Origin of the sequence: Thermococcus sp. SY098 (assembly GCF_035621495.1) — an archaeon.
In the GTDB taxonomy this organism is placed as follows: Archaea; Methanobacteriota_B; Thermococci; order Thermococcales; family Thermococcaceae; genus Thermococcus_B.
The window spans coordinates 57,672-112,976 of record NZ_CP141821.1; the positions used below are offsets into that span (position 1 = coordinate 57,672).

The 55,305-nt window shown below is 42.3% G+C and carries 61 protein-coding genes, 1 CRISPR repeat array and 1 riboswitch (1 of these 63 cut by a window edge); of the genes, 33 read left to right on the top strand and 28 right to left on the bottom strand.

From position 1 onward, the window contains the following. The first annotated feature begins 61 nt into the window (after window positions 1–61). Together VFC49_RS00315 and folP are read left to right on the top strand one after the other, a co-directional pair. Window positions 62–871, top strand: coding sequence for an alpha/beta hydrolase (locus VFC49_RS00315; RefSeq protein WP_324735682.1), 810 nt, complete (start codon window positions 62–64; stop codon window positions 869–871). Between the two features lie 14 nt (window positions 872–885). Further along, window positions 886–1,710 (top strand): dihydropteroate synthase, encoded by an 825-nt coding sequence (gene folP / locus VFC49_RS00320; protein WP_324735683.1) that lies wholly within the window; start codon window positions 886–888, stop codon window positions 1,708–1,710. A gap of 7 nt (window positions 1,711–1,717) precedes the next feature. Here folP and VFC49_RS00325 read toward each other — a convergent pair whose 3' ends face one another. Continuing rightward, window positions 1,718–2,515, bottom strand: coding sequence for a class II glutamine amidotransferase (locus VFC49_RS00325; RefSeq protein ID WP_324735684.1), 798 nt, complete (start codon window positions 2,513–2,515; stop codon window positions 1,718–1,720). Window positions 2,516–2,569: 54 nt separating this feature from the next. Here VFC49_RS00325 and VFC49_RS00330 point away from each other — a divergent pair, with 54 nt between their 5' ends. Continuing rightward, window positions 2,570–3,322: a Rossmann-like domain-containing protein gene (locus tag VFC49_RS00330; protein WP_324735685.1), complete on the top strand. Its 753-nt coding sequence runs from the start codon at window positions 2,570–2,572 to the stop codon at window positions 3,320–3,322. After that, window positions 3,315–4,184 (top strand): type I restriction enzyme HsdR N-terminal domain-containing protein, encoded by an 870-nt coding sequence (locus VFC49_RS00335; RefSeq protein WP_324735686.1) that lies wholly within the window; start codon window positions 3,315–3,317, stop codon window positions 4,182–4,184. Before VFC49_RS00330 ends, VFC49_RS00335 begins: the two co-directional genes overlap by 8 nt. On the opposite strand, the gene VFC49_RS00340 is transcribed toward VFC49_RS00335, so the two are convergent. The 4 genes from VFC49_RS00340 to VFC49_RS00355 form a co-directional block, all read right to left on the bottom strand. Next, entirely contained in the window at window positions 4,181–5,704 is a 1,524-nt protein-coding gene (locus VFC49_RS00340; RefSeq protein WP_324735687.1) for a metallophosphoesterase, read from the bottom strand. The genes VFC49_RS00335 and VFC49_RS00340 overlap by 4 nt on opposite strands. Before the next feature lie 5 nt (window positions 5,705–5,709). Further along, window positions 5,710–6,117, bottom strand: a complete 408-nt coding sequence (locus tag VFC49_RS00345) for a CBS domain-containing protein (RefSeq protein ID WP_324735688.1) — start codon at window positions 6,115–6,117, stop codon at window positions 5,710–5,712. A 122-nt stretch (window positions 6,118–6,239) separates the two neighbouring features. Continuing rightward, entirely contained in the window at window positions 6,240–7,139 is a 900-nt protein-coding gene (locus VFC49_RS00350; RefSeq protein ID WP_324735689.1) for a 2-phosphoglycerate kinase, read from the bottom strand. After that, on the bottom strand, window positions 7,136–8,437 hold the full coding sequence (locus VFC49_RS00355) for a 2,3-diphosphoglycerate synthetase (RefSeq protein ID WP_324735690.1): 1,302 nt from the start codon (window positions 8,435–8,437) through the stop codon (window positions 7,136–7,138). The genes VFC49_RS00350 and VFC49_RS00355 overlap by 4 nt, the downstream gene beginning before the upstream one ends. A 141-nt stretch (window positions 8,438–8,578) precedes the next feature. Here VFC49_RS00355 and wtpA point away from each other — a divergent pair, with 141 nt between their 5' ends. From wtpA to VFC49_RS00375, 4 genes are all read left to right on the top strand, one after another. Next, window positions 8,579–9,649 (top strand): tungstate ABC transporter substrate-binding protein WtpA, encoded by a 1,071-nt coding sequence (wtpA, locus tag VFC49_RS00360; protein WP_324735691.1) that lies wholly within the window; start codon window positions 8,579–8,581, stop codon window positions 9,647–9,649. 32 nt (window positions 9,650–9,681) lie between these two features. Beyond that, window positions 9,682–10,428 carry a tungstate ABC transporter permease WtpB gene (gene wtpB, locus VFC49_RS00365; protein ID WP_324735692.1) on the top strand — a complete coding sequence of 249 codons (747 nt, stop codon included), beginning with the start codon at window positions 9,682–9,684 and terminating at the stop codon, window positions 10,426–10,428. Then, entirely contained in the window at window positions 10,421–11,455 is a 1,035-nt protein-coding gene (wtpC, locus tag VFC49_RS00370; RefSeq protein ID WP_324735693.1) for a tungstate ABC transporter ATP-binding protein WtpC, read from the top strand. The genes wtpB and wtpC overlap by 8 nt, the downstream gene beginning before the upstream one ends. 108 nt (window positions 11,456–11,563) lie before the next feature. Then, window positions 11,564–12,667, top strand: coding sequence for an aromatic amino acid transport family protein (locus VFC49_RS00375; protein WP_324735694.1), 1,104 nt, complete (start codon window positions 11,564–11,566; stop codon window positions 12,665–12,667). Between the two features lie 158 nt (window positions 12,668–12,825). Here VFC49_RS00375 and VFC49_RS00380 read toward each other — a convergent pair whose 3' ends face one another. After that, on the bottom strand, window positions 12,826–13,830 hold the full coding sequence (locus VFC49_RS00380; protein ID WP_324735695.1) for a phosphorylating glyceraldehyde-3-phosphate dehydrogenase: 1,005 nt from the start codon (window positions 13,828–13,830) through the stop codon (window positions 12,826–12,828). A 148-nt stretch (window positions 13,831–13,978) separates the two neighbouring features. On the opposite strand from VFC49_RS00380, the gene VFC49_RS00385 reads away from it, so the two are divergent. From VFC49_RS00385 to VFC49_RS00400, 4 genes are read left to right on the top strand one after another with little or no spacing between them, the layout of a single operon-like run. Next, a complete protein-coding gene (locus tag VFC49_RS00385; protein ID WP_324735696.1) occupies window positions 13,979–14,524 on the top strand; it encodes a nucleotidyltransferase domain-containing protein in 546 nt (181 codons plus the stop codon). After that, on the top strand, window positions 14,521–14,937 hold the full coding sequence (locus VFC49_RS00390) for a HEPN domain-containing protein (protein ID WP_324735697.1): 417 nt from the start codon (window positions 14,521–14,523) through the stop codon (window positions 14,935–14,937). The genes VFC49_RS00385 and VFC49_RS00390 overlap by 4 nt, the downstream gene beginning before the upstream one ends. Beyond that, a complete protein-coding gene (locus VFC49_RS00395; RefSeq protein WP_324735698.1) occupies window positions 14,938–15,696 on the top strand; it encodes a molybdopterin-binding protein in 759 nt (252 codons plus the stop codon). Window positions 15,697–15,700: 4 nt separating this feature from the next. Continuing rightward, window positions 15,701–16,528: a translation initiation factor IF-2B subunit alpha gene (locus VFC49_RS00400; protein ID WP_324736774.1), complete on the top strand. Its 828-nt coding sequence runs from the start codon at window positions 15,701–15,703 to the stop codon at window positions 16,526–16,528. A gap of 11 nt (window positions 16,529–16,539) precedes the next feature. Here VFC49_RS00400 and VFC49_RS00405 read toward each other — a convergent pair whose 3' ends face one another. The 10 genes from VFC49_RS00405 to VFC49_RS00450 form a co-directional block, all read right to left on the bottom strand. Beyond that, window positions 16,540–17,220 (bottom strand): aspartate/glutamate racemase family protein, encoded by a 681-nt coding sequence (locus VFC49_RS00405; protein ID WP_324735699.1) that lies wholly within the window; start codon window positions 17,218–17,220, stop codon window positions 16,540–16,542. A 70-nt stretch (window positions 17,221–17,290) separates the two neighbouring features. Then, a complete protein-coding gene (coaBC, locus tag VFC49_RS00410; RefSeq protein ID WP_324735700.1) occupies window positions 17,291–18,505 on the bottom strand; it encodes a bifunctional phosphopantothenoylcysteine decarboxylase/phosphopantothenate--cysteine ligase CoaBC in 1,215 nt (404 codons plus the stop codon). 230 nt (window positions 18,506–18,735) lie between these two features. Next, window positions 18,736–19,125: a DUF190 domain-containing protein gene (locus tag VFC49_RS00415; RefSeq protein ID WP_324735701.1), complete on the bottom strand. Its 390-nt coding sequence runs from the start codon at window positions 19,123–19,125 to the stop codon at window positions 18,736–18,738. Between the two features lie 5 nt (window positions 19,126–19,130). Then, entirely contained in the window at window positions 19,131–19,502 is a 372-nt protein-coding gene (gene crcB / locus VFC49_RS00420; protein WP_324735702.1) for a fluoride efflux transporter CrcB, read from the bottom strand. Beyond that, window positions 19,499–19,735, bottom strand: coding sequence for a hypothetical protein (locus tag VFC49_RS00425; RefSeq protein ID WP_324735703.1), 237 nt, complete (start codon window positions 19,733–19,735; stop codon window positions 19,499–19,501). Before VFC49_RS00425 ends, crcB begins: the two co-directional genes overlap by 4 nt. After that, window positions 19,701–19,865 (bottom strand): hypothetical protein, encoded by a 165-nt coding sequence (locus VFC49_RS00430; RefSeq protein ID WP_324735704.1) that lies wholly within the window; start codon window positions 19,863–19,865, stop codon window positions 19,701–19,703. The genes VFC49_RS00425 and VFC49_RS00430 overlap by 35 nt, the downstream gene beginning before the upstream one ends. A gap of 1 nt (window position 19,866) precedes the next feature. Then, window positions 19,867–20,280 (bottom strand): hypothetical protein, encoded by a 414-nt coding sequence (locus VFC49_RS00435; protein WP_324735705.1) that lies wholly within the window; start codon window positions 20,278–20,280, stop codon window positions 19,867–19,869. Next, on the bottom strand, window positions 20,258–20,578 hold the full coding sequence (locus VFC49_RS00440) for a hypothetical protein (protein ID WP_324735706.1): 321 nt from the start codon (window positions 20,576–20,578) through the stop codon (window positions 20,258–20,260). The genes VFC49_RS00435 and VFC49_RS00440 overlap by 23 nt, the downstream gene beginning before the upstream one ends. Beyond that, window positions 20,562–21,272 (bottom strand): DUF6062 family protein, encoded by a 711-nt coding sequence (locus tag VFC49_RS00445; protein WP_324735707.1) that lies wholly within the window; start codon window positions 21,270–21,272, stop codon window positions 20,562–20,564. The genes VFC49_RS00440 and VFC49_RS00445 overlap by 17 nt, the downstream gene beginning before the upstream one ends. Before the next feature lie 3 nt (window positions 21,273–21,275). Continuing rightward, window positions 21,276–22,130, bottom strand: a complete 855-nt coding sequence (locus VFC49_RS00450) for a prenyltransferase/squalene oxidase repeat-containing protein (protein WP_324735708.1) — start codon at window positions 22,128–22,130, stop codon at window positions 21,276–21,278. 35 nt (window positions 22,131–22,165) lie between these two features. Next, a riboswitch (Fluoride riboswitch) is annotated at window positions 22,166–22,241 on the bottom strand. Window positions 22,242–22,306: 65 nt separating this feature from the next. Between VFC49_RS00450 and VFC49_RS00455 the strand changes: the two genes are divergently transcribed. The 18 genes from VFC49_RS00455 (at window position 22,307) to cas6 (VFC49_RS00540) (ending at window position 40,058) form a co-directional block, all read left to right on the top strand. Continuing rightward, window positions 22,307–23,059, top strand: coding sequence for a peptidase M54 (locus VFC49_RS00455; protein WP_324735709.1), 753 nt, complete (start codon window positions 22,307–22,309; stop codon window positions 23,057–23,059). Continuing rightward, window positions 22,974–23,624, top strand: a complete 651-nt coding sequence (locus VFC49_RS00460; RefSeq protein ID WP_324735710.1) for a glycosyltransferase family 2 protein — start codon at window positions 22,974–22,976, stop codon at window positions 23,622–23,624. Before VFC49_RS00455 ends, VFC49_RS00460 begins: the two co-directional genes overlap by 86 nt. A gap of 129 nt (window positions 23,625–23,753) precedes the next feature. Continuing rightward, on the top strand, window positions 23,754–24,530 hold the full coding sequence (gene cas6 / locus VFC49_RS00465) for a CRISPR-associated endoribonuclease Cas6 (RefSeq protein ID WP_324735711.1): 777 nt from the start codon (window positions 23,754–23,756) through the stop codon (window positions 24,528–24,530). After that, window positions 24,475–26,370 (top strand): hypothetical protein, encoded by a 1,896-nt coding sequence (locus tag VFC49_RS00470; protein ID WP_324735712.1) that lies wholly within the window; start codon window positions 24,475–24,477, stop codon window positions 26,368–26,370. The genes cas6 (VFC49_RS00465) and VFC49_RS00470 overlap by 56 nt, the downstream gene beginning before the upstream one ends. Next, window positions 26,336–26,638 carry a hypothetical protein gene (locus VFC49_RS00475; RefSeq protein ID WP_324735713.1) on the top strand — a complete coding sequence of 101 codons (303 nt, stop codon included), beginning with the start codon at window positions 26,336–26,338 and terminating at the stop codon, window positions 26,636–26,638. Before VFC49_RS00470 ends, VFC49_RS00475 begins: the two co-directional genes overlap by 35 nt. After that, window positions 26,638–28,035, top strand: a complete 1,398-nt coding sequence (gene cas7i, locus VFC49_RS00480; protein ID WP_324735714.1) for a type I-B CRISPR-associated protein Cas7/Cst2/DevR — start codon at window positions 26,638–26,640, stop codon at window positions 28,033–28,035. The genes VFC49_RS00475 and cas7i overlap by 1 nt, the downstream gene beginning before the upstream one ends. Beyond that, entirely contained in the window at window positions 28,035–28,868 is an 834-nt protein-coding gene (gene cas5b / locus VFC49_RS00485) for a type I-B CRISPR-associated protein Cas5b (RefSeq protein WP_324735715.1), read from the top strand. The genes cas7i and cas5b overlap by 1 nt, the downstream gene beginning before the upstream one ends. After that, a complete protein-coding gene (gene cas3 / locus VFC49_RS00490; protein WP_324735716.1) occupies window positions 28,868–31,486 on the top strand; it encodes a CRISPR-associated helicase Cas3' in 2,619 nt (872 codons plus the stop codon). The genes cas5b and cas3 (VFC49_RS00490) overlap by 1 nt, the downstream gene beginning before the upstream one ends. Window positions 31,487–31,548: 62 nt before the next feature. Continuing rightward, window positions 31,549–32,058, top strand: a complete 510-nt coding sequence (gene cas4 / locus VFC49_RS00495) for a CRISPR-associated protein Cas4 (RefSeq protein WP_324736775.1) — start codon at window positions 31,549–31,551, stop codon at window positions 32,056–32,058. A 9-nt stretch (window positions 32,059–32,067) separates the two neighbouring features. Then, window positions 32,068–33,036: a type I-B CRISPR-associated endonuclease Cas1b gene (gene cas1b, locus VFC49_RS00500; RefSeq protein WP_324735717.1), complete on the top strand. Its 969-nt coding sequence runs from the start codon at window positions 32,068–32,070 to the stop codon at window positions 33,034–33,036. 209 nt (window positions 33,037–33,245) lie between these two features. Beyond that, window positions 33,246–33,581, top strand: coding sequence for a type I-A CRISPR-associated protein Csa5 (gene csa5 / locus VFC49_RS00505; RefSeq protein WP_324735718.1), 336 nt, complete (start codon window positions 33,246–33,248; stop codon window positions 33,579–33,581). Beyond that, entirely contained in the window at window positions 33,581–34,525 is a 945-nt protein-coding gene (gene cas7a, locus VFC49_RS00510) for a type I-A CRISPR-associated protein Cas7/Csa2 (RefSeq protein WP_324736776.1), read from the top strand. The genes csa5 and cas7a overlap by 1 nt, the downstream gene beginning before the upstream one ends. A gap of 1 nt (window position 34,526) precedes the next feature. Next, entirely contained in the window at window positions 34,527–35,261 is a 735-nt protein-coding gene (cas5a, locus tag VFC49_RS00515; RefSeq protein WP_324736777.1) for a type I-A CRISPR-associated protein Cas5a, read from the top strand. Beyond that, entirely contained in the window at window positions 35,258–36,439 is a 1,182-nt protein-coding gene (gene cas8a2 / locus VFC49_RS00520) for a type I-A CRISPR-associated protein Cas8a2/Csx9 (protein WP_324735719.1), read from the top strand. Before cas5a ends, cas8a2 begins: the two co-directional genes overlap by 4 nt. Beyond that, window positions 36,436–37,995: a CRISPR-associated helicase Cas3' gene (gene cas3 / locus VFC49_RS00525; RefSeq protein ID WP_324735720.1), complete on the top strand. Its 1,560-nt coding sequence runs from the start codon at window positions 36,436–36,438 to the stop codon at window positions 37,993–37,995. The genes cas8a2 and cas3 (VFC49_RS00525) overlap by 4 nt, the downstream gene beginning before the upstream one ends. Further along, window positions 37,992–38,618 (top strand): CRISPR-associated endonuclease Cas3'', encoded by a 627-nt coding sequence (locus VFC49_RS00530; protein ID WP_324735721.1) that lies wholly within the window; start codon window positions 37,992–37,994, stop codon window positions 38,616–38,618. The genes cas3 (VFC49_RS00525) and VFC49_RS00530 overlap by 4 nt, the downstream gene beginning before the upstream one ends. Continuing rightward, on the top strand, window positions 38,618–39,283 hold the full coding sequence (csa3, locus tag VFC49_RS00535; protein WP_324735722.1) for a CRISPR-associated CARF protein Csa3: 666 nt from the start codon (window positions 38,618–38,620) through the stop codon (window positions 39,281–39,283). Before VFC49_RS00530 ends, csa3 begins: the two co-directional genes overlap by 1 nt. After that, window positions 39,264–40,058, top strand: coding sequence for a CRISPR-associated endoribonuclease Cas6 (cas6, locus tag VFC49_RS00540; protein ID WP_324735723.1), 795 nt, complete (start codon window positions 39,264–39,266; stop codon window positions 40,056–40,058). Before csa3 ends, cas6 (VFC49_RS00540) begins: the two co-directional genes overlap by 20 nt. Before the next feature lie 34 nt (window positions 40,059–40,092). On the opposite strand, the gene cas2 is transcribed toward cas6 (VFC49_RS00540), so the two are convergent. Continuing rightward, window positions 40,093–40,350, bottom strand: coding sequence for a CRISPR-associated endonuclease Cas2 (gene cas2, locus VFC49_RS00545; protein WP_324735724.1), 258 nt, complete (start codon window positions 40,348–40,350; stop codon window positions 40,093–40,095). Window positions 40,351–40,876: 526 nt separating this feature from the next. Next, window positions 40,877–43,591: a CRISPR direct-repeat array (repeat unit 30 nt; unit sequence GTTCCAATAAGACTCTAAGAGAATTGAAAT). Window positions 43,592–43,757: 166 nt separating this feature from the next. On the opposite strand from cas2, the gene VFC49_RS00550 reads away from it, so the two are divergent. Beyond that, on the top strand, window positions 43,758–44,750 hold the full coding sequence (locus VFC49_RS00550; RefSeq protein WP_324735725.1) for an AIR synthase family protein: 993 nt from the start codon (window positions 43,758–43,760) through the stop codon (window positions 44,748–44,750). Here the strand turns inward: VFC49_RS00550 and VFC49_RS00555 are convergent. From VFC49_RS00555 to sppA, 3 genes are read right to left on the bottom strand one after another with little or no spacing between them, the layout of a single operon-like run. Beyond that, window positions 44,710–45,750, bottom strand: a complete 1,041-nt coding sequence (locus VFC49_RS00555) for an AI-2E family transporter (RefSeq protein WP_324735726.1) — start codon at window positions 45,748–45,750, stop codon at window positions 44,710–44,712. The two genes, VFC49_RS00550 and VFC49_RS00555, sit on opposite strands and share 41 nt — an antisense overlap. Before the next feature lies 1 nt (window position 45,751). Continuing rightward, the gene (locus VFC49_RS00560) at window positions 45,752–46,225 is read right to left on the bottom strand and encodes a PH1570 family protein (RefSeq protein ID WP_324735727.1); all 474 of its coding nucleotides are present in this window, start codon (window positions 46,223–46,225) and stop codon (window positions 45,752–45,754) included. A 4-nt stretch (window positions 46,226–46,229) separates the two neighbouring features. Beyond that, a complete protein-coding gene (gene sppA, locus VFC49_RS00565; protein ID WP_324735728.1) occupies window positions 46,230–47,246 on the bottom strand; it encodes a signal peptide peptidase SppA in 1,017 nt (338 codons plus the stop codon). Between the two features lie 95 nt (window positions 47,247–47,341). On the opposite strand from sppA, the gene VFC49_RS00570 reads away from it, so the two are divergent. Beyond that, window positions 47,342–48,148 carry a sugar phosphate isomerase/epimerase gene (locus tag VFC49_RS00570; RefSeq protein ID WP_324735729.1) on the top strand — a complete coding sequence of 269 codons (807 nt, stop codon included), beginning with the start codon at window positions 47,342–47,344 and terminating at the stop codon, window positions 48,146–48,148. Here the strand turns inward: VFC49_RS00570 and VFC49_RS00575 are convergent. The 4 genes from VFC49_RS00575 to VFC49_RS00590 all read right to left on the bottom strand — a co-directional run bounded on the left by VFC49_RS00575 (window position 48,145) and on the right by VFC49_RS00590 (window position 50,151). Then, the gene (locus tag VFC49_RS00575; RefSeq protein ID WP_324735730.1) at window positions 48,145–48,531 is read right to left on the bottom strand and encodes a ribonuclease III family protein; all 387 of its coding nucleotides are present in this window, start codon (window positions 48,529–48,531) and stop codon (window positions 48,145–48,147) included. The two genes, VFC49_RS00570 and VFC49_RS00575, sit on opposite strands and share 4 nt — an antisense overlap. A 100-nt stretch (window positions 48,532–48,631) precedes the next feature. Continuing rightward, window positions 48,632–48,919, bottom strand: a complete 288-nt coding sequence (locus tag VFC49_RS00580; protein WP_013466762.1) for a DNA-directed RNA polymerase subunit L — start codon at window positions 48,917–48,919, stop codon at window positions 48,632–48,634. Next, window positions 48,916–49,539: a DUF2067 family protein gene (locus tag VFC49_RS00585; RefSeq protein WP_324735731.1), complete on the bottom strand. Its 624-nt coding sequence runs from the start codon at window positions 49,537–49,539 to the stop codon at window positions 48,916–48,918. The genes VFC49_RS00580 and VFC49_RS00585 overlap by 4 nt, the downstream gene beginning before the upstream one ends. 9 nt (window positions 49,540–49,548) lie before the next feature. Further along, a complete protein-coding gene (locus VFC49_RS00590) occupies window positions 49,549–50,151 on the bottom strand; it encodes an exosome complex RNA-binding protein Csl4 (RefSeq protein WP_013466764.1) in 603 nt (200 codons plus the stop codon). Window positions 50,152–50,274: 123 nt separating this feature from the next. Here VFC49_RS00590 and VFC49_RS00595 point away from each other — a divergent pair, with 123 nt between their 5' ends. Beyond that, window positions 50,275–52,152 (top strand): threonine--tRNA ligase, encoded by a 1,878-nt coding sequence (locus tag VFC49_RS00595; RefSeq protein WP_324735732.1) that lies wholly within the window; start codon window positions 50,275–50,277, stop codon window positions 52,150–52,152. Here VFC49_RS00595 and VFC49_RS00600 read toward each other — a convergent pair. The 4 genes from VFC49_RS00600 to VFC49_RS00615 all read right to left on the bottom strand — a co-directional run. Then, on the bottom strand, window positions 52,117–52,887 hold the full coding sequence (locus VFC49_RS00600; RefSeq protein WP_324735733.1) for a hypothetical protein: 771 nt from the start codon (window positions 52,885–52,887) through the stop codon (window positions 52,117–52,119). The genes VFC49_RS00595 and VFC49_RS00600 overlap by 36 nt on opposite strands. Before the next feature lie 135 nt (window positions 52,888–53,022). Beyond that, window positions 53,023–53,697 carry a TBP-interacting protein gene (locus tag VFC49_RS00605; RefSeq protein WP_324736552.1) on the bottom strand — a complete coding sequence of 225 codons (675 nt, stop codon included), beginning with the start codon at window positions 53,695–53,697 and terminating at the stop codon, window positions 53,023–53,025. Window positions 53,698–53,792: 95 nt separating this feature from the next. Next, on the bottom strand, window positions 53,793–54,605 hold the full coding sequence (locus VFC49_RS00610) for a GTP cyclohydrolase IV (protein ID WP_324735734.1): 813 nt from the start codon (window positions 54,603–54,605) through the stop codon (window positions 53,793–53,795). A gap of 43 nt (window positions 54,606–54,648) precedes the next feature. After that, window positions 54,649–55,305 carry the 3' portion of a DUF4129 domain-containing protein gene (locus tag VFC49_RS00615; protein WP_324735735.1) on the bottom strand. Its footprint extends 147 nt past the window's final position, so the window shows 657 of its 804 coding nt (coding positions 148–804); its start codon lies beyond the right edge, outside the window; it ends in the stop codon at window positions 54,649–54,651.

Sequence of the window (55,305 nt, forward strand, 5' to 3'; positions counted from 1 at the left end):
TGCCATTGCATGACAAAAATGATTTAACAATGAAAGTCAAAATGCAGTTTGGTGAGTGGCTGTGCCGTTTATTGACGTAGATGGGATTAAGATCCATTTCTATGACTCTGGAAAGGCTGTGGGGGAGAATTTGCCGGCTCTCCTATTTCTTCATGGCTCTCCGGGTCAGATTAGCAACTGGAAACATATTCTACCGTGCTTTGAAGGGAGTTATAGAGTTGTTGCAGTGGATTTGAGAGGGTATGGAAAATCGGATAAGCCATCAAATGTTGCACTTGAGGACTACATCAGGGATATTGATGCAGTAAGATCAGAACTTGGACTTGAAAACATTGTTCTAATTGGACACAGCTTTGGGGCGATGATAGCAATCGAATATGCTGCTCGGAGGCATGTTAATGGGATTGTGTTGATAGGTCCAGTTGCGTATTTAAAAACAGATGCTATTGACAAGATTATAATGCATTTGCCTCCTGCAATTTGGAAACCGATTCTCTTCAAAAGCAATCCCCTCACAAGACGGATGTATAGGAAGATGTTTTTCAGTCCATCAACGCCAGATGAAGTATTCTTAGAGTTCATGAAGGACAATAAAGACTACATAGAATCCTTGCCCCCACAAAGCTTCAGATATTTAATTCATCTTGCAGGATATAATGCCAAACCTTCTGCAGAGAAAGTAAACGTTCCTACTTTGATAATAGTTGGAGAAGATGATGTTGTTACACCGCCCGAACATGCAAAGCTGATACATAAGTGGGTTGAAAATTCAAAGCTTGTAATTATACCAAAAGCTGGGCATTTGGTACTCTATGAAAAGCCTGAAGAAATATGCAGGCTGATTAAGGAGTTTATCAAAGGGGCAGATTAGGGAGGTTAACGGAAATGAAGTTTGCTGGTGTTAATCTTGAGGAACCGAAAATTATGGGAGTTATCAACGTTTCCCCGGAAAGCTTTTACAAGGGAAGTGTCAAGCAGAGTGAGGACGAGCTGATTAGAACAGCTTTAAAAATGATTGAGAATGGAGCCTCTTTTATTGATATTGGGGCAAAATCTACAGCTCCTTATTTAGAAACCCAAATTCCAGTTGAAGAGGAAATCAGAAGGGCAGTCTGGGCGATCTCAACACTAAGGGATCATGTTAATGTTCCAATCAGCATAGATACAACAAATGCAAAGGTTGCTGAGGAAGCAATAAAAGCTGGAGCAGATATCATCAACGACGTTTCTGGACTTAAAGGGGACCCAGAAATGGTTAAAGTTGCAAAGGAATATGGTGTTCCCGTGATAATCTGCGCCCATGGAGAAGTTAGGGACTTCATGGAGCCTGTTCACACCGTAATCAGCTTCCTCCAAGAGAGTCTCCGGATTGCATACAAAAACGGAATTGAGAAAGAGAACATTGCAATCGACCCAGCAATTGGCTTCTTGAGACCAAATTATCCTCCCTGGTATGAGTGGGATTCAAAGATCATAGCAAATTTAAACATGCTCAAGATGTTTGGGCTTCCGATTTTGGTGGGTGTTTCCAGAAAGTCCTTTATCGGTGCAATAACGGGAAGAAAAGACCCGGGTGAAAGGCTGCCAGGCTCACTGGCAGCAACGGCAATAGCTGTTTGGAATGGGGCGAATATCATAAGAACCCATGATGTTAAAGAAACATTTGATGCAGTTAGGCTTGCATGGTTTATTAGGAGGTTCCGGGCATGAACATTTGTTATAATTTGACCTCTTCAATTTCAAATCTTTCTGTTTTTGGATAAATTTTGACGTAGAATGCCGTTCCGTTTTCAACTTCTTCGAATGGGATGTATGAATAATGTTCGAAAGTTGATGAGACCACTGCAAAGACATCAGCACCTTCAAAATATAGCAATCTGCCATAGTAGTAGTTCAAAGTGTCTGAAGCATATACATCGGTCATATATGCAGTTATAAACGCTCGAATTTCCTTTTTATTGTTCATGAGGAGTGTTACTGTGTTCATAAGAGATTTTGCTGTTAATTTAATTTCTTTGAATCTGTTCAGCAGATGTTCTTTTTCAATTCCTTCTAAAAAGCGGCAGAGGTAAGCTCCCATTACATAGCTGTCTGAAGCCCCTTTTAATTCTTCGGGATTAAGATCTCCCATCTCTATCAGCTGCTTTTTGTTTAAATCTCCGTTATGTAGCGTCCAGAATATAAAGCCCCTTCTCGTTGAAAAGCCAAAGGGCTGAACGTTAAACAGATTTTTCTCCCCCTGACTTGCGGCTCTTGTATGAGCCATAAATATTACGAAGCCATCCAGTTTTTCCATTGCTTCTTTAACCTTTTTCTTGTCCTCAAAAATTGCACTCTCACTGCGATAGTGCTCGATGTAACCATCTTTCAACAAGAGATAGCCCCAGCCATCTTTGTGCTGGCTTCCCTTTTTGCGGGCGAGTTTGTAAGGGTCATGTTCTGAAGATTTAAGCAGAGCCTCAAGAAGAGGTCTTACCCTTTTTCCATCACCTGTAGCGAACAGTATTCTGCACATTAAGACCACCAAAGGTTTTTAGCTTTTCATAGTATAAAAATTTGGGGATCGAGAATGATACTTAGAAAGTTGAAGAAGGAAGCACTTCGAATGATTGACGAAGACTTCACGATCGTAGATTTTTCATTTGCTCTCCCGTACACTTATGTTGTTATCGAAGGGAAGAGGGGAAAATCTTTAGGAGTTGCAATGACGCTTCCAGAAGAGATTCAAATGTATTCAAATGAAATCGGAGATGTGAATGTTGAGGAATTAATTGAAAAAGTGGACAGCTTAAACATAATTGAGCGTACTTTGGCAATAGCGACGATAAATGCAGTCTCCCAATATTACATAGATTTAAGCAGAGCCAAAAATGAAGATGCCGTAGAGCTCTTAGATGACAGCATTGGAAAAATTGCAGTAATTGGCAATATGCATCCCATAGTGAAGACGCTAAAAGAGAGGGGTTTTGATTTGTATGTATTTGAAAGAAACCTCAAGCTTTGGGACAGGGAAACCCTAAGCGATTCTTTGGAATACTGGCTTCTTCCAGAGATGGATGCAATTATTGTAAGCGGATCTGCATTGGTAAATGCTACTTTGGACATGATCCTTGAAAGATCTAAGAAAGCCAAACTGATTGTTTTAACCGGTCCAACAGCTCAACTTTTGCCTGAGCTTCTCAAAGGTTCCGGTGTGACTCATTTGGCATCAATGAAAGTTCTAAACATAGAAAAGGCACTTATCAGGCTTAAATTAGGCTCATTCAGGGGCTTTGAACAAGAAAATAAAAAGTACATCATTGAGGTGCCGGGGGATGGATAAGATAGAAAAGGCAATACTCGACGTTCTCAAAAAAGTAAATGAACACAGGAAATTGTATGAAAGAAATGAGGAAGCAGTAAAACAACATTTAATTGGTGGGATATTCCAAGCCCTTGGCTGGGAGTGGGACAATCCCAAGGAGGTGCGCCCAGAGGAGAGAACTGAGGAAGGGAGAGCAGATTATGCATTAATCACTGGTGATAGAGTGGTTGCGTTTATTGAGGCTAAGAATCTTAGTATAAATGTCCTCAAAAAGGAAAAACCACTGAGACAGCTTGGGAGATACTGCTTCAATAATGGGGTTAAATATGGTATTCTGACGAATGGAGTGGCATGGGTGGTTATTAAAGCATTTGAGGAAGGTTCTCGCCTTGAGGACAGGGTTATTTTAAGCGTGGACATAGAAAATGAGCCAATTGAGAGAACAACCCTCAAACTAAGTCTATTATCAAAAAGTAGAATAGAAAAACTCGAAAGATTTGCAACCCTCCTAAGAGCCTTAGAATTCAGCTTTGATGAGCTTAAGCGGGAAGGTATCAGCGAGAGAAAGCTAATAGAGTTTTTAACTGCTTCAAAGAAGAGATTACTCACTTTGGAGAAGTTAAGAGGAGATGAGCTTCCGAGAGCTCTCTACCTCTATGATGATGGATGGAAGATCGTTCCTCTCGTAGAGAGAAGTATTAAGGGAGTTTTGTTGTCTCTTCTTCTCTACCTTAGTGAGAGAAGTGAAGGGGAAGAAAAAGCTCAGATTAAAAAGGCTTATGCATATCTCAAGGAAATGCCAATTGATACTCAAAAAATTCTAAGGCTTCTGCATGAAATAGAAAAAGAGAAAGGAATCAGGATAGGGATTGAAATTTAACCGTTGTTTTTCCATGGAACCTCGGTTTTGATTTTCCAGATGCCCAAAAGCTTTCTTGAGCCCCAGGTTGCCTGAATTTCAAAAGCAACGATCATGTCTTCATATACGTCAATCAAATTGAATGAGTTTCCAAATGGATCTCTATGCAGCTCCCAGCTTATTGAGCCGGCATTGATTACCGGTGTTCTCTCAATTCTGACTCCAAATGCATTACCGCCGTGTCCTGTCATTACAAGTTCTGTCCTTTCCTCAGTGAGTATTTTTAGGACATTTCCAGCATCTTCAAGGAATCCAAGCTCCCTGCTTCTTGGGATTGGTATGATATTGTGATGCATTACAACTGCCGTGAACTTTTCTTTATGCTCTTCAAGAAGGGATTTCAAAAGCCTTTGACCCATCCTGCCAACTACCCCTATGGGCGTCTCGTATTGTGCTGTCAGCAGGGGGATGAAAACAAAATCTCCAAACTCTTTAATCTCAGGCTCCCCAAAGTACTCCTTGAATAAGTCATAACCAAGGTATGTTATGTCATTGTGTCCAGGAACGATCATTTTTTCAGCTTTAATCTTCTCGTAGTACTCTGCTGCCATTTCGTAGTATCTCTCAATCCCAACATCAACAATGTCGCCGCAGTGTATGACCAGATCAGGTTTGTATTTTTCGTTTATTGCCCTTATTGCATTTTCAAGAACGCGTTTTCTGAAATAAATCCTGTCAGAAACGTTGCTTTCGCTCATCTGAATTATCCTCAAAAGATGCTTTCCTTTTGGAATGAAAATCTTTGGCTTCACGGATTTGTAGCTCTTTTTCAGTTCATCCCCGGTAACTCTCCTTATCGTCACATCTATTCTCCCATCTCCATTTAGTTTGATGATATTGTAGCTGTTCACGTCACCTTTCCTTGTCTTTCTGCATGATGTACAGCCGGCATTTACAACGACCAAATCCTCAATATTGTAAACATTTGGAACATGCTTGTGTCCGCAGAGATACAGATTAACCTCATGCCTCAAGAGCAGATCCAGAACGTCGCCCGCATTGTACAGAACATTCCTCTCCCTTCCTGTGTCTGGAAGAGGGACAAGGTGGTGGTGAGCAGCGACGATTTTAAATTTTTTGTGCGAATACTCTTCAAGCTTTTCTTTCAGCCAACGGAACTTATACCCCCCAACTCTTCCATCGCTTAAATCGGGTATCGTTGAATCTATCCAGATTATCACAAGATTGTCTCGTTCATAAACCCCGTATAGCGGACCAATGTATTTCTCAAACAGCTCATATCCAACATTTCTGGCGTCGTGATTTCCGGGGAGCACAATTAGAGGCTTTCTAATTTTCCTGATTAGATAGCTGGCATGCTCGTACTCTTCTTTAAGACCTTGGTTCGTTACATCTCCGGTATGAATTACTAAGTCAAAATCACCCCGATTTACCTCGTTCACTATCAGATCATAGGCATAGGACTTGAAAGCTGGGTCTTGGGTTATATGGGTGTCGCTTATATGTGCTATCCTAACCATTAGCATCACTCCACTGAGATTGATGTTTCAAGCTTCCTCCTTGTTGCTTCAAGCAGATCGCTCAGTGTGAAAATACCTACTATTTTTCCTTCTTCCTCAATTAAGATGTGCTTAATTCTATGATATGCCATTGTCTTGAGAACTTCTCTCACTGGGGTGTTCGCATCCGTAGTTATCAATTCCCGGGTCATTATTTCCTTTACTGGAGTCGTGTATGGCAAGCCAGGTACAATAACCCTTCTTATGATGTCCGATTTTGTGAAGAAACCAACAACCCTGTCATTCTCAATAACAACTAAAGATCCTATGTCAAACTTCACCATAATCTTGCAGGCTTCCTGGATGGTGTCATCAGGGTTTACCCCAATGAGTTTTCTCGTCATGTAAACTTTAATTGGTGCATTTCTTTCCATAACTATCACCACATCTTAAATGGAATTGAGTATCCATCCTTAAAATAAACTTTGCTTCATATTTCGGCAAATATATAAGGACACCATATTGACGCACCTGAACTAAAATTGAATAATGGATATCACTCCCAAATTTCAATGCCCCGCTCCTTCAATCGCTCCAAGACTTCTTCCATGAGACGCTCCATTATTGCGTTCACCGTTTTTTCAAGCTCTACATTCTCGATAATTGGTATCCTATGCTCCTTAGCTTTTTCAATTAAAAACTCCTGAATTTCCATTATCTCATCGAGGTTTTTTAGATAGTATTCGGCAGGTCTGAGGCTGTATCTGGTTCTCTCATAAAATCGCGCTTTGAGGGATTCCTTGTCCTTGACTACTATCAGATACATGAAGCTCCTGTCGTTGAGCTTAATGTAGCCTGGAACAAGATGAATACCCTCAATTATTGTGTTAAAGCCCTCGGTGTATGAACGCTCTATTACAGCATTTACCCCAACGGCTACATGCCTAACTTGTGTTTCAAAACCATATATTAGAGGGGATATTCCCTTGGGGAAGTTTTCTATTTCCTTCCACGCCAGGAAGGATGATGTATGAATTGCCGGAATTAACTCCTTTGCTATTATCTTCCTCATGACTTCTCTAACGGTGTCGGTACCGATTATTGTTCTCATACCCAATCTAAAAGCTAACTCAGTTGAAATCGTTGATTTCCCAACACCAGTTGTTCCGCCGATAAGAATTATCATGGGAAACTTCAGCTTTTTAAGCCGACGCCAGAAAAGATAGCGTTTTGCCTCTTCTTTTAAGCCGTGTTCCACCAGCTTCTCATATGTGATCTCTCGAATGTCATCTTTTGTAACCTTCTTTTTTCTCATCTCCATAAAGTGTTTCATGACCTCGGTTGCTATTGAGTATGCTATTCCGACCTCTACCCCTGCTGAGGTTATTGATCTCGTTAGTATTCCTCTGGAAAAGGGAAGCTCCGTTTTTCTTTCTTTGTCAATGACTATTATCATCTTCTCCCCTCCAGTAGCTCTTTTCCGAGCTTAAGCACGGCTTCTCTCAGGTTTTTGCCATCAACATTCACGGGCTCGTTATCAAGATAGACAATCTTTTTTCCTTCTTTGAGAACTTCTCTCGTCACGACATCAACTGCTGCAGCTTTAAGCTCAACCAAAACTATGTCATAGTTCCTAAATGTTTTTAGATCCCTTCTAAGCTTAGATCTGTTGGCAAGGTTTGGGCTTATTCCGACGATTTCTATTCCATACTGTTCCTCGATGTAGTTAGCTGCTCTTTTTACAGCTTTTCTTGGTGCTGTCATAATAAGAACAGCCCTCCCCTCTGCTTTTCCAAGAAGCTTTGGCTTAAATGCCGTGATATGAACATCTGCATCTGGATTTATCTTTTTTATTGCTTTCTCTACAGCATTAATTTTTCTTTTACTAACCATGTCTGCCATTGTGACAACGACTAAATCCGCCAGGCCAACCCTAAAAGGTCCAAAGTATCCTCTAATGAAGGAGAGCTTTTGTGTAGCACCAACAACAGTTATGTACTTATCTGCTCTAAACGCTGGAAAAGTAGCACCACTTCCCTCCAAGATTACCAAATCCCCTTCAAGCTTCTCAGCTATTTTAATCCCCTCTTCAACAATATCAAAGAATGAAAACCCTGCCATCCCTCCACCGCATCTCCTGCACCCAACTGTTGTAACTCTCGCAGTTAGGGCATCTTCAAAATGATCTGAAGCAGCATGCTTTCCTTTTTCAGCCATTTTAAGCAAAAACTCTGGCGTAATTTCAAATTTATCTCCATAAATGATCTCCGGCGTCTCTGGACCTCCCCTCCCCATTGTTACAATTATTGGCTTTGCAACCTCTTTTAGAGTTCTTGCCACAAATCCACTCACAGCAGTTTTTCCAACTCTTTTGCCAGTCCCTATTATGGCTATACTCGGTTTTTTAGTTTTTTTCATTTCTTTAGGTCTGAATTCAAAATCAGCTCCCCTGTATGTAATACCATGCTTCATGAGAAGGGAGGCTATTCTGAAACGGTCCTCACAATTTAGAATTGGCTCATCACTTAGGTCAACAACCTCTCTGACTTGATTCTCCACTATAGCCCTTTCAAGCGCCTTCAGGTAATCTGCATCATGATAGAGGGGAACCTCTATTTTTCTCTCCAGATCTTCAAGCCTTCCAATTTTCTCACTCCCACCCAAAAACACAGCACAGCACACATTTCCAATCCTTTTTATTGCCCACCTGATTACATCTGGATAATGCTCTCCATCAATTAAGACAAGTCTCATGAGAACCACCTAAAACTACCTCTGCTTTATAGTGTTTTAAGTTTGTGGTTTTTAGTTGATTAAACATAAGTGTTTACTTCATCAAATTTGTTTACCCGAAATGTTTAAATTACTCAAGGCTGGGTATCTTATGGTGGTACTATGAGAAGGCTGTTGGTTTTAATCACACTTGGAGTTCTGATTATAGGGATTGTTATTACAAGTGGTTGCATAGGTGAAAATGCTGGAACACGTGAAAAAGCCTCTCCATCAGCAACACAAACAGAGCTCAAAAAAGCAACTTTAAAGATTTTCCATGCTGGTTCTCTAAGTGAGCCACTTAAAGACGTCAGCGAAGCTTTCAAGGAATATGCTAAGGAAAATCTTGGCTATGACGTGGAAATCCAGGCAGAGGCAAGCGGAAGCGTCATGGCAGTTAGGAAAGTTACGGATCTGCACAAAACAGCTGATATAGTGGCCGTTGCTGATTATACCCTGATACCTCAGCTCTTAGTTCCAAATTACACTGATTTTTACGTCCTCTTCGCCACAAATGAAATTGTCATTGCGTTCACAGACAAGAGTAAATATGCTGATGAAATCAACTCAGACAACTGGTACGAAATCTTGGCAAGACCTGATGTTAAGTTTGGCTTCAGCGATCCCAACCAAGACCCCTGCGGATACAGAAGTGTAATGGTCATGAAATTAGCTGATCTCTATTACGGAAAGCCGATATTTGAGACACTTGTTGAGAAGAACACAAACATCTACGCAGAAGGGAATCATGTAATTGCTCCCAAGGAAATACAGGTTAAGAATGATAAAGTTGTCATAAGACCAAAGGAGACTGATCTGACAGGTTTAGTTGAGTCCGGTTCTCTTGACTATTACTTCATCTACAAGAGCGTTGCAATGCAACACCACCTTAAGTTCATTGAGTTGCCAAAGGAGATAAGTCTAAAGGATTTCACTTTGGCTGACCATTATGGACAAGTCAGCATAACCTTGGGCTCAACAGGAAAGACCATTAAAGCGAAGCCAATTGTCTATGGTGTCACTGTTCTCAAAGATGCCCCAAATAGAGAACTTGCTCTTCAATACCTCCGCTTCATGCTGAGCGGGAAGGGCAAAGAGATCTTTGCAAAGAATTATCAAGATTTTATATGGCCACCGGTAGCATTTGGAAATGTTCCTAATGAGATCAAGGATGAGGTGAAGATTGAAGGCTAACCTTTTTATTTTTCCTTTTCAGAGGTGAAGATATGAAGCGCGACTATGTAACAGCATTCTTTGCTCTGATTGGGACGTTCCTTGTGCTGTATATCCTCCTGCCATTATTGGTTATCATAAGCAAACAGCTCTTCGACTGGGAGATGCTTGTAAAAGCGCTCCACGATGAGCTCGTTTTGGATTCTCTTAAAAACTCTCTCCTAACATCAACAGCTACAATGATAATTTCCCTTTTCTTCGGTGTCCCCCTCGGCTATGTCCTTGCGAGAAAAGATTTCAGAGGCAAAAGCTTTGTTCAAGCTGTTGTTGATGTTCCGATTGTAATTCCCCACTCTGTTGTTGGTATTATGCTCCTCGTAACTTTTTCAAACAGGATTCTCGACAGCTATTTGGGGATAATTATGGTAATGCTCTTTGTTTCTGCACCGTTTACGATAAATGCTGCTCGTGATGGATTTTTGGCTGTTGATGAAAAGCTCGAGCATGTAGCAAGAACTTTAGGGGCATCAAAGCTTAAAGCATTCTTTACAGTTAGCTTGCCTTTGGCTTTGCCTTCAATCTTCAGCGGAGCTATAATGACATGGGCGAGGGCAATAAGCGAGGTTGGAGCTATCTTAATTGTCGCTTACTATCCAAAAACAGCCCAAGTTTTAGTCATGGAATACTTCAACAACTATGGACTGAGGGCTTCAAGGCCAATTTCTGTGATTCTAATACTGCTGAGCTTAGGCATATTCGTTATTTTGAGGTGGCTCGTAGGGAGGGCGAGAAATGCTTAGGGTCGAAAACGTGAGCAAGGATTGGAAAGAGTTTAAGCTCAGGAACATAAGCTTCGAAGTCAATAAAGGAGAGTATTTTATAATTCTGGGCCCAAGTGGTGCTGGAAAAACTCTTCTTCTTGAAGTTATCGCTGGAATTTTCATCCCAGATTCTGGGAGGATTTTCATGAACGATGAAGACATAACTTTCTTACCTCCAGAAAAGAGGGATCTTGCATATATTCCTCAAAATTATGCACTCTTCCCCCATATGAGAGTTTATGATAATATCGCTTACGGATTAAAGCTGAGAAAAATTCCCAAGATGGAGATCGAGAGAAAGGTTAAAGAAATTGCAGAAATTCTTGGAATCTCTAATCTCTTGCATAGGAATCCAAAAACGCTGAGTGGCGGTGAGGCTCAGAGAGTTGCCATTGCAAGAGCTTTGGTTTTGGAGCCAAAGCTCCTTCTCTTGGATGAGCCTTTTGCAAATCTTGATGTCCAAACAAGGGCTAAGCTCATTCAAGAGATGAAGCGCTGGCGTAGGGAGCTCAACTTTACAGCCCTCCATGTGACCCACTCTTTTGAGGAAGCTGTGAGCTTAGGAGACAGAGTTGGAGTAATGCTTAACGGGAAGTTAATTCAGACAGGAGGAGTCAGGGATGTATTTGGAAAACCAAAGAATGAAGAAGTTGCGAGGTTTCTTGGCTTTGAAAATATAATTGAAGGGATTGCAGAAGGTAGAATTCTGAAAGCAAATGGTATTTTAATTGAACTGCCAACAGAGGCTAAAGGGAAGGTTAGAATTGGTATAAGACCGGAGGAAATCATAATTTCCAACGAACCAATAAGAACTTCCGCAAGGAATGAGTTTAAGGCTAAAGTTTTGGCAATTGAAGACTTGGGCTCACTGATTAGATTAACTCTTGATATTGGCGGAATTGAGCTTAAAGCCTTTATAACTCGCTCCTCTCTGATTGAGATGGGAATTAAGGAAGGAAAAGAAGTTTATGCAAGCTTTAAAGCAACGGCAATTCACGTGTTCTAATGCATCCATGTGTCTATTGGTGCGTTTATTTGATATTTGATGAGCCTAATTTTACATATAGCAAGATTTTAAAGGTGAATCTTCGTTCATGAATCTGGTGATGCTAAAATGAAGAAGCTGAGCTTGGCAGAGGCGAGTGCAATCTTAATCGGGACTCAGATTGGAGCGGGAGTTTTGGGTTTGCCTTATGCCCTAAAAGATATCGGATTTTTGGGAATTATCATCGTTATTGCAACGGGATTGTTAACATTGCTCACAGCGCTGTTTGTTCTCGAGTTAGCCGCTCACAGCGACGGAACTCTCTCTAAGATTGCTGAGGCTTATTTGGGAAAAATTGGCGGATATCTTATGTTTTTGAGCATCTCTGTGCTAAGCTATGGAGCTTTGATCGCTTACATAGCTGGAAGTGGGGACATCCTCTCTTCTCTCCTCGGTATTAATGAGAAAGCTGGCGCTCTGATATTCTGGTTTGTAATGAGCTTGATAGTCTTTCTTGGTTTAAAAGCTTCGGGTGAAGCGGAGCTTCTGCTGAACTTCCTTTTATTAGGCACTCTAACCCTTGCGGTAGCACTTGTTATGCCCAATGCTGATGTCTCAAACTTAACGAAGATCGATTATTCAGCTATAACAAAAGGTATTGGTGTTGCTGTATTTGCCTATGTAAGTCATATGGTTGTTCCAGAAATGCTGAAAGGTCTGGAAGATGTTAGAAAGACCACAAAAGCTGTTCTTATTGGATATCTTGTCCCTATGGTGTTCTACGCTTTCTTCGTGCTTGCATTTGTTGGCACTTTTGGATCAAAAACTCCAGAATTGGCAACTTCAGCCCTTGAGCAACTCTATGGTAGATTGGGCAACATTTTGGGCTTAATTCTTCCTTTGGCAGCAATAAGCACAAGCTACATTGGAATTGGTTTGGCACAGATGGACAACATGAAAGAGATATTTAGCATTAAAAGGTCTCATGCATGGCTTTTAACCGTGATTCCACCGCTGCTTGTGTACTTTGCTGGGCTAAACAGCTTTGTCAACGCTCTCTGGATGGCTGGAACCTTTGGTGGCTTACTCTATGCGGGCATTCTGCCGACAGTGATGTATGTAAAAGCAAAAAAGATTCATAGAAAGCTGCATCTTCCAATTCCCCATAGTTTTGTTTACCTTTCAGGACTGGTGTTCTTTTTGGTGTTCATTTACTCGATTTTGTCTGTGTAATGTTTTTTACCATTTAACGTTCCACAATATCTGGCATCCAGTGGGTGCTAAAAAGAATTAAGTAATAGAAAATCAAAAAAATCAGGGAGTTCTCTGGATTTTCTGCTTTGTGTAGCAGGACATCCAAATTCGACCAAACTTGCACAGTAAAGTTTGCTTCACTTCAAAATTCCCAAGCTCTTGTTCGTCTTCTTTATGCTTTCCCACTTATCAGCTAATTCAAAAATTGCTCTGATTGCGTCAATGTTCTCTGGTACAACGTCGCTCTCCTGATGAACTGCCTGAATGTAGAACAGCCTGTTGCCCTTAACGTTTATGCTCTCCTTCCAGACGGCTATTTCGTAGAGGTTGTTCCACTCTCTGTGCAAATCCCTTGCAAACTCTATTAGCTGTGCTGTGCTGTCAAATCCTTTCTCTTTCTCAAAGAGCAGAACCCTCGTGGTGTTCTCAAAGATATCGATTACATCTTCCCTGGTGATTGGCTTCTTCAGCTCAACCATTATTGAGTGGACGTGCATTATTGTAGTTGGTACAACAAAAGCTGTCGTCTCAATGTTTATTGGGATAACTGTTTGAACATCTGGCCCGTGATGGGATGGAACTTCAACGGTTGGCTTTATTGCATTGATTGGGCCTCTCTTAATGTCATTTGGATCAGCGGCTCTCCTAATCATCACAGCGTAAACGTAGTCAATGTACTCTTGAATCGCGCTTAGAGTCCTTGTTAATCCGGTTGTGTTGCATGAGACAACCCTAACGTAGCTCTTTCCGAGGGCTTTCTCATAATTTGCCTGAGCAACGAAGGAAACCTCTGCAACATCAGCCTTTTCTCCACCTTGAAACACTGCTTTAACTCCGTACTTTTCATAAATCGTCTTATTCTTTGCCCCCATTCCCCCCGGAGTCGCATCAACGATAACATCAACTTTTTGAAGCAAGTCTTCTAAAGTTCCGGCAACTTCAAAGCCGGCTTTTTCAAACCTTGGCAAAAATTCCTCTGATGCCGCATATACTGGAATGCCGAGCTCCTTTGCCCTGTAAGCTTCGAAGTCCGGCTTTGTCTTTGTTACACCTATAAGTGTCATATCATCTTGCTTTGTGATAGCGTAAGCTACTCTTTTCCCTATTGTCCCGTAACCATTAATTCCCACCTTAACTTTCACAGAAACCACCTCCAGAGATTATTTTAACAAGTTGATACTTAAACGTTGCTTTCACTGGAAGTGTTATGAAAAACCGTTTGATATGTGGAACGAACGTTTTATTTAACGAACGATAGTTTTATATATCAAACGATTTTTATTCTCAATCATGATTGCGGAGTTTAGAAAATTTGCAGGATTTAAGATCTTGGAATATTTTCTGCTGAACCCAACAAAAGAGATACATCTAAAAGAATTATCTAGAGAGTTAAATATCTCCCCCAGTACAGTGAAGCATTACTGTGATGTCTTTGTAAAGGACAACATCTTATCTTCCAGGAGAATTGGTAATCTGAAGATTTTTAAGCTGAACAACGAGAATTTTGCTGTTAGGGAAATTAAAAGGGCCTACATGATTTTAAAGCTTAAAGAGCTTGGAATTGAAAATTTATGTTCTTCCTGTCATTCTTTGGCAATATATGGAAGCACAGCTGCAGGGACATTTGATGAAAGAAGCGATATTGATATATTAATAATTGGGGATGAAAGCCTGGTTAATTACCCTGTCATTAAAAGAATTGAAAAAAATCTTGGAAAAGAGATTCAGCTAACCGTATTTCAGCCTCATGAATGGGAGATTATGAAAAGGAATAAAAATCCTCTTGCCAATGAAATTCTCAGGAATCATGTGCTCATTAAGGGGGTGCCCCTGTGAATTTAGAGGAATGCACTCGAAAAGGCTTTATACGGCAAGATTTCTCTGCTCAATACAGAGTTGAAAATTCTCTTGAAATTGCTCAAAGATTCCTGCATTCTGCGGTAAGAAATTTAGAAATAGAAGAGTATGAAATGGCCCAAATAGCGGCATATAATGCAACATTTCATGCTGCAAGAGCTTTATTGTTTGCTAAAGGCTACATAGAGAGAAGTCATCTTTGTTTGTCTGTTGCTATTAGGGAGCTCTATCCTGAACTTAGTGATATGATCAACACCTTTGACAGGTTGCGTATTTCAAGACATAATGTGCAGTATGGAGGGAAAAGAGTTTCTAAAGAGGAAGCCTTGTTTGCAATTTCTTTTGCTGAAGAGTTTTTAAAAGCTGTTGAAAGAACTTTGGAGGTGATTTGAATGTTCGCTGAAATCCTTACAATTGGTGATGAGCTCTTAACTGGGCACACCGTTGACAGCAACTCCGCTTACATTGCTCAGAGATTAACAGAGAAAGGTTACTGGGTGAGGAGAAAAACGACTGTAGGAGATGATGTTGAGGAGATAAAAACTGTAATCAGGGAGATACTCTCAAGAAAGCCTTCCGTACTGGTTATTTCTGGAGGATTAGGACCGACACATGACGATGTTACAATGCTTGCTGTGGCAGAGGCTTTAGGCAAAAAGCTCGTTTTAAGGGAAGACTGTCTGAAGAGAATTGAGGAATTTTACCGTGAGCTTTATGAGAAAGGCCTCATAGATGATCCAAAGCTAAATGAAGCGCGTAAAAAGATGGCTTACCTTCCTGAGGGCGCTGAGCCTTTAAAAAATACAGAAGGCGCTGCCCCGGGAGCGTACATCGAGCACGAAGGCGTTAAAATCTTTGTTCTACCTGGGATGCCGAGAGAAATGAAAGCTATGCTTGAGAACGAAGTTCTTCCAAAGCTTGGTAAAAGGAAGTTCATTCAGAGAAAGCTGCTGGCAGAAATTACGGATGAATCAAAGCTTGCTCCAATTTTGAATGAGACACTTGAGAAGTTTCCCGTGAGGATTCACTCCTCACCCAAGGGCTTTGGAAAATATATTGGCATAATTCTCTTTGGTGAGGATGAAGAGAGCATAGAAAAGGCTAAAAAGTTCATGGAGGAAAAAGGGATAAGGTTTGAGGAAGGCTGGTGATTTCATGCTTCCCCAAAAAGTCCAGGCAATCATAGAGGAAATGAAAGCTGAGCGAATTCGAGGGGCAAGCTACTTAGCCAAAAGAGGTGCCGAAGCTTACCTAAAGCTTGCTGAGGTTTTGACTGGAGAAGAGCTTTTTGAGGCTCTGAAGGAAATAGGAACTGAGATAATAGGTGTTAATCCAACCATGGCTTCTCTCTACAACTTGGTTCGTTTTATTCCTCTGACAAACAATCCAGAATTCGTTAGAGCAAAAGCCGAAGAGTTCATAAAGCTTAGTGAAGAAGCAAAAAGGGAAATCGGCAATATAGGAAGCGAGCTGATTGACGAAAACGAGATAATAATCACACACTCCTTTTCTTCAACAGTTTTTGAGATTTTAAAGGCAGCAAAGATGAAGGGTAAGCGCTTTAAGGTAATTCTTACGGAGAGTGCTCCGGATTATGAGGGCTTAGCTTTAGCTAAAGAGCTTGAGGCACTCAAGATTCCTTTTGAGGTTATCACAGATGCCCAGCTCGGGCTCTTTGCAAAGAAAGCAACTTTAGCGTTAGTTGGGGCTGACAACATAACCCGAGATGGCTGTGTGATAAACAAAGCTGGCACGTATCTTTTAGCATTGGCTTGTCATGATAGCGGCGTTCCTTTTTACGTTGCGGCTGAGAGCTTTAAGGTTCATCCGGAACTTAAGGCTGAGGAAGTTGAGATCGTGGAAAGAAAATTCAAGAGAAATCACTTTCTGATAAGGAACTATCTCTTTGATATAACACCTTGGAAATATGTGAGAGGGATTATTACAGAGCTTGGGATTTTGGTGCCGCCAAAAGAGGTTTAAAAAGAGAAAAATCACTCCAAAGCCTTTTTAATCAGTGCTCTAACGTGGATTTCAGCGGTATCGAGAACTTCAACACTAACATCTTCTGGTTTTATAGCCAATGGGAGCTCTGTGCATCCTAAGATAGCACCTTCGATTTCTCTTTTCTCTGCATACCTTTCAATCAGCTCAATGAGCCATAGCTTGCTGTTTAAGTTTTCAAACATAAGCTCTTCAAATATGATTCTGTTTATTTCCTCAATCTCATTTTCATTTGGCACTATGACCTCGAAGCCCTTCTCTTTGAGCGCTTCCTTGTAGAAAGGCATTGTCATTGTAGTTTTGGTTCCTAAAAGAAGAAGCTTTCTCAATCCTCTTCTTTTAGCTTCCTCAGCAACTGCATCTATTATGCTGACCATTTCAACGTTTACGGCTCTTTGAACATCAGGAAACACCATGTGAGGAGTGTTCGCTGCAATCCCAATCACTTCGGCTCCAGCCCGTTCTAAGGCTTTTGCTGCGTTTATCAGGATTCTTTTTCTCCCTTCCCAGCCATTGGGGTTGTCTTTGAACTCCTTGAAGTTGATGCTGTAAATGATCAGTTCCGGATAAAAATATGGCTCAAACTTTTCTCTTGAGATTCCAATAAACTTTTTATAGTAGTAGAGGGTTGATTCTGGACTCATTCCACCGATTATCTCTATCCTTTTCATACTTCCACCTCCAAGAAAAATTAGGAAAGTGAGTTTATGAGGCTTTTTAATGAAGACATCTTCACAAAAACTAAAGCATCTCAACAATTTTGTCCCAGATCTTTTCAGCCAATTCTCTCTTGTTCATCTTCGGAAGCTTTTCGACTTTATCCTTTGTAACCCAGTAAACCTCATTTTCTTCGCTGCCGAAGGCGATCTCACCTTTGTTGGCGATCACAACATCGCTTCTGGCTTTCTTAATCTGATTTCTTGCTTGAGCAATAAGCTCTTCCTCACTAACACCATATTCAGCCTTAAATCCAACCAAGAACACATCCGGCTGTATCTCCTTTACCCTCTGGATTATCTTTGGGGTTGGCACCAATTCCAAAATTAGTGTTTGTCCGCTCTTTATCTTCTTTTCAGCCTTTTCTTTTGGTTTGAAATCGCTAACAGCAGCAGCTAAGATCACGACATCATATTTTTTGCTCATCAGCTCATTTTCTATTGCATGTAGCATTTCTTCAACGGTCTCAACTTCAATTTGATTTCCTACAAAGCTTGACACGCTTCCTTTGGTTTTGATTAAAGTCACCTCAGCTCCTCTGAAGTCAGCCTCTTCTGCCAGAGCAACGCCCATTTTTCCAGAGCTTTTATTTGTGATGAACCTTATTGGGTCAATGTATTCCCTTGTAGCTCCTGCTGTTACTAAAACTCGCTTACCTTTCAAATCCTTCTTGTGGAGCTTTTTAATGACGCGGTAAACGATTTCGTCAATGCTGGCAACTTTTGCTTTGCCTTCCTCAAATTTTGGTCCTATAAACTCGACACCAAGCTTTTTGAGCTTCTCTATGTTCTCCTTTACTATTGGATGTTCATACATGCTTGAATGCATAGCAGGAGCTATCATTATCGGGGTATGGGCAAAAGCTGTTGTCACAACGGTTGTGACTGGGGTATCATCAATCCCGCATGCTATCTTTGAAATTGTGTTTGCAGTTGCTGGACACACTAAGACCAAATCCGCTTTGTTCTCATGCTCACCACAGAGCTCAACATGCTCTATAAATCCGGTAATCTCAGTAACTACGGGATTTCCAGTTGCAAACTCCATTGCATAGGGATGAATTATTTTCTGGGCGCTTTCGCTCATAACAGCATGGACCTCTGCTCCATGCCTTATCAGCTCTCTCGCCAGCTTTACACACTCAACTGCTGCTATGCTCCCAGGAATTGCGAGAACAATTTTCTTACCAACAAGCTTCCTGCTTTTGGTCGCATAAATCAGCTTAACGTGATGAAGCATTTTTATCACCTCCAAATAATTCTCCACCTAATCCTTAAAGCTTTTAGGACGTGTATTTTATTCGGCATGATTGACATAAATTTGTAAAAAATATCCAAGAAAATCTTAAATTTTAACTGAAATATTTAAATGTGGTGATTGAACGAAAAGCGTGATCTGTCCTTATTGCGGACAAGTGATGCTTTAAATAAAGCAGGAGCTCCGGAGCTTAAATTCTCCGCATGCAAAGTTTATAAAGTCTGACTCTCCCTGACTGCATCGTCTTCAAACTTTCTTACCTCTTCCTCTGTACCTACCCAAACCACTATCACCGGTTCAACTGTTATCATGCCGTCCTTTATCATTGGTTTTATTTTGCAGATTGCCTCCTCTATTTTGTACCCCCTATCAACAGCTTCTATTACTATGGGCAAATCGGTTGACAGTCTCAGCACGTCGGCAGAATGCATTTTGCTTTTCTTGCCAAATCCCAGAATCCCCCTGTATACAGTTGCTCCAGCAATTCCCATCTCTCTTAACCTCTCCACTATCGCTTTGTAGAGGGGTTTACCTTTGTAAGAGTCATTTTCCCCGATATATATTTTCAATCTAAGCGTGTTCCAGTGCTCCACCTCGACCAACGCATTCACCTCCTTGCGAGCATAAATCCCGAGAATACCAAGAGGAGCGTGAGAGATACGTTTGAAAAGACATTCAAAAATGCCTTTATGTACTCCTTCTCTCTGAGAAGAATAAACGTTTCATATGAAAATGTTGAAAATGTACTCAGAGACCCGCAAAAGCCAATTCCAAAAAACACCCTTGTCTTGGGCGAAATATCGTAACCAAAGAACATAAGCCCTGAAATATAACCGAGCAGAAAACTTGCTATGCTGTTCACGATTAGTGTTCCGACTGGAAAATCTCTGTATACTGGTAGAAGTCCAGAAATGTAAAATCGGGCAAGTGCTCCCAATGCCCCTCCAAGGGCTATCTGAAGCACAAATTTGCTGCTCATTTTCTTCCACCCAGCCTGAGGTAGTAATCAATTATCTTTTCCACCTCTCTGCTCACCCCCTTTCCTCCGAGAGCAATATTCTCTGATGAGTATCCGAGTATCTTTATTGCCAAGGCTCTGTTGGCTGTGTATACCTCATAGAGCTTGTAATTTAATGATGATATCTGTTTGGTCAGTTCTAACAATTCCAGCCGGGCTTCATTTGTTGCTTCTCTCTTTTCGTAGCTTTTCATTTTCCTCCCTCAGCCTCTCAAGTTCCCTCAGCAGTATCTCCTGATCTTTTAAAGCTTTTTCATACCGATCTTTCATCAGAGCAAGTTCCCGTTTAAGTTCCTTGATAAGCTCACTTGGGATTTCATTCATTTCATTCACCTTCAAAGCTCAAATAGTAGTGTATGAGCTTTTCTATATCCCCGTATTCTTTTTCCTCTTTCCCGAGCATCTCTCTCAGCCTCTTGTTCTCGGCTATCATACCTGAAAGCTGAATTGCGAGGTTCCTATTGTCCAGGGCTATACCATATGAGGAGAACTTTAGAGGTGACCATTTCCCCTCAAGATTATACAGTCTCTCTTCCAGTTCCTTAACTTCTTTTCTTAAAGCTTCCACGTCTTCTTCCGGGTCGTAATCTAAGAATTCTCCCAAAAGAATAATTTTAATGCCTTCCTCAACTCTAAAACCATGTCTCATGCAGATTTCCCTTATCTGGTTAAATGTTTCATCCTCGATCTGGAAGGTGACCTTTCTCCATCCAACTTCAGGCCTTACCACGATTTTCATTTTCCTTCATCTCTCTTCTCAGTTCTCTGTTTTCGATGCTGAGCTTTAATCTAAACTCCTTCATTTTTTCTTTATCTTTCTTTGCTTTTTCGCTGAATTTAAGGAGCATTTGATAGTGCTCTTCCATCTCCTTGAGCTTTTCTTCAAGCCTTCTGCGCTTCTCAAGCAGGTAGTTAATCTCAAGTATTTGGAGCGTTTTTTCGAGTTTCCCCAGCTCATAGAATCTCCTTTCTATTTCTTTTTTCTCTTTTCTAATTTTCTGAAATTCGTCGTTGGTGACTCTAATCTCTATTTCCAAGCAGAACACCTCTGAGAATTGAATGCTGCTTCTGCCTCTTTACAAAGTTTATCTGCAGGGGGAGTCCTTTGAGACTTTCAATTGCCTTGGGAACTGATGATGTTTCCTGTTCCGTAGGTGCATCAGTTGCCCTGTAATCGAACTTCTCAATGAACAGGTGCATTAGGGTTTTTATTTTTTCCAGCTTTCCAATTTGAACTTTCCTAAGTTCTTCTGCAAGCTCTGGTTTCTTCCTTCTAAGCCTAACTTCAATTTCTTCAAAGTGTCTCTTGCATAGGATTGCCTCAGAGTCCCTGTAGTTCTCAATCAGCTCGTCCATTCTATCCACTGTTGCCTCTACTGCATGCTTTTCTTTGACTTCTGTGAGTTCGCAGAGGTAGCATTTCCCTTCCTCGATCTTCTTTTCATCCCTCAGTGCATTGAGATAAATTGAAAGCATGTGTTCGTAAATTATTGCAACTCCAAGCCCACCATAGAGGGGATTGGAATATGCAATGTCTTTAAGCTTCCATGCATGATATGGACATGATCCCAGACTCTCGGAGAACTTTTCTCTGACACTGGGACTGTTGACATGTTCGTAAAGTATATGCCCAATTACTTCTCTCTCGTATTTTTCAACGATCCTGCAAATAGGACATCCAGTTCCTTGAAAGGCTTCCCTGAGATATATTCCAATCAAATCCATAGCCATTCCTCAGAAGCTGAGCAGATCATTTAGGGCTCTCAAAGCTCTGTACGTGTTCTGGAAGTTTGAAATTCCAAGCTCAAGGGATCGTCTGAATCCACCATTGGGATTCTGCAGTGCTCTAATGAATCTTATGTGCTCCTTTATGTATCTTGGCTTTCTTCCGAGGAGCTTCAATGCTCTTATGGCGTAAAACGTTGGTTCGAGGTAGGGAGGTAGAGACATTGGGACTTCTGTGAATCCTCCGTAAACTTCACATTCTTCAAAAAACCTTGTTTTTGGTACTGGATATCCAAGAACATTGAGGGAATATATGGCTTGATATGTCATTGTGACAGTTGGCTGGTTCACTCCGTAGCCGTTTCCTTTTCTAAAACCTTCTATGAAATCCCTAATCTTTTCTTTCATTTCATCTGTGATTTTATAGTTCAGCAGTGAAACAAGCCTCATGACCCAATAGGTTGATTCTAATGGAGTTGCTGCTCCAAATTCCTCACTTCCACCTAACCCAACGGAGAACTGTCCCTTCAGGGGATTGTATTTCGCAAATATGTATTCAAGCTTTTCTCTCGCCAAATCTTCAGCGCCAAGAATTGCAAGTGCTTCGCCGGCCATTGCTAAAGCAACTGTAGCCCTGTGCGGCTGAGCAGAGCTATTTAAAAATTCGATTGTTTTTTCTTTTTCTGGAATTTCAAGATTGAACAGGTCATAGATTTTAACGGCATAGTATGTGTCATTTATATTTGTCTCATTCAGCATTGAGACGAAGCAGTAGCCGCCATCTTCATGACGCCTCGTTGAGATGTAGTTTATAACTGCATTTAAATTTACATATCTCGCAAGTTCATTAAGCTTCGAGCCCATTCTACCGCCTCCTTCCATTTTTATGAGCATGAATTGGTAGAACAGGCGTCATCAGCCCTTAACGGGCGGTTCGGGCTCGAAGCCCGGGCGGACGCCATCGCCCGACTAAACGTGAGAAAGAAAACATTTAAAGATTTTGGTTCATTGTTTTAATTAAAGCCTTTGCAGGTGAAATCATGAAAACCGTGTGGTTCGTGTACATAGGCAACAATTCGTACAGAGATGTCGTTTTTTATGCATACACCGATGTTAACAAATACTTAGCTGAGAATAACATCCCCATCAGGCTAATCTTCCATCATCCTCGAGTTAAGGCTGGGGAGAACACAGAGAACATGCCAGAAAAGGACATCCTTCTTGAGTCCAAACCTGGTTTCACAATAACCATCAACACAGGAAAGGGGAAGGTGGTGGCATATCCCCTTGAGGGGATCCTTGATGTCCTCTACGGGTGGCTGGTCAAGACCCGTCATGAAGTTCAGGAGATTTATGAGAGGCACCAAATAGAGCCTGACGATGAGATACCAGACACCGTTATAGGGGTTGTCAGCTTTCCGCTTGTTACAAGGAATCCCTATCTCGATTTCTACGAGAAGTTCCTTGGGGTCCAAAAAAAGGTTTCTGGTCTGAATATTATAGCTGTCTCTGTGAGTCCATTCTATCATCCAAACAAGCTCAAGTTCTCAAACAGGATTTTTAAGGCAATTCTTCATGAGCTCGGTCATGCTTTTGGGTTGGATCACTGTTCTGAAAACTGTGTGATGAATCCTCCCTCAACCATTGAGGAGTGGGATTCAAGGGTTCCCGATTTTTGTCCCAAATGCTTTCTGGAGCTGAAGAGAAATGTTGAATGGAAAGAGAATAAGCGTGATAATACCAGCATACAACGAGGAGAAGAGGATAGGGAAAGTTCTTCAGAGGATGCCTGAGTTCGTGGATGAGGTTATCGTGGTGGATGATGGGAGTGAAGATAGGACAAGTGAAGTGGCGAGAGAGCTTGGAGCAGAGGTCATTAGACTTGAGCAGAATCAGGGGAAGGGCAGAGCCATGAGTGAAGGCATTAAAAAGGCTAATGGAGATATAATCGTTTTCATTGATGCCGATGGACAGCACAAGCCTGAGGAGATCATAAAACTTGTGGAGCCCATTGTTAATGGTGAGGCGGATTTTGTCATCGGTTCTCGTTTAATAAAAGCTCAGGGAGAGAGGCCACTGATAAGGAAAATAAGCAACTTCATAACGACTTCCCTCATTCGTTTAAAGCTCGGGATAAATGTTAGAGACACTCAGAGCGGATTTAGGGCAATCAGAAGGGAATTTTTGCCCGAAATTGAAAGCAAGAGATATGAGGTTGAGACTGAGGTTTTGATAAAGGCAGTAAAGAAGGGTGCGAGGGTAAAGGAAGTCCCGGTTTCGATGATCTATGGCATTGAGACAGGTCATTTTAGGCTGGAGGATATCTTGCGATTCCTACATTCTTTAGTGAAATATTGAAAGCCGCCTGTTGGTTTTTGTCTGATTATTCAATAAAGTTTTAAGACTTTAAATTTGTTCTTAGAAAAAACTTATATACGTGGATGGCATATTTAGTTCGGATATTTTAGCTCACGCTGTGGTGGTTAGATGCGGTTTTTAATAAGACTCAAGAATGAGAATTTGGAATTTAAGGTGCCTTACAACCATCTCTACTACCTGCAGGGATTGGTATATAGGAGAATCCAAAGGATAAATCCAGAGCTGAGTTTATCTCTTCACAGACCTAAGGTTCCAAAGCTGTTTACCTTTTCGCTCTTCATGACCAAAGAGCGGCATAGGGTGAACGGCAACAGCAAATACTTCATCGGCAGAAAAGAGGCTTTCTTTTACTTCTCCACAGCTGTTCCAGAGATAGCTGAGGCTTTCATAGGCGGTCTTTTGCAGGAGCCAGAAGTAAAACTCTGGGATGAGAAGTTTTACGTTGAGACGGTTAAAGCGTTACCGGAGCCGGTTTCATTCAGCGGGAAGATATATTCAACACTCTCTCCAATAGCAGTAACTACCATGAAAATCCAGTTTGGAAAGCCGAGGCATTACGACTTGGGACCAGATGAGCCGGAGTTCTATGGGAATCTAAAGGAGAACCTCAAGCAGAAATACCTCCTGATCTACGGCAAAAAGTCCCCAGAGGATTTTGAAATTGAAGTGCTGAATGTAAAACCCAAGCGCTTCGAGGTTAAGCCGGGCATTTTCCAGAGGGCTTGGCATCTTGTTTTCAGGGCTTATGGAGATGATGAATTAATTAGAGCTGGCTATTTGGCTGGCTTTGGAGAGAAGAACTCCCTTGGCTTTGGGATGGTGAAGGTTGATGGGAGGCGGAGAAATGGAAGAACCTCTTCGATTTACAGGAAATTGGTTCATTGATGCTGGGATTTTAGGATTTGTGAATTTGATGGAGGAGGTTTACGGCTGGGATTTAGAAGAGCTTCAGAGACGTATCAAGGAGGAGCCGGAAAAGGTTTATTACGGCTATTTTCCGCTGGCCTACTTTTACAACCTTCCTCAGAGTAACAAGGACATGATGGTTCTGTTCCAAGCAATTAAGGACATTGAGTCTTTTGAGGGTGATAAACAAGAATTGCTGAAGTTAGTATGGTGGAAATACATAACCCAACTCTTCACTGACGCGTGGATAAAAAAGAAGCTTGGAGTGATGCACGAGAAAGATTTAAAGAACAAAAGCGGGAAAGTAAAGGACCCATACAACGATAGTGGTTACGTAGAGCTCGTGAAGAAGCGTGAAGAGCTCCTCAACGTAGCTCTCAAACTTGAAATAAAAGACAAGTCTTCTAAAAAGAGTTGTGGAGAGTTAATAGGGAAGCTAATTGGAAAGAGAAGAGATATCCATGAATTGAATTTGAAGGATTTTGAGAAATTGCTTGAGTTATTCTCTAAGTCTTCGAACTCATTAAATGAGTTACCAGAAGATTGTAAAACTAAGATACAGGAAGCTATTCAAGTTCATAATGAGCTTAAGGAATATCTAACGTCCCAATGGCTCGCTTTAAAAAACGTCCCGTATGGAGAAGCAAACACGAGAGAGGTGAAAGGCAAATCTAGATACTTTAGAATCCCCATCGACAGTGGCTTCTACAAGAACTTTATGTTCTTCAACAATAGTAAGGGGATATTTGAACAGCTTGAGGATTTGAAGAATCTCATTGATGGAAATGTTGAATACACAGAGTATCTCCAGAAAATTGATAAAACCCTGAGCAAGTTTCTCCCCTCTGACTCGGAGTTCCCGAATGTCCATTATACCCTTATTAGGGTTGAACCATTGCTACGGCATGTCCCACGTCTATTTGTCTATCTCCTAAATTTCCTCAATGCATTTACTTTCGTTAGCGGCGTTGGCAATGTATTCTTCTACGGAAGCACACTTGACTTCACATATCATGTAAATAAGCGCCTAAAAGTCCTTATAGCCCAAGCACAGGAAAAACAATCACAATCTATGTTCAAGATAACATGGCAAGCTATTATTGATGTGCTTGTAGAGGGCAAGACAAAATGGAGCCTCGAAAATATGTATCTAATTCAGTTTACTGGAATAAAACAACAAGCACTTGTGAATGTGGAATATATCGGCATTCCAAAACTCCACGCTTCGATAATCCTCGACGACAATATCAGGGATGCTATAAACACTTCGCTACCTGTCGGTGATTCAAACGTCTGGCTTCTCAGCGAGTTTATAAAGCAGAAGCCGCTCTATCCGCTGATTTCAAAGCACTTGTGGAATGCTGTGAAAAAGAACGGTTTCCTCAACTGGAGAGCCAGCCTCTATGCCCTTGCCATTGACTCAAAGTTAAGAAAGGAAGGAACTCCCGGAGCCATATTTGACCAAGCTTTCTTTGACCGCCCAAAGCGAGCGGCAGTCGAGGTGAAGGACTTCTACAAGGAGATGATCTATGTTGCCACAGTAATCAAAGAGGTTTCACCTGAAATCAGCGGGAAGAACCTAATTCACCCACTCTTCTCAGCGCTGAGACGTCACAACAGAAACGCCTTCGTCAATACACTCCTCAAAGCACTCCTCCAAGCCAGAAGCAAGGACAAAGTTACAACGATTAACAACTACCTCTTCAGGCGGATTTTAAACAATGATACCTCTTGGGAGGATTTTGCCCTCGCCCTTATCGTTGGTCTTATTGGAGGCGGTGAGGATGCCGGTTCAGAACAAGGTGTTGTGGAGGATTAAAAGTCTAAGTAAAGAAGTTCTTGGCAAGGCTGGCTCCGATAACTACCGCCAGAAGCTCGTCTTCGACCTGCTGAACGCTGTCAAGGCAAACGACCAAGACAGGTTCCTATGGATTCTCTTGAGGGCCATTAATGCCCATTCCAAGGACAATCCCAAGGCCAATGAACTTGCTTCCGCGCTTATGGATGTCTTTCCTTCTTCTGAGGCTGACTTTGAGAAGGTTGCCTACGCTGTCATACTTGGGATAATGGCCGGAGGTGGAAGCTGATGGGAAGGTTTTTGGTTATGGATGTGGTCTTTTACGGGAGCTCCCTCAACTACGACCAGGGGAGCGGGAACTACCAAGAGCTCAAGAAGATAACCCGCTGGGATGGGAGACAGTATACGCTTGTGAGCAGATACGCCCTGAGATACAGCATGCTCAATGATAGCGGTGTTTTTGGAAAAGATGAGCTTGCACCGGGAGAAGTCTTCACAAAAGACGAGAAAAGTAAGGGCGATGTTTTCAATCCCAAGCCAGACCTCCTGTTCAGCGGGGAGATACTCAAGTATCCGGAGTTCGACCTCTTCGGGTACCTCGTTACAAAGTCAGAGCCAACTCAGTCGAGAACCGCCCCTGTTAGGATAAGCCATGCGGTTTCGATGACACCGTTTTACTATGACTCACACTTCAACGGGAACCATTGGATAGCCCAGAGAGCTCTGAAGGCTGGCCTCACCACAAAGCTTGAGCCAAACTTATTCACGATTGAAGAGCACTACTCCTATTACATCTACACCGTTGTCGTTGATGTTGATAACGTGGGAAGGTTCTCAGTATTCACGACGAAGATAGACGATGTTAAAACAGTCCTTGATAACCTAAAGGCCGGGGGCGAAAATGCAAAGAAGGTTGAAGAATACAAAGGGCTCATCGAAAATGACGGCAAGAGCAAAAAGAAGGGCGAGAATGAAAGTAAAGGAAACACTCCAACGACAGGGCTGGTTCTCAACTCTAAGGATGGAAAAATTGGGATTGGAAACGTTCATTTAGAGGAGCTTAGGATAATACCAATACTTGATCCGACGAGCAACAAGAGAGAGGTTAAAGTTAGTCTCTACGAGATCCAGTTTGACCTCGGTGAAGAAGCAAGGAAAGAGAGAGTTCTCAAGCTCGTCAAGGCCGTTTTGAATCTTAAGAGAAAAATAAAGGGACGCGTTGAGTTCCTCGCTCCAAAGCTCCTGATTCTCGGAATCTACAAAGACAAGCCCTACGACTCCTTCAAGGATAGGATCCAGCTCCTTGGCGAATTTGAGGAGGAAGAGTACGTTGAAGTTGAAGAGAAGGACGGAAAAGTAATCAAGAAAGTTAAGAGAGTAACAACAGGTGAGAATGACACGGAAGAATACGTCGAGGAAATCGTTGAATCCAATTCGGAAGGCTCAAGCGAGAAGACTGTCCGCGTTAGAAGGAAGAGGAGCGTTTCAAGAAAGAGAACCGCTGTTTTTGAAATCAATGGTGCTAACGGAAACATCAAGCAAGTGGGATCCAAGGAGAGCCTTACGTGCTACATCGAAAAATTGCTGTTCAATGAAAGCAAGAAATGTGGGGGAGATGATAAAGACGACACTATACCCGAGATTTTAATCTTCAAAGACCCGAGCGTAGAAGTTAGACTCGAGTGATGACTATGTCAGAGAAAACCCTGCTCATAGAGCTATTCCAGCCTTTTGCCCAGTATCGCAACCCCTTTACTTTCTATTACGCACAGACTTACCCGCTACCACCGAAGTCGACGATAATCGGCATGCTCCAGAATGCACTTGACGATTGGTACGGTCACAACAGGGGAGTTGATGAATGGTGGAACCTCAAAGTCAGTGTTCATGGGGGATTTGAGAGTGTCTTCTGGAACTATCAGCAACTGATAAAGGCCACAAAGGCAGGGATTTCCCTCGTCCGCTTTAGGGGCAAACCTACACTCTGGAACCAAAACCTTCCTCTCTACGGTTTTCCTGTAACTTCTCAAAGAAGCCCGGTTCTCCAGCAGGAACTCTTCAACGGTTGGCTTTACATTCTCATTAGGGGAGATAGGGGCTTCCTTGGCGAAATCAAAGAGGCACTTGAGAGGCCTAGAAAAGTTCTATCACTCGGCAGAAGCGAGGACGTTGTCTTCTTGAGAAGGGTCGAGTTCATTGTAGGAAAAGAAAAGAAAGCACGGGAGATAGCGATTAAATATCCAACCTACGTTGGTGTGTCAACTGAGATGCTGAGGAAGAAGGAGTACCCAACGTATTCCATCCCCGTTAAGGTGGTCTTCAAGAACGACGGAAAGCCCGTGAGGCACAAGGCAGAGATAAACACCAATACATTCAGAGACGTTGAGTTCAAATCTGTAATCTACGTTGGTGCCTGGACGTTCCTGAAGTTCAAAGAGAAAGTAAGGCTTGAGGAGTATTCAATCGAAGGAAAGAGGCTCAAGGTTGTTACCGATGAGAGTGCAAGCGGGTGGTTGTGATGTCTCAGGTTACGATAGACGAGTTCCTCAAGAGAGAAAATAAAAATCTGGAAGAAAATACTACCTCTAAACTGTTCCGTCTTCTCAAGGCAAAAAGTGGCGATAAAGATGCTCTCTTGATTGACCATGTGAACACCGCATTGAGAAGATGTGCTGAGCTGTATGAATTCATTGAACGCCTTGGAAGTGCGATAACATATGAACCTCTCAGAGATCCAGAAAAAAGAAACGTGCTCTTCAAAGGGCTAGCAAAGGCAATAATCCTCCACGACCTCGGCAAGATAACTCTTGACTTCCAAAGGAAACTCTACGGAAAAGAGTTTCCAGAAGAACTCAAGGAACTTCTCGAGGGAAGTGGAAACATAAAAGCTCGACATGAGATTCTCTCCATTCTTTGGAGTACAGGGCTTCTTGGGCACATAGATGAGGATGCAAAGATAAGGGCGGCAGTTCTTCTCCATCACTACAACGAATTTTTCTCGGAGGACAAAGAGTTCTCTCACATAGTGGAGCTTTACCCCGATGACGTAGAAAAGTACTTAGATTTCTTGGTCTCAAAGAAAAGAGAGCTTGGGGAATTCTTGGATGACTATCTCAGAACCATAGAGAGTGAATTCAACGAAGACTTCATCCGGAAGGCATTAGCTGAGATAAAACCCGATTTCTCTCGTATAGAGGCACTAAAAGAGAAAGTGGAAACGTGGGATGATGACCTTTCAGAGAGCGTTCCAATCTATAATCCTGAGGAACTTGACGTTGACTTCCTCGTTTTCCTTGGTATGCTTAGGAGATGCGACTATTCTGCGAGTGGAGACTTTCCTATTGAGACTGTACTCGACATTTCAAAGGTCTTTAGGGACATTGAGGAGAGAATCAGGGAAAGAATTGAGAAGAAGCTGAGGAAGACGGGACTCACTCTCGAAGAACTCTGGCAGAAGAAGCTGCTCAATAGAAAGGATTCGGACTACCTCGTCGTCGTTGCACCCACAGGATCTGGAAAGACCGAACTTGGTGTTCTCTGGGCAAAGAGCAGAGGCAAGCTCGTTTACACGCTCCCGCTCAGGGTTGCACTCAACGACCTCTACAGGCGGCTTTCAGAGGAGTACTTTGACAACGAATCTGTGGGCTTACTTCACTCAACGGCATTCATGGAATACATCGAAGGTGCCGGAAGCGACATCAAGGTTGAGAAGAAGGTGAACTCTGCTGGGCTTTTGGCAATGCCTGTGATGCTCTCGACGCCCGATCAGGTGTTCCTGACTTCCCTAAATTACTACGGCTCAGACAAGGTTATTTCGGTTTACCCTGAATCTTGCATAGTGGTGGACGAGGTTCAAGCTTACACCCCTGAGATGGCGGCAGTTTTTCTGAAAACGCTCCAGCTCATAAAAAGGGCTGGTGGGAAAGTGCTCGTGATTACTGCGACTTTACCACCGCACATCGAACATTTCCTCAGGAGGGAAGGATTTGAAATTGTTGATGTTCTTGAGGAAGCAAGAAGGCACGGAGTTAACGTCAAGAACCTTCACCTGAAAAGACACCTCGTCAAGCTTGTGGAGGGCGATCTTTTCAGATACACTGACGAAGGTGTGAAATTTGAGGGCATTAAGGACGTTCTTTCAGCAATTATTGAGTTTGAAGAATGCGGCTTTAGGAGCGTTATGGTGGTTCTTAACAACGTAAAGAAGGCAATAGAAGCGTATAAAAGCATCTCAGGGCGAGTTAAAGGCTGGGAGGTGTACCTTCTTCATTCGCGCCTGCCAGAGAAAAAGAAGGCGGAAGTAGTCCTTGAAGTTAAGTCCAACCTTGAGGAAGGCAAGCGGGTAGTCCTCATAGCGACTCAAGTCGTTGAGGCATCAGTGGACCTTGACTTTGACGCGATGATAACTGAAATCTCTCCAATAGATAGTCAGATTCAGAGATGGGGCAGGGTCTATCGGAACAGAAAAACCGATTACGAGGGGGATGTTCCTAACATCATCGTGTTCTCGGGCGTTGATAGGGGGACAACAGCGGTGTACGGTAGGAATATTGGCGCAAGGGTGCTCCAAAAAACCATAGAGGTCATTAACTCACTTGAAGGAAAGACACTTGACTACGAAGCCGAAAGGAACGCCATAAACGAGGTCTATCACGGTGAAATCCTTGAGAAATACAAAGGGCAGATTGAGGAACTCCTTACAAGGCTTGACTACTTCACTCTTGAAAAGCAGAGCGAGGCCCAGAGAGTTTTCCGCCAAATGGCTGGAATGTACTTCGTGGTGCCGGCTCTGATGATCGAATACGGTTACAGCGAAACTGTAAAGAAGTTCGGGGAGTTACTAAGCGACCCTAAGAACTTTAGACTCAGCTGGAGCGACATAACACAGAAACTTTCCCAAGAACTCGAATATGAGGTCAGCAAATGGGAGCTCAGAAAGATACTTCAAGAGTTTTCAGTCAATATCCCCATCTGGTTTGTTTTCAAAGATGGAAACCTTCAACATGCGCTTCACAACACCTTCAAGGGTTATCCAGTGGTTCTAACGTGGGACAAAAAAATAGCGGAGAAACTTTGGGAATACGGCGTTGACAAGGTGATTGACAAGGACCTTGACGTGGAGGGAGATATTCTGTGAATTACATCTTCCAATGTAACAGTGATAGGTGTAGTGAAAATTACACCAACAACTGTAATCTCATCCGCGAATATCTCCTCACTGAGCTTTTTGTCACAGGCACAGAAATAAACTACCTCTTCATCTGCAAAACCAAGCTCTGGTACTTCTCTAAAGGCATCACCATGGAACAGGAAAGCGAATGGGTTGACCTCGGCAAGTTCCTGCATGAAAAGAGCTACTTCGGAGAAGAAAAAGAAGTCAAAATAGGTCCAATAAGCATTGACTTCATCAAAAAAGATGACATCATAGAGGTTCATGAAGTCAAAAAGGGCAAATCTATGGAGAAAGCCCACGAGATGCAGGCATTGTATTATCTCTACTACCTCAAAAAGCTTGGCATAAATGCGAAAGCTATTCTGAATTACCCAAAGCTCAGAGAAACCAAAGAGATAACCTTGGAAGGAAGAGAAAAGGAAGTTGAAGATTCAATCAGAGAAGTTGAGCGAATAAAATCATTCCCAATTCCACCAAAGCCTGTAAAAACAAAGAAGTGCAAAACGTGCGCATATTATGAGCTTTGCTGGGTTTGAGGTGGTGATATGAGGAAGAAGTCCTTAACTTTATTTTCAGATGGAACTCTCTATAGGAAAGAAAACACCCTCTATTTTGAAAACGCCCAAGGTAAAAAGCCTTTGGCAATTGAGGGCATTTACGACATCTATATCTATGGAAAAGTTACCATAACATCTCAGGCTCTTCACTTTTTAGCTCAAAAGGGCATAGCGGTGCACTTTTTCAACCACTATGGATATTATGACGGCTCATTTTATCCAAGAGAAAGCCTTCACTCTGGAGATTTGGTTATAAAGCAGGCTGAGCACTATCTTGACAGAGAAAAGCGCCTAAGGCTGGCTAAGCTGTTCGTGAGAGGAGCCTCAAAGAACATGGAACGTAACTTGAAGCGCTTTGGTGCTGAAGGGAATTTCAGCGAGCTTTTAGAAGAGCTTGAGGACACAAGAAAGATAACCGATGTTATGAACGTTGAAGCAAGGATAAGACAGGAGTACTATGCTCTGTGGGATGAAACTTTACCAGATGGCTTTAAGATTGTGAAGAGAACAAGAAGACCTCCTCAAAATGAAATGAACGCCTTGATAAGCTTTCTGAACTCAAGACTGTATCCTGCAATAATCAGCGAACTTTACAACACCCAGCTGACCCCAACAATAAGCTATCTGCATGAGCCGAGCGAGAGGAGATTTTCTCTTGCTTTAGATCTGAGTGAGATTTTCAAGCCAATAATAGCTGACCGCATAGCCAACCGCCTGGTGAAGCAAGGCGTAATAAAGAAGGAGCACTTTAGAGAGGATTTAAACGGTGTTTTGCTCAATGACGAAGGAAAGAAAATTGTTCTTAAAGCGTTCAACGAAGAAATGAGGAAAAGCGTAAAGCATCCAAAGCTAAAGAGAAATGTCACCAAGCAGAGGCTGATCAGGCTTGAGGCGTACAAGCTGATAAAACATCTTGTTGGAACTCAGGAATATGAACCGCTGGTGGCATGGTTCTGATGAAACGCAATAAGATGGTGTTTCATATTCACGACCAATGTTCCCAAGGGAGAGTAAAACATCATTACTCAGGTGTTTTCCTGAGTGGTTCATAGCTCTCTTTCAAATGTTTTAATTTTTTGAAACATATTGTACATCCGGATGAAACATTTGAACCGTAGAAAAGCTTATATATTTCAAATGCACATTCTATTCTGAGGTGATTCCAAGTGGACTTCCCCGAGGTTGTAAACATGCTGAGGTTCTTCGTAAGAATGAGGAACTTCGGCTATGTGGACAGAATGGGCAATGCCCTGACCTACGAACCTGTGGAAATGGCCATTCTTGAAGCACTCAGAGCTTTTCGCTCGATACACGAGAGTGCTAAGACTGATGAGAATGATAGAAAGTATATCGAAAAGAACGGAAAGAAAATATATCTTCCGAGAATACCCGATGAGGAAGAGATTAGAACATTTCTCAATGCCGTGAGGAAAGATATGAGCGTTGCCAAGCGTGTTGCCACGCTAGCGCTTGCCTTTCCCTCCAAAGGAGGTGAGGAATGATGTTTTTAAGTGTTGGAGTTAGATTTGAGGCAAATGTAGAGGCATTAAACATGGTTGAGACTGCAGGAAACTACACCAAGCACCGTAGGGTTCCCTACCTAGTCGAAGAGGACAGGAAGCTGAAGACCATCTATGTCCCAGCCATAAGCGGCGAAAGCTTAGCACATGCCTACCAGTGGAGTTTAGTCAAGGAAGCACTTGCTATGAACCTTCCAGTATGCGAGGACTGCGCAAAGGGAGAGTTCTTCAAGTCAATGAACAAAGCACATCTCAAGAAGAAGATTAACCCAATACCAGACGATTCCAAGAAAATCGAAGCCGCGATCATAAAGAGCTGTATCATTGAAGACGTTGGTGGATTTCTCTATGCTGAAAAGCCTCCAGTCAGAAGAAGCTCAGCGTTTCAGGTGAGCTATGCCCTGCCAATAAAATCCATGGCTCTCTTTGCTACAGCTGAGCCCCAGCTCCATGCAAGGCACGCGCAGATGGATGCCAAGGGTAAGAAGGGCAATGTCTCTGAGCAGATGATATACTATGTGGAAACAGGAACCGCTCTGTACGGTTTCACTTTCAACCTTGACCTCGATGCTATAGGCGTTAGCTCTCTTGGTGCTGGTCCAATCATCCCAGAAGAGGAGATAAAGGCAAGAAGGGAAGCATCGCTGAAGGCTCTGTTCAGAATGCTCTCCTCGGCACAGTTTGGGGCAAAACTCTCGCGCTTCTTCCCTGTAGGTGGAATTACAGAGCTTACCGTTGTGGTGACGGAGCATCCCTTCGTGGTGACTTCACCAATCTATGACAGCTATGTAGAGAGAACCAAGAAGAGGCTTGAAGTCATAAAGGAAGCTTTCGGGGAGGATTACTTCTTCGACTCCACGAATGAGGTTCCTGAAGAGACCCTCAGGAAGGCTATTGAGTACCTCAAAGAAAAGGGCTATATCTGAGGTGGTTTCCTTGATTTCCTTTTTAAAGGTGGAGGTGAGGCCCACTGGAATAATAGCGCTCCGTTCGCTCCCTCAGAGCAAGATGCGCAACGCCTTTCGCTATCCGCCGCCAAGTACGCTGATTGGAGCATTGGCATATCCGTTGCTCCACATAGCCGGAGACAGAACAGAAACGCTCGAACCGAGGAGAAATGCACGCAGCTCTGCTGACAGGATAAGACCGCTTATAGAGTGGGCAACAGTGAAAGTCTCTGGAATGCCAAGGGTCTACGGCTCAATACTGAAGATAAACCGCCTTCACAGGAGAAGCGTTGAAAGTGCTGTAACCTCGTTTCCGATGGCAGTGATGTATGGCGAAAGCGACTACACATTAACGTTGCTCTATCTCCTTAATGATGACCTTATCAGCGCTTCAGAATTCTCAGTGAAGGACTTCGAGAGAGCCGCGTGGGGGATAAGTAGACTCGGCTCGAGGGAGTCTGTAGTCAGCGTTGAGAGCGTCGAGCTGGGGAAGGGCACAATCATGGAGAAAGAGATGGCAGAAACGGCCTACGCTTTCCTTCTGACTGGTAAGAAGGTTCAAGGAGGTGGTGTTGTTCAGGGTGTCGTAGACTGGAAGGAGGGCATAGGGAACTACTCAAAGGCAAGAATCATAGTGATGTTCTACCCCGAGGGCAAGGTTGAGGTCGAAGGAAGGCTTAAGGTGATAGATGTGGGCGAGGAGGTGGTACTGTGATTCTCAAAGTGGCTAAGGAGCTCCCCTTAAGCGGTCTCAGCAGGGAGCTTGCTCTGCTTGGACTGAGTTGGGTTGTTGATCAAGTGGGAACTGAGGTTTCGAATGAAGACTTCGCTCTTGCGCTGGAGAACGCTATGGAGACACTGAGCAATAGAGCTACAGTGAACTCCTCCAAGATGGGACGCAACGACAGAACATCTTACGAGAAGGTTCTCAGAGCTTGGTTTGGACGTTCGGCGCCGAACACTTACACAGAGCTCTTCGGTATGGTAGTCGAGGAGACTGTGAGGCTTATTAAGGCAGGAAAGCTCGACGTCGAGAAAGCCTTAACGTTTTTCTCCGTGGACAAAAAAGGCATTAACCTTGGCGTTCCCTTCAATGGAACCTACGCCATAATGCCAGCAGTTGTAAAGCAGCCGGAGTTCTACGAGTTCCAGACTGAATTTTTAAAGCCAACAGCGGGGACTAAGGCAATGGTGAACCTCGATCCGGTTTGGCTCTCGCTGATAGCGGTCGGCTTCCTCACGGCATTCGCAGGCTACATTGGCGGGAGATATTACCTGATGACAAAGCCCGGAATGGAGACTCTTTTTCCTTACGTAGGTAATGTTCTTGATGGAGTTCTCCTCTTAACAGATGCCAACATGAAGTCTGGGGCAAGAATAGACTCAGAGGAACTTTATGAACTCCGCCTGGCAATGAAGCTCGCCGAAGAAGGAAAGAACGTCTCTGAAGAGACTTATCCCCTGACCCTACATCTGATAAGCCTTGAAGGCAATGTCTACACCGAGCTTAAAACAGTGCAGCTCGACCTCAGAGAGCTTCAAGGATACCTGAGTGAATATGTGAAAAAAGTTGAGAACCTGTCAATCAGGGGTATAAACATAATGGTGGAGACCAATGACGGCAGCTTCTATCCTCTGTGGGTTCTCGTTGACATAGCAGAAACAGAGCTTAGGAAGGGTGTTTCAGGTGACAACCAGATGCTGGCATACATTTTCGTGAAGGATTTGTACAGGGCTATAAACTCCGGCAACAGGGAGCTCCTACAAGACTCAATTTTCAGACTCTTCAGACAGGGAAGGGCGCTGATAGAGGGAAGCGCAAAAGCCAGTGGGTTGCTTGTAAAGACGCTGAGAGCTTTTATGACCGAAGCACACATGGAGGCTTTGCTGTGATATCTGCGTATAAAGAAGTTGTGAAAAAGCTCGCAGAGCTAAAAGGCTTCAAACCTGAGCCGAGACCGCTCACAGAGGAAGTCATTAAAGCCTTGGATTCCTCGGAGCTTCCTTTTTTCCTTGTAAGAGCTCCAACAGGCTATGGGAAAACCGTGATAAGCTACACCTTAGCTCTCCACTCCCTTAGAGATGCCTCCTTCTACGACCACGTCATCCACGTTCTGCCCATGCGTGCTATCGTTGAGGACATTGATATGACTGCCAAAGAAGCACTTGGGTTTTCAAAGACAAAGATGATGGGCTCAAGCGAGGAGTTCATGCACCTCTTTCCGCTCAATGTAACCACAGCTGACACGTTTACATGGGATATTCTCAAGCTAAACACCAAGCGCTACAGCCTGATAAAAGCTGGGAAGGAGTTCGGCTATGATTACCTTACCCAGGCGTCTATTCTCACCTCTATAGTTATCTTTGATGAGGCGCATTTTCTTCTTGAAGACAGGCGAATAAAGGAGGTTTTTCTAGCTGTTTTGAGGTTTCTCACAAAGGAGAAAGTTCCGATAATACTTATGACAGCAACCCTCTCTAACGGCTACAGGAAGCTCTTCCAAGAATACGCTAGGAATAGTGGCTATGACTTTGATGTTTTTGAGCTCAATGAAAACGACCCTTTCGCAAGGAGAGAGCTTTCCAAGGAGTTTGAGATTTCAATAGAGACTGGAAATCCACTTGACTTCGTGGAACGTGGAAGGAGGAACCTGATCATAGTGAATACCGTGAGGAGAGCTGTGCAGATATACAAGAATGCTAAGAGCTTGAGATTTGGAAATATCATGCTGATTCACGGCAGAATGACCGCAGAGCACAAAAGGCAGCTCATAGAGAAGCTCAGAAAGTGGAAGAACAACGAGGAGTTTTTAGTAATAGCGACGCAAGTTGTAGAGGCTGGCGTAGATGTCTCAGCTGACGTTATGATAACTGACGCAGCTCCAATGAATTCACTCCTCCAGCGCTTCGGTAGAGTTGCAAGATATGGAGAGGGCAAGGGAAAAATTGTGGTAATCAGAGATGCTGATGGACCGTATGATGTGGAGAAAGTTCAGAAAACAATATCACTCCTCGACAAAGCAGAAAACTTCCATCCCCGCCTGCCGTGGACGTATCAGGAGATAGTCGATGCCGTTCACGGCAGGAAAAAAGTTGAGGTTCTTAAAGTAAACAGAGCCTTTATTGGAACCTTAGTTTCCAAGCTTACCAACCCAGCAGAGCGCTCCATTCATATACTAAAATGGATTGAGGTGCGGATAAGGAGAGGTGAGCCTCTGCTAAGAGACTTCCTGATTCCTGTTGAGGTTGAGAACGATGTTGTCCTTGTAAGCCCAGAATTTCTGTGGAAGCTGTGGAAGAACGGAGAGGTTAAGGTTTTGAGAGGGAATGCTCCTTGGATTCCTGCGAACAAAAACGACACCTACGAACTCGCCAAGTGCGTTGCTCTTGGGGAGCCTGTTAAAGTTGTTCTCAAGAGGGAATATGACTGGGAGTGTGGGCTGGTATGACGTGCTGTGCGTTTTTTGACAAAGAAACAGGTGAGTGCATTGAGACCATGGAAGAGCACATAATGACGGGGCTTGAACTCATCGAAAAGAGGTATATAGCGAGGAACTACGGAGCATTTCTTGGAAAGCTTCTCGGTCTTCAGAGAGAAAAGGCTGAAGAGTTGCTTCACTTAACTTACATTTTCCATGACGTTGGAAAGGGACTGGAAGAGTTTCAAAAAAGGAAGCAAGGATTCAAGTATCACGAGTATTACTCTGCCCTCATAGCTAGAGAGATACTGAAAGATTGGGGCAAGGCAGGAATTGTGGCATCTACAGCGATACTGCTCCACCACCATGATTGGATAAGGGAAGGCATTCCTCAGAAAAAACGCCTAAAGCTCTGCCCAGAGTGTAGAAAACTGTTCGAAAAACTAACCGGCTTAGAAGTTCCAGAAACAATCTCTGCCACAAGCACTGAAGAGTTCACCGAGACGTTTAAAACTAAGCTGAGGTCCGTCTACGCAATTCTCCTTCCCACAGTCGTAGCAGATAATTTTTCGGCTTCAAAAAACCGCTTAGGAAAAGAAACTCATCTTGGAAAGGAGATTTTGGAGTCATCTAAGCTTTATGGGGTGATTTAATGCTCGTGGTTTTTCCGCTTGGCTTTGATGAGAAATTCATAGTGAGGGCCCTAATAAGAAACAAGCTAAAAAAGGAAGACAAGCTGCTTGCGATACTGCCCGAAGGATATGAGAAAGAAGAAAGAACAATAACCGCCCTTAAAAACCTCCAGGGACTTTTAAAAAGCCTCACCTCAGAAGACAGCATCACCGTCGTCGAGGTTCCATTAGGAAGTGGTGAGGATATGGTGCTGACGATAAGGAAGGAAGTGCTAAGGCACCTCACACCCGACAGAGAGATTCTTGCCGTCCTTTCTGGAGGCATGAGGGCTCTAACAGTTACAACGCTAGCAGCGCTTTCCTCTCTTCAAGACGTTTCAGTAAGGGTGGAAAGTGACTTCGAGAATCTGGCTGGCTTTATTTCCTTTGATCTGACCCCTATTTTAGCGCCTGCTGACATCAGATGGGTTAGGATTCTCTGCGGCATCTACAGAGGTAAGAGTATCAGAAAAACTGCAGAGGAAATAGGAACATCTCCAGCAACAGTAAGCAGGGAACTCCAAAGGATGATGCACTACAACCTTGTTCGTCCTGTGAGAGCAATCACTCAGGTTGTCAGATATGAAATAACAGATGGTGGGATGTTCTACCTTAAGCTCTATGGGGATGATTGCATTGAGGTTTAAGTTGATTCTTGTTCGTGATAAGCCTTTCATTCTTCCCTTTAACTATCCTCGGTCACTTTACGGCTTTACGCTCAAGGTAATAGAGACAGCAGATTCACATATCGCATGGAGATTGCACAACATCAAAAAGGACATCAAGTTCGTGCTTTCTGAGCCAAGGGCTATTGGAAAGAGGGGTAAACAATGGACGGTAGCAGAAAAGGGAATCCTTGTGAAATCTAAGAAGTTCAAGCTGTACTTTTCCACTGCTGAACCAGCAATAGCAAATGCTTTTGCTGAGGGAATAAATCAGCTTGAAGAAGTGAAGTTATTTGACATGCACTTTTATGTTGAGGAAATCAGGCTCCTAAAAGAGCCAAATTCTCTTTCAGGAAAGCCTCTTAAAACGCTCTCGCCAATAAACATCATAGATAACAACCCCCCGAACGGAAAGCGCCAGTGGGATGTTTCCCCCTTTCAGAGCAAAAACAGCCCTTACAAGAACGAGCCGCTCGTGTGGAAATACCTTCTCTTCAAAAACCTGCGCTCTAAGTATCTGATGTTACATGGAGAAACATATGAGGGAAGCTTCGATATTGAAATTCTAAACAAACCAAGACCAAAAGAGAAAAGGTTAATAGCAGATAGGGATAAGAAAACAGGAAAACCAATATGGGCAATAGCATGGCATCTTGGATTGAAGCTCTACGGAGAGGAAGATCTCCTAAGTGTTGCGTATCAACTGGGCATTGGGGTTAGGAATACACATGGATTTGGAATGATTGAGATACAATAAGACTCCAAAAGAATTGAAAATTGGTGGCATGGTTTTAGATGATGTCCTCCAGCGGATTCTTCTCTACCCCCAAGCTTTCCCTTTTTGGCTTTGAGCGGAGCTTGTAAATCACTACTGAATCCTCATTCTCATCTATTAAACTAAGAATGCCTTCTCTTATTCGTTCAAACTCTGCTAAGGTAATTTCTCCCTCAAAAACACTGTTTTGAACCCAATGCAAATACTGACGCAGGAACTTCTTGACCTTATTAACCCTTGAGACGTTAACATCGTAAACGATGACCACATACATGGCTCATCATGGTGAAATTAGTCTGCTCCGTTTTAATCTTTTTTGAAGATTTTTCAATACTTGTTGATGTTCTGTTTTTCGAAATTCTTTGGCTTTAATTTGCTTTAATTTCAAAATGGGGGTTTGTGGGTGGTTTGGATGTTTTTAGTAATTGTTTGTTGTTAAATTACATTGTGTTACAAGTTTTTAGCCATCTCATAACATTTTAAATGTGTACATTTGGAATTGAGTATTCTCGGGACTTCTCTAACATGTTTCCCTCATGAAAATTTGACCATTTTGGATTTAGAAACTTTGTTAGTTAGATTTTTGGATTTTAACACCTAAAAAGCCGTTGGAGAGGTTCTGAACATTGCTGTACATTACTTGAAATTATGGAAAATAACTGTGAATTAATTTAATGGAGTGATAGTAACGTGTTAACTGGGGGTTTGTTTGAGTTTTGTTATTGTCCCTTTGGAGAAGAGCTTTTATAATTCAAGCGTTTTTATAGTCTTATTGGGGAAATAAGGCAAAATTGCGCCCTGTTCCAATAAGACTCTAAGAGAATTGAAATTTGAAGTTTACAACTTCAACAACATTGCCATGGCTTGTTCCAATAAGACTCTAAGAGAATTGAAATGCTCACTTGGGTGAGCTTTAGGATTATTAATATACGGAATGTTCCAATAAGACTCTAAGAGAATTGAAATTATATTTTTGGGAGATTTTTGGATTTAGAGGAATCAGCGTTCCAATAAGACTCTAAGAGAATTGAAATCCCGTTTATTGGTATTTAGCACCCTACTTGTCCTTCAGCGAGTTCCAATAAGACTCTAAGAGAATTGAAATAAGCTTGGTTCAGCGCACATTAAGATCAAAGATATGGTGTTCCAATAAGACTCTAAGAGAATTGAAATTTCGCTGTATGCTATGTTAATGAGCCCGAAACACTCCAGTTCCAATAAGACTCTAAGAGAATTGAAATCAATATGGCAGATATTCTTAGAGAAGCTTTTCTATGGGCGGTTCCAATAAGACTCTAAGAGAATTGAAATATTATACTATATATGAACATTGGATCACCTCAAAGTGTTCCAATAAGACTCTAAGAGAATTGAAATATTAAGCTGTACTTTGATCAAACTAAAACCTGGGAGGATATGTTCCAATAAGACTCTAAGAGAATTGAAATGGGGGGATATACTTAAGTTCAGTGAGCTTGGACTTAATTGGTTCCAATAAGACTCTAAGAGAATTGAAATGTCTGAATGCAGCGATTCCACCCTTGAATTGCTGCATGAGGCTTAGTTCCAATAAGACTCTAAGAGAATTGAAATCAGGATGAGGGGAATAATTAGAGCAATGGCAAAATTGGGTTCCAATAAGACTCTAAGAGAATTGAAATTCATCTAACTGCCCATTCCACTTTAATAATATGATTATCGTTCCAATAAGACTCTAAGAGAATTGAAATAACTTTAGGGTTTATGCTATTCCAGAGAGCGAAGAGGGTTCCAATAAGACTCTAAGAGAATTGAAATTAAGTACTGGTAATACTCAATGTAGGCAAACATTGGAGTTCCAATAAGACTCTAAGAGAATTGAAATAACGTGGTGCTGTTTCGGGTAACCCGCTGAACTCTGTTCCAATAAGACTCTAAGAGAATTGAAATATTTAATTGTGAGCTATGGGTTAAGCGGTTCTGTTAGCGTGTTCCAATAAGACTCTAAGAGAATTGAAATAGATTATGAGAGCGGCAAAGAAAATTGGAAGTATCGCGTTCCAATAAGACTCTAAGAGAATTGAAATTCCTTGATGAGATAAAAGCCGATCCATTATACCTCAAGTTCCAATAAGACTCTAAGAGAATTGAAATCCTCAAGTAGCCCCTGATTGCATTTCCGCTGATGACGTTCCAATAAGACTCTAAGAGAATTGAAATGCTTAAAGACTTTATTCGAAAGTGTAACTTATACTGGTTCCAATAAGACTCTAAGAGAATTGAAATGGCTTTCCATGCCTTTTTCTCTTCGCCATACCTCATGTTCCAATAAGACTCTAAGAGAATTGAAATTTGAAAAAGTAAATCTTACGGGTCTGCCGGTTTCTAAGTTCCAATAAGACTCTAAGAGAATTGAAATGCATGCGGGCAAAAGTCGAGATGTCAAGCTTTGTCGGGTGTTCCAATAAGACTCTAAGAGAATTGAAATTTAACGCCGTTAAATCTCTTAATAGCTTAGAATTATTGTTCCAATAAGACTCTAAGAGAATTGAAATTAATCTTCATCTGTTGCTTCGTCTTTGAATTTGATTTCGTGTTCCAATAAGACTCTAAGAGAATTGAAATCTCTCATTGCTTAAAATGTATTGCTCTAAAGCCTCCTTTATCACGTTCCAATAAGACTCTAAGAGAATTGAAATAAGTTCCAGAAACATATGTCCGTTTGTCTTAGGAAAAAATGAGGAGGTTCCAATAAGACTCTAAGAGAATTGAAATAGCGGTCTATGCGGCTTTTGGCGTTGAGGTGAAGGTTAGTTCCAATAAGACTCTAAGAGAATTGAAATGAAATCAAAGAGGTTTTGGAAAAAACACAGGACTGGTGTTCCAATAAGACTCTAAGAGAATTGAAATCCAAATCAAAAGATACGTTAACATCTTGTGCCTCTTGTCCAGTTCCAATAAGACTCTAAGAGAATTGAAATGCTATTGACCTTAGCAACCTTGAGCTGGAAATGAAATGGAAGTTCCAATAAGACTCTAAGAGAATTGAAATCAGGACACTTATAATGGTTACCGACACCAGCGATGACGTTCCAATAAGACTCTAAGAGAATTGAAATCCCGGCAAAGCTCGTTGGTGGTAGTAAAGAAGAGATTCTCTTTGATGTGGTTCCAATAAGACTCTAAGAGAATTGAAATGCGACTCAGAATATGGAATGGACACTTTATCATCTACAGTTCCAATAAGACTCTAAGAGAATTGAAATAATATCACAGAAAAATGGTTCATTTTTTGACGGTAGGTTCCAATAAGACTCTAAGAGAATTGAAATTAGCACAAAAGTTAAACAGAACAGCTTAATTTTCGGGTTCCAATAAGACTCTAAGAGAATTGAAATCGTCAAGGAAGGGGACATAAGGACGAGTTACAGCACAGTTCCAATAAGACTCTAAGAGAATTGAAATTAACACTCTCTGTGTTCCCGTTTTCTTGTCAATCGCTCTCAGTTCCAATAAGACTCTAAGAGAATTGAAATACAATAATTTTCACTTCTTCAAACCCTTTCATCTCGACGTTCCAATAAGACTCCAATAAGTGTAATCTGTGGCTTCTCATGAGTCGCTATGTTTTTGTCGATATCCCTTTTTGCCAGATGAGACAATGTTTATATTTCTAAAATGACACTCCATTTGGGATGAAAGATGCTGCCTGTTGGAAAAGTTCCACCAGAGAAGCTCAGAGATGTAGTTTTCAAATACTTGGGCGTTCAGGGAGAGAGGGTATTAATTAAGTCAGGTATTGGGGTGGATGCAGCTGCCGTTGATTTTGGAGATAATGTCCTTGTAGCATCTACAGATCCAATAACAGGTGCAGAAAAGCATATAGGGTTTTATGCTGTCAATATAAATGCCAATGATGTTGCAACTTTTGGGGCAAAGCCGAAGTGGTTTCTGGTTTCAATCCTTCTGCCTGAAAATGCTGATGAAAAACTTTTGAAAGAGATAATGTTTGATATTGACAAGAGTGCAAAAAGACTCGATATCGCAGTAATTGGCGGACACACTGAAGTCACTCCCGGTTTAAAGAAGCCGATAGTTGTTGGGACAATGCTCGGAGAAGTGAAAAAAGAAAAGCTTGTACATGCCGGAAATGCAAAGCCAGGGGATGCCATTATCCTCACAAAAGGAGCAGGGATTGAGGGAACGGCGATCATAGCAAGTGAGCGGGAGAATGAGCTGGTTAGAGTATTCGGAAAAGAGTTCGTTGAGAGAGCAAAAGCCTTTCTCTGGAAGATAAGTGTTGTGAAAGAGGCATTAATAGCGAACGAAATTGGAGTAAACGCAATGCACGATCCTACCGAGGGGGGCATTGCAAACGGACTGCACGAGATGGCAGATGCATCCGGGTTGGGCTTTAAGGTTCATTATGAAAAGATCCCCATAGCAGAAGAAACGAGGAAAATCTGTGAGTACTTCAACTTGGATCCCCTATCGTTGATAAGCTCGGGAGCTCTTCTGATTGCAGCACCAAAGGAAAATGCAGATGAAATTGTCGCTGCTCTTAAGAAGGAGAACATTGTTGCTTCAGTAATCGGAGAGTTTCTTGGAGATAAAAAGAAAAGGATAATCATAAGAGATGGAGCGGAAAAGAAGCTCAAGCAGCCTTTGAGTGACGAGCTTTGGAAGGTTGTTTAAGTGTTTCCCCGAGGCTTTCTTTTTCCTGCTCTTTCCACTCTTCCAGCAGGGTTACGAGTAAACCTAAAGCCACTGGTCCAATTATAACTCCCTTTATCCCGAATGACATTATCCCACCAAAAATTCCCACCAATGCAACAACTGAGCTTACCTTTGCACCTTCAGCAACAAGCTTTGGCCTTATCGTTATATCTGGTAGGGGAGAGATAAAAACTGCACCATATACTGCAAATAACACCCCAAGAGCTACACTGCCTGTTTTAATCAAATATGCAGCTCCAATCGCCCAGAGTATCCATCCCCCAATTACAGGCAAAAGTTCGAGCACTATGCACAGTATTCCAGCTGCAATTGCACCGCTGACGGTTGTTATATCAAACAGAACAAACCCAACGGTCAGAAATATTCCCTTGAGAACGCTGAGCATCAGCCAGGTTCTTAGGATGGCGTTGAGGGTTATCTTTGCCCTCTCAACAAGATGTATGCCAAGCTCCCTGTTTTCCCGCGGAAGCAGACGATAGACCTCCATTGCTAAAAACTCTGAATTCGTTAAGATGGCGTAAAACAGCGCAAGGAAAACTATCGCCTGCAGCATGAATTTGGGAAGGGAAAACGTGTATCCAAGTAGAATATCACCAAGCTTTTCTGGGATTGTTTTTGAAAGTGCGTGGAGGCTTTCCCCTATTCCAAAAGGAAGGTTTACGCCAAGGAGCCAGTTGAAGAAGTCGCCTATGTAAACATACAGGTAGTTCAAAACATCTCTCAGCCATAGGGCTGCGCCTATAAGCAGGACTCCGGCGAGAAGTGCCATCATTGCGGTAAGCATGACTGCGGACTTTTTATTTCCGAATCTCTGGGAGAGCCGCATATGAAACGGATGGAATATATATGCTATTGCAAGGCTGAAGATGATTGGAGAGATCAGCGGCTCAACTGTACGCCAGACTAAGAAGAGTATGATGAGGGAAATTCCAAGCCAGACAAGGCTTTCGGTTTTCATATCACCATCTCCCTATATATTTCAGTATTAGCTCCCTTGCAGAGGGCTTGTTAAAGATGAAGAGACGATTTTTAATTCCGTCAAGCAGAAAGTTCTTTCCTAAAGCTAAAAGTCCATCTTTGAGCTTGTAGATCTCTGCTTTTTCTAAGTCTATGTCCTCTTTTACCTCTCTTGGAGCTTCAATGTTCTCCAAAATTGCCTCAAGCTTATCCATAACTGCTCTGCTAACAAACTTGGGCTTGCCAAGCTTAAGTTCTTCCGGTTCAACTTCGCTGGCATCCATGTAAATACCCCAAAACTCCTTTGCACATTCGAATGGATAAACGTACTCCTTTCCATAATCTTGGAGGTATAGCTCGTAAATGATTGCCAGCAGGATTTTTCTGGCGTCACTTCCATAAAACTCTATCCTCAAATTGAACCTTCCATCGGCAAAGCCGTTCTCGAAAACTTCAAGCTTTTCCTCACACTGCATGAGCTCACCCCCTTATGTATGAGTAAACATAATTAGCAGGCATGTAGAGGGATGAGCTCTCATAGATTCCAAAGTCTGTTTTTTGAGCGCTGTATAAAACAACCTTGGCACTCTTGACGTTCATGAGCTGTTCAAGAACTTTAATCGCATAATCTAAGTCTCCAGTGTCGTCCACTAAGATGCCTTTAACGTCTGTTGCAAACCATGTTTGACCTGTTGCGTACTTCTTCGTCGTATTCATGTCAAGATGTCTCCCTTCGCTTACCACCTGGAGGAAGTCTTGGAAGTATGTATCTATGATGTTCTTTATCATCTCCCTTTCTTCGGGAGTTAAGTCCCTCCACTCGGCTCCCATGTCCTTGTATTTTCCGGTTTTGAAGACATTAACCTTAATTCCATTCTGGGCGTAATACTGCTCAAGGTCATAATGGACATAGAGAACGCCAATGCTTCCGACTTCTGCCAATGGATCAGCAATGATCTTATCGGCGGCACAGGCTATGAAGTATCCCCCTGAATCCGCATATCCACCGGTGTATGCAACAACCGGCTTGCTATAGCTGAGCTTTTTTAGCTCCTTGTAGATCACCCTTACTGGACCTACATAACCTCCCGGGCTTTCAATCCATAGTAGAACTCCGCCTATGCTTTCATTCTTCTTTATCTGTCTGATTTTTGAAACAACATCCAGTGCCATGTTCTCGTCTATTGGACCCATTATGGGGAGTATGGCTATCGTAGTATTTGCTTTAGCAGGCTGCTTCTCCCTCAGTTGCTCTTTGAGATACTCAACCTGCCTTTGGAGTTCTTCAATTTTAGCCTGCAATGCTGTTATATTGCCCACAGAAGTCTTAACGGTTATATTTGGCATTTCAACTTTGACTTCAGTTGTTTTGTTCATCACCAATGCCTTTTGAAGTTCGCTGTTTTGGGTGTAAAGGAGCACGTTGCTTACAACAGCCAATGCGAGAAGAAGGGTTAAGATGAACGTGAGGTACTTCCAGACTTCTTCTTTATCCATACGTATCACCTAACATTAAAGTTACGCTGGAAACTTTTAAATGTGGTGCCAAAGATTTTTATACAATCATAGGAAAACAAAGGCAGGTGTGAAAGATGGAAATTGGGGTCAGCATTTATCCTCACTTTGTGAACAAAGACAAGAGCTTGCCCTCAGTCTTGGCTGATGTGAAGATTAAGAAGTATGATTTTGTTCAGATATTCCCACATGCTCTGGGGCTAATAAAAAACGGAGAAGTCGTGGAGAGGAAGCTTCGCCCAGTTGAAGCAGCGTTAAAAGGTGTGGGGATAAACTACATAGTGAGAATGCCTCTCTCCGTGAATCTAAGGGATCACATTTACTACTCAAGGCATTTTAAGGTCGCAAAGGCAGTTGTTGATGTTGCAATAAAGCTTGGGGCAAAGATAATAGTTATGCAGAGCGGAAAAACGGGCAGGCTTGACTTGGAGATTGAGGCGATCCAGCAGCTTGCAGATATGGCGGGCAAGTTTGGCATTAAGATAGCACTTGAAAACACATTCAGCGTTAAAGACACGCTTTATGTTATAGACAACGTTGATAGGGAGAATGTGGGCTTTGCACTCGATGTGGCACATGCATTCTTAAGCGCTCAAGGTGATGAAAACAAGCTCCTTGAAGATGTCAAGCTGGGAACTGAGAAAACAATAATCCTAATGATTCATGACAATTTCGGCAAGCTGACACCTCAGGTTGAACCGGAGGATGCCCTCGCTTATGGAGTCGGTGATCTCCACCTCCTGCCCGGTGAAGGTAAGATACCATTCGGGAAGGTTCTCAAACTGTTCGGCGATGTTCCACTGCTGCTGAAGGTCAAGGATCCAGACAAATTCGCAAAGCTGCCCGATAAGCAGACGCTGATCGAAATCCTGACAAGTATTTAAAGCTTCAGCCTTTCCTTTACCACCTTTAACAGCTCTCCAAAGGCTATCCCAATAACTTCCTTTTTTCTTGTGAAGTGGAGAACATCTTGGCTGAGGTTCTTTTTAATGATCTCTGCGGCTTCTTCAACTGTTATTTTTCTCTCGAGCCATGCGTAGGCTATTACAGCCTCGGCTATATCGCCTTTTCCATGTTTGTCAGTTCTTGGAGGTATTAAGTGAGAAAGCTTCGCCCTCTCAAGGGCTAAAGCCAGGGAAGAATTAGGAACCCTCCCAGCAGATGGATACCCCAAATACTCACTTAATGCTAAGGAGAATATGAAATTAACAAGGGAATCACCGAACTTTGAGAGATTCTTGTCTGTGAAGTCTTTCGAGTATTTCATATTAGGTCTGAAAAACTGCTCAAAACTTAAGTTTTTTGGTCAAAACTTCAGGCTAAAATTTAAAGGATTTAGCCAAAAATAAGATTAATTGGACACAGAACTACTTCTTAACGGCTTTTTCCCAGGCTTCAAGGACTTCTTTAGCTCTATCAAATATTTTCTGAGCTGCTTCTTCTAAGGCTTTTTCTGGAGTTATCTTTCCGTCAGTGACGACTCTAAACTTTGGCTTTCTTGCTGTGAGAATTGGATGTTCAATTGTGTATCCAGCGAATGTGACATGCTTGTTCTCATGAAGGACCTCATTAAGCAGGTTGGCAAATGTATGGTCTTCCCCAACGAGATAAAATTCCAGGACATTCTTTTCGCGCTTTATAACTTCAATTTTCATTCTTCCTCACCTGTTAAATGTTTTAACATTATCTCCATAGCCTGCTCTTTGTTCTTCACAAGTTCGTATTTAAACTTATCTTCTTTATATTCTGCCACTCCGACCTCAACCATTAGGTCAAGAATTTCCTCTGGATCAATGTCAAAGACAACGGCTAAAGGCAATGCAACTTCCCTTATTTGCCTCGTGGTCTGGAGTGAAATGTCTGCAAGGTATTCTCCAAGTTTTCTTGTTAGGTTAACTATTTCATTCCACGGCATTGAGGTCTCAAGCTCATTGTTCTTAACTTCAACGGTCTCACCAAGTAGCTCAAGGGTCTTTAAAAGTATTGGGGCTGAAATGCTAACACCTGCTTCTCGGAATATGTCATCCAGCACGTATCTGTAGAGACCACGCTTGTTTGCGTATAAGCGGGAGCGAACCCTCTTATGAATGTCCTTAATCTTGTAGACTGCGTCTCTGATTTCGTCTTTAGTTCCTTGTATATTGATTTTTAGAGAATTGAGCTTTCCATGGACGTATATAAATGCAGGAAGGTTAAGCTTTTGAAGCTCCCTCATAAATTCCTCCTTCTCAACGTCGTCCCTTACGTGGATAACAATTACCTTCTTAGCCTTCATTTCTTACACCTAAACCTTAATCTTTCTGTAGAACGCTGAAAGCTTTCTTGTTTCGATCCTTCCACACTTGGGGCATATGAGCTGATTTCCTCTCCTCACGAGGGGAGTCTTACAGTTTGAACACAGTGCAAAAACAACACCCAAGTCCGGTGCTCTTGTTGTCAGCTGAATTGGGCTTTTTTCATCAGTCAAAACCCTTGCCCTCACTATATCCCCTATTTTAAATTCTTTGCTCATGTCCTCAACAAAGCCTTCTTTTACCTGGGAAATGTGGATACCAGCGAGCTTTGATGTTGCTATTTCCCTATAATCCTCCCTTCCTTCTATTCTGAGAAGCTGGACAATTGCCGCCTGAGGTTTTACCTCGATTACTTTTGCAATAACAATCTGTCCAACTTTTGGAATTGGGGGGGTATCTGTAACTGGAACAACACTTATCTCCATTTTTTCTTGGTTTATTTTAACCTTTCCAGCTCTTGTTGAATAGAGTTCTCCATTTTCTTCAATAACACCATCTCCGGGGAGGAACTCCTCAATAACTCCCAGATAATCCCCTGGAAGAACAAAATCACCGTTTTTCACTGATTTTTTCTTCCTATTTTCAACATCCATCCCTCACACCCCAGTGAATTTTAACAATCTGGTCTTTTAAGCTTATGGGCATAGCATATACTTTATAAGGAAGCTCAGAAATTATTTTAGTAAGTTCGTCAAAAGGCTTGGATGGTGATAAAGATGAGGATGCTTCTAATTCACAGCGATTATCTTGAGTATGAAGTTAAAGATAAGGCTTTGAAAAAGCCCGAGGAGATAAGCGAAGAGCAGAAGAAAGGAAGGCTTGACGAGGTTCTCGCTGTTTTTGTAAGTGTTGAGAAGGTTGACGAACAAAATCCTGATGAAGTTGTTGAAAAAGCTATTGCTGAGATTAAAGACGTTGCCTCTCAAGTCAAAGCCCAAAACATATTTGTCTATCCATTTGCTCATTTAAGCAGTGAGTTAGCTTCACCAGATGCTGCCCTTAAGATCCTTAAGGCAGTTGAGGAGAAGCTCAAGGAAGAGGGCTTCAACGTTAAGAGGGCACCATTTGGCTATTACAAGGCATTTAAGCTTTCATGTAAGGGTCACCCGTTGGCAGAGCTTTCAAGGACGATAGTTCCGGAAGAAGTTAAGAAAGAGGAAGAGGTTCCAGAGGCTCTGAAGAAAGAAGAAGAGCTTGTCAGCTACTGGTACATTCTCACACCAGAGGGGGAGCTGGTTGAAGTTGACAAGTTTGACTTTACTGGACATGAGAACCTCAAGAAGTTTGCAAACTACGAGATAAGCAAGAGCAGAATAGCTGAGAAGGAACCGCCTCACGTTAAGATAATGCTTGAACAAGAATTAGTTGATTACGAGCCAGGAAGCGATCCAGGAAACTTAAGATACTATCCAAAGGGAAGGCTCATCAAGTCATTACTTGAGCAGTATGTTACAGAGAAAGTCATAGAGTACGGTGCAATGGAAGTCGAGACGCCAATAATGTATGACTTTGAACACCCAGCTCTTGAAAAGTATCTGAACAGGTTCCCGGCGAGACAGTACATTGTCAAGAGCGGTGATAAGAAGTACTTCCTCAGATTTGCCGCTTGCTTTGGTCAGTTCCTCATAAAGAAAGATGCCACAATAAGCTACAAGCACTTGCCGCTGAGAATGTATGAGCTCACAAGGTATTCATTCAGAAGAGAGAAAAGAGGTGAGCTGAGCGGTCTCAGGAGACTCAGGGCATTTACGATGCCAGATATGCACACGGTTGCTAAGGACTTAAAGCAGGCAATGGAGGAGTTTAAGAAGCAGTATAAGTTAAGCATGGAAGTCCTCAAGGGCGTTGGACTCACACCTGATGACTATGAGGTTGCGATAAGATTCACAGAAGACTTCTGGAATGAGAACAGGGATTTCGTAGTTGAGTTAGTGAAAATTATTGGAAAGCCAGTTCTAATTGAGATGTGGAAGCAGAGGTTCTTCTACTTCATCCTCAAGTTCGAGTTCAACTTCGTTGACAACTTAGATAAGGCGGCTGCTCTTTCGACGGTGCAGATTGATGTTGAAAACGCGGAGAGATTTGGAATCACGTACTACGACGAAGACGGGAAAGAAAAGCATCCGCTCATACTCCACTGCTCACCAAGCGGTGCAATTGAGAGAGTGATGTATGCGATACTTGAAAAACAGGCAAAGCTTAGAAACCAAGGGAAGAAGCCAATGTACCCACTCTGGCTCAGCCCAATTCAGGTCAGGGTTATTCCAGTTAGCGAGGAGTACTTGGACTACGCCCTTTACATTGCAGGAAAACTCGAAGGTGCAAGGATCAGAGTTGATGTTGATGACACAAGCGATAGATTGACAAAGAAGATTAGAAAAGCAGAGAAAGAATGGATTCCATACATTATTGTAGTTGGTGAGAATGAGAAGAGACAGGGCATTATCACTGTTAGAAAGAGAGAAGATGGCAAGCAGCATGAGATGCAACTTGAGGACTTAATAAAGGAAATAAAGCAGAGAACAGAGGGCTTTCCATACAAGCCAAGACCCCTGCCGTTACTGCTTTCCCAGAGGCCCAAATTCAGGGGTTAATTTCTTTACCCTTAATCTTTCTGCTTTTTTGCCTTTTGTTGTCCACATCGTATATGTTGATGGGGCAAACTCCTCAAGTGGAGACTTCACCAAATGGAGCCTTTCCTCAAGACCCTCATCACCTATCTTTGAAGAAGCAACTATTACATATTCACTTATGCTTGTTACCCAAGCAACAAAGCGCTGAGACACAACATCTTTGTTCAAGGGGAGAACGAGTACAGAATTTGGCATGAGTTTGGTTTTTACGGCAATTGTCTGATTCAGAAGTTTTAATGTCATGTGTTCACCAAGCATCAGTGCGGCTCCATCCAGTGTATACACAACTCTGAATGCCTTTCTGTCTCCAAGGAGCGGTTTTATTCTGTTTTCATAAATCATGTCTATTTTTGGATTTATCGTCTCTGGATCGACATAATTCAAATAAAACACGTTTTTAAGGTTAAAACGTGATCCGTACTTTGATCCAAATACGTCTATTATAGCAGCATTACCCCTTTCAAGTTCTGCACTTAAATCCAAGCCGACGAATTCAGCAGCCCTAAACAGGTTTGGAAGGGGGAGATTGTAGTTTGATATTATGCCAAAACCTCCCTTATCAATCTCGTTTTTCAGCAGGGCAAAGCTTATCAGCCATGCCGAAGAGTAGGTGTCGTAGATCACTGAGACTATAGAGTTGGGCATTATTTCCTTCTTAAAGATTTCTTGAATTAGAATCTCGCCCTCTATGTTCATTTCTTTACCCCCGCAGTTACGGCATGCTTTGAAACACTTTGTTACTAAAGCATTAGAATAGTTAACAGTAAGGCAATATAAAAATTTCGCTATGGCAGTTAGTAACAAAAAAGTTAAAACAGGTGTGAATTACTCTCAGGACTTAAAGCTCTCAAGGGTTTCTTTTATGAAGTCCTTGGCTTCTTCGCTAAGCTTGTCCTCTTTCACTTCTTTACCGAATTTGTCATACACTTTCCCATCAATTATGCTTATCTCAAAGACCTCATACATCATCTCATCCTTATCCTCAATCTTAATTCCGTGACTCTTCAAGTGACCTCTTACACTGTCAATGTCAACGTACTTGCCGCATTTTTCACATTTATAGAACTGCCAGAACACAAAGTCCTGTCCAATTGTCATGTTGTTTTTCAGGTGTTCAATGAACCTGCCGCCAAGATATTCGTAAAAATCTTCCTGCATGAGCTTTCCATCTTGCTCCACAATCTTAAACCCTCTCCAGACTATGTGATCGTTTATATCCACAAGAGTGCCTCTAAGGAACTTTGATGTCATGATAAATGTGCCGTTGTGAAGGTAAAACGTACCCTTGTTCGGTACAACCACTATGTCAAGTCCTTCGCCCTCTTTTACTTCACTGAGCTTTTCTGCCTCTTCTCTGCTATTTGCCACTCTAATTCTGATCTTTAGATCACTTTTCTTGTGTCTTCCGATTATTCTGTCAATGCTTAAATCCCAGTGATAGTCATCCAGTGTTCTAATTCTGGAGTAAACTTTTCGAAGTCTTGAATCGAGCTCACTGTACTTCACATCCACCACCCAAAAAGGGAATCGGGCTTGGGATTAATAAGTCTTCCCGGAAAACTTTAAAAGGGCAATAGGGAGGGAGAGTTAAGAATACTTTCTCAATACCACGTCTCAGCTATCACATCGTGCTTGTGAATGCTCTCAAGGCTAACAACCCTGACGTGTATTCTACCCTTAAACCTCTGCTTTGCCTTGAAGATTATCTCTCTGGCAACATCCTCCACGAACTTTGGATTTTGGTACATCTTTTGAACGACAGCGTTCTCATCGACAGTTTTCAACAGCGTGTATGTTGGAGAACTGAATGAGCTCTCAACAACTTCAACCATATCCTCAAGCGGTATCTCCTCATCAAAGTCTGTCTGTATTTCAAGAGTTGCTATTGCTCTCTGAATGTGCGTTTTTCCTTGATTGTTTGCCATCGCATGGGGACAGGCTGTGTTCCCTATGACCGTAACCTTAAGTACTTTTTCGAGTTTACCTTTTGCTTCATCTTTTATGACCCCAACCTCAACATCGTAGGCTTCCAGGCTTACCTTTTTACTTGCGGGGGTTTCTTTCCCAATAATTAGGTGCGTCTTTATCCAAACTTCAGCCCTCTTGTGTGGGTGTTTTTTCTCCAACCGCTTGATTATTGCAAGCTCAAGCTCCTCAAGGGACGAATGAACCCTGCTGACTTCTTCTTCCACAGCTTCACTCATGGTTTCCGTTATGCTTTCTACGAGACGGCTCATGTGTATTCCCTTTTTCTCCTCGGGAACATCTATTGTTATCTCAAAGGTAGGGATAAAGGTGTAGAGCTTTCCTTTCCAGTTAATCTTTGCTACAGTTCTGAGATTAGTTATACCAACCCTGTGGAGCTTCTCTTTAATCTCCGGAACTTCCTCTTGGGTCTCAAAAATCTCGCCCATTATTATCACCGCCAAGTTGAACTAAACAATCGGCTTTTTAACTCTATCTCAGAAATTTCATCAGGTTATCATAGCTTTTCTTTGCGATGTCTATGTCTTTGCTGCTGAGCCTTTTGGCATATTTTGCCTTCTCAAATATTCTTGTAAGCGTGTGCAGATCCTCTAAATCCTCAAATATATTTCTCAGCTTTTCTTCATGCTCCCAGTGAGTCCAGCTCTTTTGATATGGATAGCCTTTTAAAATAAGCCCCGCAACGACGTTCTTGTACATCTTTATTATCCTTTCTTCAGGTGTCCCTTCAATTGTGTCAAAGGTCATCTGAGGGTTGAATTTGTGGGGCTCCCCCATAATTATGATACGTTTCTTCCGTCTTTTAACTGCAGTTAGAACAATGAGAGCAGCTATGATAAGCGGAACAGCATACGCATATAGGGGCAGGGGCTTGTAATAGATCATAACAGTCTGGTTAAGCCCAAAGCTCATGATCCATTTTGGATACCTTATAATGGGAGCTTCTCCTCGAGGCAAATATCGAGGTTTAGCTGTGAGGAGTAGATAAACGGCAACAACAATTGCAAATAGGGTAATAAACTCCGCAACGTTCTTCCATTTGTTTTTCTTTCTTGGAAGTCTTTCACTCGAAATTCCGGTTTCAAAGAGAAATCTCAATGCTATGCCCATAGCTATGAAGAAAAAGAA

Excerpts from the sequence above, each read along its gene's own strand:
- folP (WP_324735683.1), top strand. The coding sequence starts at position 886 with ATGAAGTTTGCTGGTGTTAATCTTGAGGAACCGAAAATTATGGGAGTT.
- VFC49_RS00325 (WP_324735684.1), bottom strand. The coding sequence starts at position 2,515 with ATGTGCAGAATACTGTTCGCTACAGGTGATGGAAAAAGGGTAAGACCT.
- VFC49_RS00330 (WP_324735685.1), top strand. The coding sequence starts at position 2,570 with ATGATACTTAGAAAGTTGAAGAAGGAAGCACTTCGAATGATTGACGAA.
- VFC49_RS00335 (WP_324735686.1), top strand. The coding sequence starts at position 3,315 with ATGGATAAGATAGAAAAGGCAATACTCGACGTTCTCAAAAAAGTAAAT.
- VFC49_RS00340 (WP_324735687.1), bottom strand. The coding sequence starts at position 5,704 with ATGGTTAGGATAGCACATATAAGCGACACCCATATAACCCAAGACCCA.
- VFC49_RS00345 (WP_324735688.1), bottom strand. The coding sequence starts at position 6,117 with ATGGAAAGAAATGCACCAATTAAAGTTTACATGACGAGAAAACTCATT.
- VFC49_RS00350 (WP_324735689.1), bottom strand. The coding sequence starts at position 7,139 with ATGATAATAGTCATTGACAAAGAAAGAAAAACGGAGCTTCCCTTTTCC.
- VFC49_RS00355 (WP_324735690.1), bottom strand. The coding sequence starts at position 8,437 with ATGAGACTTGTCTTAATTGATGGAGAGCATTATCCAGATGTAATCAGG.
- wtpA (WP_324735691.1), top strand. The coding sequence starts at position 8,579 with ATGAGAAGGCTGTTGGTTTTAATCACACTTGGAGTTCTGATTATAGGG.
- wtpB (WP_324735692.1), top strand. The coding sequence starts at position 9,682 with ATGAAGCGCGACTATGTAACAGCATTCTTTGCTCTGATTGGGACGTTC.
- wtpC (WP_324735693.1), top strand. The coding sequence starts at position 10,421 with ATGCTTAGGGTCGAAAACGTGAGCAAGGATTGGAAAGAGTTTAAGCTC.
- VFC49_RS00375 (WP_324735694.1), top strand. The coding sequence starts at position 11,564 with ATGAAGAAGCTGAGCTTGGCAGAGGCGAGTGCAATCTTAATCGGGACT.
- VFC49_RS00385 (WP_324735696.1), top strand. The coding sequence starts at position 13,979 with ATGATTGCGGAGTTTAGAAAATTTGCAGGATTTAAGATCTTGGAATAT.
- VFC49_RS00395 (WP_324735698.1), top strand. The coding sequence starts at position 14,938 with ATGTTCGCTGAAATCCTTACAATTGGTGATGAGCTCTTAACTGGGCAC.
- VFC49_RS00400 (WP_324736774.1), top strand. The coding sequence starts at position 15,701 with ATGCTTCCCCAAAAAGTCCAGGCAATCATAGAGGAAATGAAAGCTGAG.
- VFC49_RS00405 (WP_324735699.1), bottom strand. The coding sequence starts at position 17,220 with ATGAAAAGGATAGAGATAATCGGTGGAATGAGTCCAGAATCAACCCTC.
- coaBC (WP_324735700.1), bottom strand. The coding sequence starts at position 18,505 with ATGCTTCATCACGTTAAGCTGATTTATGCGACCAAAAGCAGGAAGCTT.
- crcB (WP_324735702.1), bottom strand. The coding sequence starts at position 19,502 with ATGAGCAGCAAATTTGTGCTTCAGATAGCCCTTGGAGGGGCATTGGGA.
- VFC49_RS00425 (WP_324735703.1), bottom strand. The coding sequence starts at position 19,735 with ATGAAAAGCTACGAAAAGAGAGAAGCAACAAATGAAGCCCGGCTGGAA.
- VFC49_RS00430 (WP_324735704.1), bottom strand. The coding sequence starts at position 19,865 with ATGAATGAAATCCCAAGTGAGCTTATCAAGGAACTTAAACGGGAACTT.
- VFC49_RS00435 (WP_324735705.1), bottom strand. The coding sequence starts at position 20,280 with ATGAAAATCGTGGTAAGGCCTGAAGTTGGATGGAGAAAGGTCACCTTC.
- VFC49_RS00445 (WP_324735707.1), bottom strand. The coding sequence starts at position 21,272 with ATGGCTATGGATTTGATTGGAATATATCTCAGGGAAGCCTTTCAAGGA.
- VFC49_RS00450 (WP_324735708.1), bottom strand. The coding sequence starts at position 22,130 with ATGGGCTCGAAGCTTAATGAACTTGCGAGATATGTAAATTTAAATGCA.
- VFC49_RS00455 (WP_324735709.1), top strand. The coding sequence starts at position 22,307 with ATGAAAACCGTGTGGTTCGTGTACATAGGCAACAATTCGTACAGAGAT.
- VFC49_RS00460 (WP_324735710.1), top strand. The coding sequence starts at position 22,974 with ATGTTGAATGGAAAGAGAATAAGCGTGATAATACCAGCATACAACGAG.
- cas6 (WP_324735711.1), top strand. The coding sequence starts at position 23,754 with ATGCGGTTTTTAATAAGACTCAAGAATGAGAATTTGGAATTTAAGGTG.
- VFC49_RS00470 (WP_324735712.1), top strand. The coding sequence starts at position 24,475 with ATGGGAGGCGGAGAAATGGAAGAACCTCTTCGATTTACAGGAAATTGG.
- VFC49_RS00475 (WP_324735713.1), top strand. The coding sequence starts at position 26,336 with ATGCCGGTTCAGAACAAGGTGTTGTGGAGGATTAAAAGTCTAAGTAAA.
- cas7i (WP_324735714.1), top strand. The coding sequence starts at position 26,638 with ATGGGAAGGTTTTTGGTTATGGATGTGGTCTTTTACGGGAGCTCCCTC.
- cas5b (WP_324735715.1), top strand. The coding sequence starts at position 28,035 with ATGACTATGTCAGAGAAAACCCTGCTCATAGAGCTATTCCAGCCTTTT.
- cas3 (WP_324735716.1), top strand. The coding sequence starts at position 28,868 with ATGTCTCAGGTTACGATAGACGAGTTCCTCAAGAGAGAAAATAAAAAT.
- cas1b (WP_324735717.1), top strand. The coding sequence starts at position 32,068 with ATGAGGAAGAAGTCCTTAACTTTATTTTCAGATGGAACTCTCTATAGG.
- cas7a (WP_324736776.1), top strand. The coding sequence starts at position 33,581 with ATGTTTTTAAGTGTTGGAGTTAGATTTGAGGCAAATGTAGAGGCATTA.
- VFC49_RS00530 (WP_324735721.1), top strand. The coding sequence starts at position 37,992 with ATGACGTGCTGTGCGTTTTTTGACAAAGAAACAGGTGAGTGCATTGAG.
- csa3 (WP_324735722.1), top strand. The coding sequence starts at position 38,618 with ATGCTCGTGGTTTTTCCGCTTGGCTTTGATGAGAAATTCATAGTGAGG.
- cas6 (WP_324735723.1), top strand. The coding sequence starts at position 39,264 with ATGATTGCATTGAGGTTTAAGTTGATTCTTGTTCGTGATAAGCCTTTC.
- cas2 (WP_324735724.1), bottom strand. The coding sequence starts at position 40,350 with ATGTATGTGGTCATCGTTTACGATGTTAACGTCTCAAGGGTTAATAAG.
- VFC49_RS00550 (WP_324735725.1), top strand. The coding sequence starts at position 43,758 with ATGCTGCCTGTTGGAAAAGTTCCACCAGAGAAGCTCAGAGATGTAGTT.
- VFC49_RS00555 (WP_324735726.1), bottom strand. The coding sequence starts at position 45,750 with ATGAAAACCGAAAGCCTTGTCTGGCTTGGAATTTCCCTCATCATACTC.
- VFC49_RS00560 (WP_324735727.1), bottom strand. The coding sequence starts at position 46,225 with ATGCAGTGTGAGGAAAAGCTTGAAGTTTTCGAGAACGGCTTTGCCGAT.
- sppA (WP_324735728.1), bottom strand. The coding sequence starts at position 47,246 with ATGGATAAAGAAGAAGTCTGGAAGTACCTCACGTTCATCTTAACCCTT.
- VFC49_RS00570 (WP_324735729.1), top strand. The coding sequence starts at position 47,342 with ATGGAAATTGGGGTCAGCATTTATCCTCACTTTGTGAACAAAGACAAG.
- VFC49_RS00575 (WP_324735730.1), bottom strand. The coding sequence starts at position 48,531 with ATGAAATACTCGAAAGACTTCACAGACAAGAATCTCTCAAAGTTCGGT.
- VFC49_RS00580 (WP_013466762.1), bottom strand. The coding sequence starts at position 48,919 with ATGAAAATTGAAGTTATAAAGCGCGAAAAGAATGTCCTGGAATTTTAT.
- VFC49_RS00585 (WP_324735731.1), bottom strand. The coding sequence starts at position 49,539 with ATGAAGGCTAAGAAGGTAATTGTTATCCACGTAAGGGACGACGTTGAG.
- VFC49_RS00590 (WP_013466764.1), bottom strand. The coding sequence starts at position 50,151 with ATGGATGTTGAAAATAGGAAGAAAAAATCAGTGAAAAACGGTGATTTT.
- VFC49_RS00595 (WP_324735732.1), top strand. The coding sequence starts at position 50,275 with ATGAGGATGCTTCTAATTCACAGCGATTATCTTGAGTATGAAGTTAAA.
- VFC49_RS00600 (WP_324735733.1), bottom strand. The coding sequence starts at position 52,887 with ATGAACATAGAGGGCGAGATTCTAATTCAAGAAATCTTTAAGAAGGAA.
- VFC49_RS00610 (WP_324735734.1), bottom strand. The coding sequence starts at position 54,605 with ATGGGCGAGATTTTTGAGACCCAAGAGGAAGTTCCGGAGATTAAAGAG.